Genomic DNA, 57,671 nt, shown 5'->3' with positions numbered 1-57,671 from the left:
CCGCCAGTCTCCGGATTTTCATCCTTCCGAATCTCCGGTGCCCGATCGTAAGCGAGGCGTGGCTTTTGAACGCCGAAACCGCCTTCAGATCGAGGTAGCAACAGCGCCCGGCGGAATCGTAACCGATCAGAAGCACGGAGTCTTTCAGTTTCCGGCATCCTTTCATTTATCTGAAAACGCTCCGCCTCCGGTTACTTCCGGATGTTGCGGAGCAGGGTTTCGAAAGAGGAGGGCGTGCCGTCCGCCAGCGTACTGCTTCTGAGCGTGCGAACGCTGCCATCGGCAAAGGCCACGTTCATGGTCTCGCCCTTGTGACGCCAGTCGAACTCGCCGCGCGTGATCGAGCCGACGCCGACGACGCTGACGCTGTCGCCTTCCGTGCCGTTCTGTTTGGCCTCGACGAGAAGAATCGACTGCGACGGCGCGGAGAGCCGGGAAAAGGTAACCGGATCGGTGTCGTCGGCTCCGGCCAGATTGAGGGCATAGGTGCGACGCGGCGCGACCGTGAACGTTGTCTTCGCGTCGGGGCAGAGAAACAGGTTGTCGACGCCGGCGGTCGGGAAACGCAGGGTCAGGCGTTTCTGCATGAGCTGCCACCAACTGATGGTCTCGGAGGTCTCCTTTGGATAATCGGGGTTGGGGTTTTTGGAAATCGGCGAGAGGCCGCGGTTTTCGTCGGCATACTGGAGGATGGCCATGCCGAGCTGGCGCATGTTGGACTTGCACTGGATCGCGCGGGCGGAGCGGCGGACCGAACCGACCGTCGGGATGATGATGGCCGCAAGGATGCCGATGATGGCAACGACCGTGAGCAGTTCGATGAGCGTGAAACCGGAGCGCCGGGTGACGGCTGCCGGGGAGGGACGGGTGTTCGTCTTCATGGGGCGGGTGGTTCGGTAAACAAACTGGCGGGGCTGGTCAGGGGGTGGCAGCCGGCGCGGTCTGCCACGGCGCAGGGTCGGGGTTTTCCACAAGACCCGGGCCGGGAAGCGCGTCGGGCTGCCGCCCGATTTCGCCGCCGAGCGTGGCGGGGGCGGCGGTCGATTTGGCGGACTCCATGTAAGTGCGCCAGGGACGGGCGGCGTACGGATTGCGGTGGACGACGAGGTTGCGGGCGCGGATGACACCCGATTTTTCGGTGGCGAGCTGCACCATGCCGTTGCCCCAGATGCGGATGTTTTCACCTTCGAGCGTGGCTTCGCGCTGGCACAGGCCGATGCCGAGATTATTCCAGATCAGGAGGTCGCGGACACGGGTGTGCGAACGCTGGATGTTATACATGCCGTTGTCGTTGCCGAAAAAGCGGCCTTCGCGGATTTCGGACAAAATGTCGTCGTGCGCGGAAAACCCTTCGTCGAGATTGTGGCAGCCGGTGATGTTTTCGAAGAGCAGGCCGGAGCCGCGTCCGTGCAGGTTGAAGCCGTCGTTGCGCGCGCCGCTGGCGACGAGGTTGCGGTAACGGTGGTGCGAGACTCCCTGAATGCGGACGACAAAATAACGCGTCGAGATTTCCCAGCCCTCGGGGTCGGCCTCCGGGCCGAGCGTGAGCGTTTTTGTGGCGGGGTCCCATGTGATGGCGGAGGAGGCGGACGGTGCCACGAAGCGTCCGGTCGAGGCCTCCTCGGGAAGGCGAACGCCGCGGTGGCGGAGAACGAAGGGATAATCGGTCGTGACCGTCGCACTACGCTGCGGTGAGAAGATGACCGGATCGAAGCCGGTGATTTCGTTGCCGTTGCCTTCGACCGTGACGGGGGCGTCGGGGGTTCCGGATTTTGCAATGTAGAGCTCTTCCCGATACGGCCCGCTGCCGGGAGCGATCCAGAGCGTGTCGCCGGGACGCGCCGTGGCGGCGGCCGCGGCGAGCGTAGGGAAGGCGGCGGGGTCGCGCGGATCGATGCGGAGCCAGCGCCCGGTGGAGGCCGTGGTTTCGGCAGGAAGCGGGGCGGAGGCATCTGCGGCGGGTGCCGCGGCTGCGGAGGTTGCGGGAGCGTCGGTGAGCAGGCGCAGGACGAGCGCGCCGGAAACGCCCTTGTCGCGCCACCATTTCCATTCGCCTCCCTCCTGCGCAAATCCGCTGGCCGTGACGGTATCCCGGGTCGTGAGCGGCGCAATGGAAAAGATGATGTCCTGCGGACCGGGTTTCGGAGCGGCAAAGGCGAGATGGAGAGCGACGGGGCGGCCGGCCGGAAGCGCGAGCGGCTCGGCAAACCCGAGGACAAGCCAGCGCCCCTTGCGATAGACCTGCAAGCCGGTGTTGGGCGGGAGGACAGCGTCGTCCGAAAAGAGCACGTCGGGGAGCGGACCGGGAGCGAGGCCGGCCGGCGCGCCGGAGGAGGAGGCCGGCGTAGTTGTGATCGAGATACGAAGTCGCGAATCGTCAAGCGGGGCAGAGGAGCCGGCCTGGATCCGGAGCGCGAGTCCGGTGATCGTTTGCCCGGCGGCCGGCGGCGTCCAGTGCTGGGTCAGTTCGCGGCGTCCCTGGTCGTCGCGCGAATAAAGCCGCCAGCCTCCGGACGCGAGAGGCTCGGCCCAGGCGGCAACGGGCACGGAGGCAGCCGGAGCGTCTTCGGCGATGCGGGCGGTGACGGCGGCACGAAGCGGACCGGCCGCAGACAGAACGGCGAGGGCGACCAGGACGAGCAGGGGAACGGAACGAAGGGGGCGGGGATGCATGGCAGAGAGGGAATGAGGCCGGGCGGGAAGATCAGTCGGTTTCGATGGTGACGTTTTCGGAATGGTCCACCTCGACGGGGCCGGCGATGGTGAGGCCCCACGGATTATTGGCGCCGGCGGCGGGCACCTGGTTGGCACGGGTGATGCGGTTGTTTTTTATCAGGACGTTTTCCGCCTGGTTGATGTGGATGGCGGGACCGCCGACGTTCTCGATGATGTTTTGTTCGATACGGATGTCGCGGTGGCGGGCGGCGACAGGACGGGGAGCGTCGGGGGTTTCGCCGCGCCAGATCACGGAGATGGCGCCGGGCGTCCAGGCGGCGCCGCGAAGGAGGACGGGATCGAAGGCGGAGTTTTTTATGGTGTTGCGGCGGACGGTGACGTCGCTCACCCAGCCGGCTTCGCGAAAGCCGACGAACTCGGGGCCGAGGGTGATCGGAGCCTGCTTGATGCCGTCGATGACGTTGTCCTCGACAAGCCCGCGGGAACTCATGAGGCGCAGGGCGCGGCCCCGGTGCTGGCTGAAGCGATTCTGGCGGATCGTGTAGCCGGGCGCGGCGATGGCGGGGATCTCGACAAAATCACCGGTGGCAAGAGAGAGCGGTGCGTCGAGCTCGAGGCGGTAGATCGTAAACCTGGCGATGGAGCCGACGTGCGGGAACATGCGTTCGGCGAGATCGCGGAAATGCGCGTCGGGCGCAGGATCGATCCCGAAACTGACGACGCGGGCGACGCCGGTGAAGTCGAAGCTGCCTTGGGCCAGCGCATGGACCTCGTCGCCCGGGCGAACGACGGACGGAAAGCCCTCGGGGCCATAGGGGCGGATGAGGTTCACGGTGCGGGCGGCCGGGTCGGCTTCGGCGACGACAAAGGCGATGCCGTGGAGGTTGACGGAATCGTCGCCCATGCGGGAAAAATCGCAGTTTTCGAGGACGGGGCCGGTGCGGGCGTAGGCGTAGTTGAAACCGTCAGCGGAGGTGGAGAGGAGGCGGGGAACCGTGGCTCCGGCCGGGAGAGGACCGGGCGCGATGGTGATGCGGCTGAAGCGGTTTTGACCGTCCATGAAACGGAGCGTCAGGGCGAGGCCGGGCGCGCTGTGGATCGTGACGTGGTCGAGTGTGATGTCGCGGCTGCGGTCGATGCGGATGCCGCGTCCGCGGCGGACATCCTGCACGAGGTAATCGCCGGCGGCGAGGGTTTCGAGCTGCCAGCGCCGGTCGGGTGAAAACGAAAGTTGTCCGCGGCGCGGGGTGAGGGCGCGGGCGGAGGAGGCGTAGAGATCGGGCGCGCCGCGTTTCCATTCGCGGGTGGAGGCGTCGAAGACGTGGGCGCGGTGGCTGAGGTAAACGGGCGTGAGATCGGGATAACCGTCATGCACGGTCCAGGTGAGCGTGCCGGCGGCAGTGTCGATGTTGTCGATGACGCCCTGCGTGAAAGGTAGCGGATCGAAATCGACGATAATGCCGCGCAGGGTGAGGTTTTGGGTATCGGATATGGCGATACCGCCGTCCTTCAGGCTGGTGAAGACGAGGCGGGTGCCGTCGCCGTCGATGACGAGGTTGGAGAGATTGCGCAACTGAAGCGCGGAGGCCAGCCGGTGCTCGCCGGCCGGGAGGACGAGTTGGCTGGCGCCGCGCGCCGCCGCGTCGTCGACCAGCGCCTGGAGGTCGGGCGCGGCTGGCCCGGTCGGGCGGGCGAGGACGGGGGCAGTTGCGGACGCGAACACGAGAAGGACGGCGACGAGCAGGCGGATCATGAGCGGGGAGAACGAGCGCGATGACGCCAGAGGCCGAGCGCGAGCACGGCAAGGCCGAACAGGGCGGCGACGGTGGCGGGTTCGGGGATGCCGGGAGTCTCAAGGGGCGTGCCCTGGACGTAAAATTCGAGGGCCGAACCGCTGGCGGTCAGCGTGCCGGGAGCGCCGGTATCCTTGTCGTTGAGAACCTTGAGAAGCCTGCCTCCGGAGTAGGCGATCTCCTGTCCGGTGGCGTTCTGAACCGAGAGCGTAATGTGGCGATTGACGTCCATCGCGTCAAAGTGAAGCAGCACGCCGTAAACAACGCCGGCCTGCAGTTGCAGACCTGCGTCGCGCACATCGAAGGTCAGATAGTCATTTTTGGCGACAGAGGCCGGAGTCAGGCCCTGAAGGGTGGCAAGCGTTGTCGCGGAGCCGGACGAAAAATCGGCGGCGAAGCTGTAAATGGTGAGTGTGATGGCGGCGTTGGTGTAGTTGGCCGGAGTATTAAGGCCCGATGAAACAAAGAAGGAAATGGCGTCGAAAGTGGCGTTTTGCGTGGCAGTGAACGACTGGCCGATGTCGCGCCAGACTTCACTCGTCGCATCCGTATTGGCGCGCCAATCCAGGCCATTGACGATGTCGGGCCTTCCCGGCGGCATGTAGGATGCGATGATGTTGTCATCGGGCTGTGACGTTACGGTGGTCACCGTGACACTGGTGGCGGCATGGGCGGGGAGGGTGACGAGGAGACTCGCAGCGAGCAAAACCGCGGTGGCGGCGAGTGCCGGAAGAACGCGCGGGAAGCGCAGGAGCGGACGGGTAGTTTTCATGATACGGAGACGGGTTGCGGTGTTGGCGAAGGCTTCGGAAAAACGGGGATCGGAGAACGCGGCAGACGTTGCTCCCGGTTGACAAACGCGGCAACGTCGCCGTCACTTTCCACGTAAAGTTGAATTTCCGTAACCTGCTGATACTCCATGGCCACCAATCCCGAATCATCGCCCACGATCCGTGACCTCGCTGCCCGCCTCGGCGTGAGTCACACGACGGTGTCGCTGGCGTTGCGCAACCACGCGAGCATCCCGCCGCGCACCCGCAGGCGCGTGCAGGCGATGGCGCGCAAGCTGGGATACCGGAGCAACCTCCTGGTGAGCGCGCTGCTTTCGCAGGTGCGGCGCGGGCGGTTGCGGAGCGAGGGCGAAGTGGTGGCATTCCTCACCGCGCTGCCGGCCGACGAGTGGCTGGCCCTGCCGAGCGTGACCGCGGGACTGGCCCAGGCGGGCAAGCGCGCGACGCAACTGGGGCTGCGCACGGAGATCTTTTACATGGGGCCGCGCGGTGAAAATTCGGCGCAGGTGGCGCGCGTGCTGGAAAACCGGGGTTACCGCGCGCTGCTGCTAGCCCCGCTGCCCACGCACATGCTGCCGTTGAAGATCGACTGGGAACGGTTCGCGGTCGTGGCGCTGGGGTATTCATTTTCGCAGGCCGACCCGCACCGGGTGGTCAACGCGCATTTCAACGGCATCGTCACCTGTTACCAGAAGCTGCGCGAACGCGGTTGCCGGCGGATCGGCCTGGTGCTGCGACGCGATGACGACGACCGGGCGCGGCATTACTGGCTGTCGGGGTTTCTCGGGGCGTCGAGGGTGCACGGCGGCGAGGCGCTGCCGCCGTTGTTGACGGATTTCGAGATGGACCGGGACGAATTTTACCGGTGGTTCGACCATGCCCGCCCGGATGCCATCATCAGCATGAGCCGTGATGTGCTGCTCGGCTGGCTGGCGCGCCGAAACATCGCGGTGCCGGCGCAGGTGCGCTATGCCTGCCTCGATGTTCTCAACGGCTCGGCGCGCCCCCTGGCCGGCATCCGGCAGTCGTGGGGCGAGATTTTTTCGACCGGGATCGAGTTCCTCGCCGGGCAACTCTCACGCAACGAAATCGGCCTGCCCGCCGTGCCCAGGGTCACGCTCATCGACGGCGTGTGGATGGACGGACCGACCGCCTAGGCAGGCGGCGGGCAAAACGGGACGGAACCTCCCGTCGCAGGCAGTCCAGGACGAGTTGTCCCGGTTTGGAGAATTTTTGGCGCGTAATGGCAAAGACCCTGCGGGGGTATTCGGATATTCTTGGAGCGCCATGAATCTTCCCGAATTTTCAGTCTTCGTGAAACCTTGGGGCGCAATGCCCCTCGCCCAGCTTGCCGGAAAAATCAAACGACTCGGTTTTGACGGCATCGAACTTCCGGTCCGGCCCGGGTTTCCGGTGCGACCTGACAATGTGCTGGCGACGCTGCCGGAGGCCGTCCGCATTTTTTCCGGAGAAGGGCTCAAAATTCACAGCCTCGCAGCCGAGCCAACGGAGCCAGTTTTCCAGGCCGCAGCGGCGGCGAGTGTGCCCCTGATTCGCATCTGTGTGCCTGTCCCGGCAGGTAAAAATTATCTGGATGCGGAAGCAGATGCGAAGCGGGAGTTTTCGATGCTTGCTCCGCTTTTGGCCAAACATGGCGTGACGATCGGCGTGCAGAATCACTGCGACCGCTGGGTTTCACATTCGATGGGGCTCCTGCGCTTGATTGAGGATTTTTCCCCGGAGCATTTCGCCGCCGTGTGGGATGCCGCTCACAACGCCCTCAATGGCGAAGATCCGGACCTCGGCCTGGACATTGTCTGGTCGCGCCTGCGGATGGTGAACCTGAAAAACGCCTACCGGAAACGCATATCTCCGCCCGAGGCCGAGGTGGCGGCATGGAAGATTTACTGGACCTCGGGCCGGCAAGGCGCGGCTTCATGGCCACGCGTGGCCCGTGAACTGGCGATCCGCGGTTATCAGGGGCCGGTTTGCCTGACTGCCGAATACAGTGACGAAAGCGCGGTAGACCGGTTGATCGCCGAGGACATCCGTTTCGCCCGGGAGGTTTTTGCCGAGAAATATGCCGAAGCCACTTCAAACCAAAAGCCCCGCTGATCTCTCCGAAACAGCAATCATGAAACCGAAAACTTTTGCATCCGGAAAACCACTTCGCATTGCCATGATTGGCGCCGGGCAACTGGCGACGGCCATGCATTATCCGTCGCTCGTGTCGATGCCCGATGTCGAGATTGCCGCAATGTGCGACATGAATCCTGAACGCCTGAAACTCGTCGGCGACCAGTTCGGCGTGGCCCGGCGCCACACCAACTACCGGGACATGCTGGAAGAGATAACGCCCGATGCCGTCTATGTGGTCGGCCCGCCACATCACATGTATGACATCTGGACCGACTGCCTCAAACGCGGCCTCAACCTGTTCATCGAAAAACCACTGGGACTCACTCTCCACCAAGCCCAAAACCTGGCACATCTGGCGGGAAAACACGGCTGCATCACACAGGTCGGTTTCCAGCGGCGGATCGCGCCCATCGCGGTGAAGCTCTACGATGAATGCCGCAAGCGTGGTCCGATCGTGCACGCGGTGTGCCGATTTTACAAATGCGCCTCCGATCCGTTTTCCGGCGCCGTGGATCACATGATGGATGACGGCGTGCACTCGATCGACACCCTGCGCTGGCTTTGCGGCGGCGAGATCATCCGCATCCAGAGTGTCACCAGGCGCGTCGGCACGCCTGACATCAATTTCATCTCGGCATTGATCGAATTTGACACCGGCGCCACCGGATTGCTGGTCAACAGCTGGACCAGCGGGCGGCGTATTTTCGACATCGAAATCCACGCGCCCGGCATCTGCGCCGAACTCCAGCATGAGGGCAAGGGACGCCTCCACGCCGATGGCGACACGACCGGCGTGGAGTTCGACACCCGCGAGGTCAGCGGCTCGGACCAGATTCATGTTTACGGCGGCTTCCACGCCAAGAGCCGGGAGTTCCTCGATGCGATGCGCGCGGGCAGGCTGCCTTCGTCGCACTTTGGCGATGCGCTGAAAACCATGACCGCCGCCGTCGAAATCCTTTCACAATCCCACGCCGCCGAGAGCGGACGCCACCCGTCTTCATGAACCTTCCGAAAATAAAAATCCGGGAAACGCTCGTCTGCATCCATCCCGTGGAGACGCGCATGCCGTTTCGATTCGGCATCGCGGACATGCGCCGCATGCCGCACCTCATCCTTCGTGTGACACTGGAACGGGACGGGCGGCAGGCGGCGGGCGTGTCCGCCGATCATTTGCTGCCCAAGTGGTTCACCAAAAATCCCGCCACCACCTATCAAGACGACATTCGCGAGATGCGGGACGTGGTCGCAGAGGCGTGCCGGATCGCGGAGGAAGCGTCGGGCGAAACCACGTTGTTCGCGTTATGGTGGGAAATCTATCACGAGCAACAACGACGCGCAAAGGCGCGAGGCTGGCCTCCCTTGCTCGCCTCATTTGGCGCGTCCCTCATCGAACGGGCTTTGCTGGACGCCTTTTGCCGGTTGGAAGGAAAACCGTTTTCCGTCGTGCTGCGCGAGAATAGCGCGGGCATTGATCTGGGGCGGATTTACCCGGAACTGGCGGGCTGTGCGCCGGCGGGCATCCTGCCGCGCGAACCCGCCAGTCGCGTGATCGTGCGACACACCGTCGGCCTGAGCGATGCGTTGACCGACGACGATTTGAGGCATGGCGAGTGGCCGGCGGACGGCCTGCCGGTTTCCCTGCATGCCTGCATCCTTCGTTACGGAATCTCACGTTTCAAAATCAAGATCGGCGATGATACCGGCAAAAACATCGAACGCCTCACGAGCATCGCCGCCCTGCTGGAGCGCGACGCCCCGGCCGGGTATCAATGCACGCTCGATGGCAACGAATCCTGCCGGAGCATGGAAGCGTTTCGCGATTTCTGGGATCAACTGTCGCGGACGAAAGAACTGGAGCGGTGGTTCGATCATCTTTTGTTCGTGGAGCAACCTCTGCATCGGGACGTCGCCCTCCGGACGGACGTCCGGGCGGCGTTTGACGGTTGTTCGCGCATTCCCCGGATGATCATCGACGAATCGGACGCCACCATCGACACGCTGCCGCAGGCGCTCGCTTGCGGTTACGAGGGGACGACACACAAAAACTGCAAAGGCGTTTTCAAAAGCGTGGCCAATCTCGGCCTGCTGGCTCATCGCGCCAGGGCGGCCGGCGCCGCGTTTATCTTCAGTGGCGAAGACCTGACGAACATCGGTCCGGTAGCGTTGTTGCAGGACTTGTGTGTCGCGCAAAATCTGGGGCTCACCGATCTGGAGCGCAACGGGCACCATTATTTTCGCGGTCTGTCAAATTTTCCCCAGTCGCTCCGGACTCCTTTGCTGAAAAACCACGCCGACTTGTATCAGGAACTTGATGACGGATGCCCCGCCGTGCGCATCGTGAACGGCGAAATCTCCTGCGCCTCGGTGCACCGGCAGGGACTCGGGACGGCGTTCGACCTGGACGCAGGGTTGTTTGCTCCGCTGCAAACGTGGACGAACAGGTCGCTTTCATAATTGGAGCCATTGCGGTTTTCTTCGTTGCCGCTCCTTCATCCTGTGCCGCAGGGGATTCTTGCGTTTATGGGCCATTTGATGGTTCATCCGTTGTGAGTAATCCCCCGCACACATGTCCTGCCAAACGAGTCTGTTGAGAGACCGGAAGGGTTTTGAGGAAACGCGCGAACGCGCCCTTTTGTCCCTGGGCGCATGCATCTTTCAGGATCCTCAACTTCTGGTCCAGGCGCACTGGCATCGCCTGAAGGATGCAATCCTGGTGCCCTCCCATGCCCATTCCGGCGTGCTGCAACTGGATTTGAATATCGGGATGACCGGCGTGGTCGTGATCGACGGGGAAAAAATCCCGGTCCAGGGTGTGACGGCGGCGGCGTTTTATCCCGGGCAGGAACACGCCATCGAGCTGACGCCCGCCGCGCCTTATGCCGAGATTTTCAGCATCAAGATTCGTGTGTCGCCACAATGGGAGGCTGTGCGGGCGCGCGTTTTTCAGTCGTTTCTCAAACTGACCTTCGCCGATCATCATCTGGTAAAAACGCTGCGCCAACTGAACCGGATCGGAACGGTGGAGAGTTCGCGGCGGTCGCTCGTATGCGCCACGCTGGCAGACGCGCTTTGCCACTGGCCGGGCGCGCCGGGTGCCGCGGGACACGGTTTCCGGAGCGAATCGGCGGTGGAAACAGGGACCGGGATGCAGAGCGCGCTACACCTCATTGACGAACACTTGTCGACCCCGCCGTCATTGCAGGAACTGGCGTCCGCAGCGCACATGTCGGCCCGTAATTTCACACGGCATTTCAGGCAATTGTTCGGTTGCGCACCCCATGCCTACATCACGGCGCGGCGGCTGGCCTGTGCGCGGGAGTTTCTCGCGCACAGGGCGCATAACATCACCGAAATCGCGGATCAACTCGGGTTCCCCTCCATCCATGCCTTTTCCCGCTGGTTCCAACGGAGCGAAGGCACAAGCCCGAGCGTATATCGGGAAAAACACTTCCTCTTGTAGGAGGGCGGGCAGAGATCCGGGAAAAGGTTACGGGCACGGCGCTGCCTCCCGTGAAGTCATACCGGGCGTGGCCTTGGCGGGTATGGCAGGCGTGGTGGACGTGGCACGCCACGTGTCATCCGGATTGTAGTTGTTTAACAATACTCACCCGTGAAGCGCGCGACCTGCTGATGGCGAATTTCGGCGGGCGAAGCGGGCGGGCGGATACCGGAGGGCAGGCGAAGCGTTTCCGTATTCACGCGGATGCGTGTGTGAAGGGAATCGTCACGTGGAAAGGAGGAAAGTGAGAGACTGCGGCGCGCGTCAGGCGTGCGGCTCGATATGAGCTCGCAGCGTGCGGTTCAGGGTTGTGCGACCGGCGAGTTGATCGCGGATGTGCCCGACGAGCGCAGCGGCAGCATCGGAGGCGCGGACCACGAGCCAGTCCACCGGGTCGGGACAGAAGAAGGGCATCTCGGCATTGCGATGCACGACGAGGTGCAGGTCCTCGCCGACGCGGCAGCCGTGCCTGCCGGCGGCGATGAGTGCGCCGGTTGCCAGGGAGTCAGGATAGATGAAAAGGCCGTCCGGTTTTTCGGGCTGGTTCCAGATGCGGTTAAAAAGTTCAAAACCCAACGCAGCGTGCTCCAGGTCCCCGTTAATGCTACCGGTGTCCTTCGCCCGCGGGATGCCGGCCAGCCAGTTCGGATTTTCGGCCAGGCCCAGGTCTGCGAGCGTCCTGTGTGCGGCGCGATACATGCCCAGTTGATAGTCGTCACCCTCGGGATCTTCATGCATGACCCGAGAGCAGATCACCCCGATTTTGCGGCAGCCGCGTGCGGCAAGTTGTTTCACGGCGAGTTCCACGAATTGCCCGCGATCCCAGTTAAACGTGTGCGGCAATTTGCTCTTTCCGATCATCGCGTAGGGAACAGGCAGTCCAAGGAACCACTTCGTTTCCTCGGCCGAAACCGTGCTGGTGACGACACCCTGAATCTGCCGGGCGCGCGCCTGGCGTTGCAACTCGGGAAGGGGGGCGACAGAGGAGACATCCGGCTTGCGCGTATCCAGAAACACATCGACGGCGAAGCCGCGTGCGTGGCCGACGAGGGTGACTTCCGCAAGGAAAGTCCGGGCAAATCCGGGCAGAGCCGGGTCGGGATTGGCGCGGTAGTAGTAGGCGAGGCGCTTGAGGCTTTTCGGCGGTTCGGCAACAAACGTTCCCACCCGCCGCGTGCGAATCAGGAGCCCCTCCTTCACGAGTTGCGCCAGCGCCCGCTGCACGGCGGAGGGATCGACTCCCAACTCGATCGCCAGCGCGCGGTTGGTGGGAAGCTTCATGCCCGGCAGCAACTGCGCGTCGCGGATCATCTGCCGCACACGCGCAGAAATCTGGAAGGTGGGAGACTCCACGCGCTCCACCACGACCTGCCCCCGGATGGCTTTGCGGGCTGCGGCATCGGCGGCGATGGCGGAGGTGACGGGGAGCGATGCTGCGGTGAAAACGGTTGCGGGAGAGTCAGGCATAAAGATGGAGTGAATTCACTGAAACAGGATGAATAAATCAGATTTTAACTTCTTAACCTTCTATACTTTAGTAAGATTTTATAAAATTCATATATAAAACAAGACTTCAAAAAGTCAATTGAATCAAGAAAAACAATTGACTCATTAAAATTTCCACATTTGCATTCTGTGATACTTCAAAACCCTTTGGGAAAAGCTCCTCCCCCTTCATCACCTGTTTTCCAGCCGGCTCATTTACCCTGTCACGATGTATCCAGTTTCCACTTCGGTCTCACGGAATCCCCCTGCAAATCCATGAAACCACGCCTTGTCAGCATCTCCCTCATTTGTGTTTTGGCCGGAATCGCGGCTCACGGAGAATCGCTCCTGAAGACCGCCAGGTCAGGCGCCGCGCCAACGCTGGTCCTGCCTTCTGTCCTGAGCAAGGACGCGGAGTATCCTCCTGTCGCCCTGCGTGGTTACGGCACAGTCTCGGGCACGGCCTGGTCCGCCATCGCTCCGTTTTCGGGCAGCGTTCTGGAAATCTCCTGCGAGGACGAGTCCAAGGCCGCGCTGCTTCACGCCAAATATCTCTCCGACCTGCGCCTCTTGCCCGGTGTGACCGACATCCGTCTCGGTAACGACGCAAGCACGTGCGCCGCCCTCATCGGTGACCAGGGCGCCATCGCCGCCTTTCGCACCGGCGCATGCGTCAGCATCCTCGCCGCTTCCGACGCCGGACAGCTCAAGACGCTGCTCGAAAATGGCACTACCATCGACCCGCGCACCGCATTCTCCGAACCCGAGGTCGAAGTGCCGATGTATCTGGATCGCTGGGACAAGTTCGGCTTTCGCTTTTACTACCGCGCTTGGGAGCTCCCGGAAAACACTGCGGCTGCCGACTACAAGTTCATGGATGAGTTTCGTTACGCAGCCGGGAAGGGACGCCTCGGCTTTGTTTTCTGGGCGCGCCCCAACACCAACGATGCCGCCCAGGGCATCGACCAGCACCCGTTCTGGGATTGGGGCCTCTACGCCGCCGCCGAAAGACAACTCCCGGTCGGGATCAACATCACGGGCGGAACCGGCTACGGCTCCTCCGCCCAGATGAGCATGGACCGGTTTCGCGAGCAGACCATGATGAAGATGCCCGATTTTTCCGGCAACTACCGCAAGGTGGGAGATCCCACCAACGGCGCGCAAGGCGCGCTCTCGTGGAGCGCCACCACCGCTCGCGACTGGGAGTATGGCCTGCTTCAGGAAACCGTGCGCCAGACCTCGCGCCTCCCCAATGTCGTCAGCTATCTTGAGCCAAGCGGCGAGGTTAAACACGGTCAGCACGATTTCTTCCTGGAGTATGGACCGTTTGCCGACGCCACCTTCCGAAGGTATCTTTTAAAAAAATACACCACGCTCGAAATCCTTAACGAAAAATGGCGTTCCGCTTTCGCCTCATGGCAGGATGTTCGCGTTCCCGAGGTGGCATCTTTCCTTGGCTGGGAAACCGATGGCAACCGCGCCATCGATCTGGCCGGCACATGGCGGATCGGCTACGAACCCTCCGTTGCAGGACAGAACACCGAAGCCCCCGGCTGGAGCCAGATTACCATGGGATCCTCGCTTGTGCCCACCAAGGGGGCGCCCGACGAGTGGTTCGCGGAAAACTTCGACGACTCCGCCTGGCCGCAGGTCCGGGCCCCTGGGGATGACATCGTCATGCTCCTGCCCAAACGTCCCGCGGTTTACCGACGCGACATAGACGTTTCGGAGGACTGGTTGTCCGCACCCGCCAACCGCCGCGTCTGGCTTTACATTTGGGATCTGAACCTGGCCCATCGCGACCACCTTGCCGTCGCCCTTAACGGAGAGCTCACAGGGCGCGCCGGCTATGCGAGCTCGGTGCCCCAATTCAATCATTGGGGGGCATTGGAAGTGACCGGGAAACTCAAGGCGGGGCGCAACCAGATCACGCTCCGGCTTCCGAAGGGATTTCTTGGATACAAGGTGTATCTTTCATCCATTCCACCCCAAACCTATCCGTCGTCCGACATGGCCTGGAACGCCCGCTGGGCGGATTTCCATGACTGGATGATACAAACCCGCATCGACACCCTGCGGCGCGGCATGGAGATGATTCGCGCCGTGGACAAGGAACGCCAGATCGTGCTCATGGCTCCCGATTCCGCTCTGGATGGCATCAAGAAACTGGCTCTCGGCTATGGAGGGAATTTTCACAACACGGGATGGATGGGAACCGTTTGGGGGGACATGTTGCCAGCCGTCATGCGTGGCGCGCGTCTCCCTTTCAGCCTCGAACCTGGCGAGCCCGCGCGCGACCGCACCGGCTTCCGGCAACTTGTTGGCCGCTACTCAACCGAAGGGCTGCAGGGTATCGACTATTTCATCCATATTGGTTCTGTGCTTTGGAATCCCGAAATCAAAGCCCAGTTTGAAGAAGACCTTCCGGTCCTCAAGCTCCTCGGAAAATATCACGGCCCCGCCGCCCGTGTCGCCGCCCTGTATTCCGACCGCTCCGCGGGCCTGACCTCCTGGCCGTGGGGAGCGGGCAACCCGGTCTCCAACAAGGCGCCCGATATCAATATCGGTTCCGGATACTGGAGCTGGAACATCCGCGCCAACCTTCAGGGCGTATTCGAAAGCGATGCCCTCACCGAGTCCTCCTTCTTTGCTTCCGCCAACGAAGAGGCCGATGCAGACCGCTACTCCGTTATCATCGACACCAGCACCGCGATCATGGACGAGCCGCTCGTGTCCGCCATCGAACGCTATGTTCGCGCTGGCGGCACCTTCGTCACCTTTGGCCAGACCGGACGCCACACCTCCACGCAGGCCAATGCCTGGCCCATCGCCCGGCTTACCGGCTTTCGGGTGACTGGCATTGATTCCCGGAAACCAGGGACGGACGAAAAAACCTTCCGCTCCCTTACGCCCGCTCCCGGGCAGGATGTGTTTGTCGACGACTGGAGCGCCATGCCTGCCAATGGCTTGACGCTCCAGCCTGTCGTCCCCGACGCCAAACCGCTCATGCTTTGGCCCGACGGCTCCACCGCCATCGGCATGCGCTCGCTTGGCCAAGGTCTTGTCGTGCAAGTTGGCTGCAAATTTTCTTCCGACGGCATCCCGGACCGGATAGAGCCTGCTGCCAGCACCCACCGGCCGTTCCGGAATACCACGCAAAGCCAGAACGATGCTCTTACCCGTCTCCTGACCCGGCTGCTCGAGTGGCGCGGTGTCCCCCGCCTGCCCTACCGGCTTGAACCCGCGCAGGACTCTATCATCGTCCGTCATTTTGTATCCAACAATGGACTCCATAACGTGTGGATGCTTTGGAACCGGAATCCCGCCGAATCTTTCGACATCCAGCTCGTGCTGCCCGGCAATCCGACGGTCGGCACGGCGTTTGACGTCAAGGCTGGACGAAACCTTCCTGTTTCGGGAAACCGTATCCGGATGGTCCTGCGCCCGCTCGAAACCCGCGGCTTCCTCACCCCGCGCCACGCCATCACGAATGCCGCCTCCTCATGGTTCGCCCTGCAACGCTCCTGGTGGCGCGGCACTACTCCCGCGCCGAAGGAAGCCACGTTGCCTGCGCCCGACGAGGCGATTTCCAGGAACCTCGGCCGCGACTGGGCTTTCAGGCCGCTTCAGGCCGGGGAGGATGGCGCTGCCTTTTCCGGAATCGGAATCGACGACAAGGATTGGGAGCGCATGCGTTTTGGCATTTGGACTCCGCTCGGCCATTCCGGCGTGAAGCATGCCGTGTTCCGGAAAACCTTCACTATTCCGGCAGCGTGGAACGACGGCGAGATTTCCCTCTGGATCATGTCGATCTGGTCCGGCCACACCTTCCGGGATCAGGCCCGTGTCTGGCTGGACGGAAAACTCATCCGCGACTGGAGTCCGAATGGCCTCGAAGGATTTTTGTCTCCCGGCGTTATGCTTCCCGGTAGCGAGCACACCCTGGCGGTAGAAATCCGCGGGAGGGGCGATGTGGCCGGAGCCGCCGGCGCTCCCTGGCTCGCCTATGCGCCGAATCCCGCCGGCACCATCGACCTGTCCGGTGAATGGATTCCGACGCAAGACGCTCTGCATCCCGCCTCGCCCGTCACTCTGCCGGGGACGGTCACCGCCTTCACCCTCCGCCGCACCGTTCAGCTGCCCGAAGACCTGGCCGGGAAAGGCGTCTCACTGCGCGTCGATGCCGATGGCCCCCTGGCTGGCATCATTGTCAACGGCCGCCTCGTCCGCCGCTTCCATCACAACATCGGCAAACGCTGGACGCTCGATCTCACGCCGTGGGTGCGGCCCCGCTCGGCCAACACGCTTGAACTCTTTGCCTGGGGCGGCGCCGGACGGCTCTCCATCCGGGCGCTCACCCTGGATATTCACGAAAAGACAATTACCCGACCCGATCACGAATAAACCTCTCGCAAATCATGACCACGTATTCGACAACCGCCGTCTGCCGTCCCTGTATCCTCGGCGCGATCACACTCCTGTTCGCCCTGTCAGCCGGCGCCATTGCCCTCCATTCGCAGCCGATTCCGATCAATGGAGGGATGGAAAACTGGATACATTTCGATCCGCCTCCCGGCCGGCGCATACCGCTGTTGCCCGGCGGAGAGATCCCGGCCGGCGTCACGGTTCAGGCCGAGGCTCTGGCCCCGTTCAGCACCGCCGAGGACCCCGTGAAGAGCACCCTGGCCAGGGATGCCGACGTCAAACACTCCGGGAAATACTCGCTGCGCATCGAAAACGCGGAGGACTCCGGCATAACAACCGCCTCCATCTCGCCCTTCCCCGTTCAGGCCAACACCCGCTACGTGATCAAACTCCGGGTGAAGACCGAAGGCGTCGTCCCCAATCCCAAAGAACACCGGGGTGGTGTTCACGTCTGGACGCATATTGGTCCCAAGGACAATGCCCTGTTCTGGGACGGAAAAAATCTCCGTATCAACCAGCCCATTCCCGCGACACTTCGCAGCGGCACCCGGGACTGGTTCCAGCTTGAGCTTCCCTTCGAGACCAAGGCCGACACCGGACAACTCCGCATCGTCCTGCAACTCCGCTTGGCGAAAGGCATCGTCTGGTTCGACGACGTGGAAGTTGAAAAGACCGGTTCCTCCATCCCCGTCACCTCCTTCTGAAACAACAGCGCACAATTCCATTGGATTCCTTCCATTTGCCATGAAAAATAAAATACAATCATCGGCCATTGCCGTATCCACCGCCGCCGCTCTTCTGGCCGCGTTTGCCATACCCTCCACCCGCGCCGCCCTCATCTTTGAGGCCGACTTTGCCAGCAGCAGCCAGATCGTTTCTATCGGAGGCACCGGTGTCGTGAACGCCGGCGACGCCAACTGGAGCGCATCCATCGAGGACACCAACAGCCTCGGCCAAGGCTCTTATCTCAACCGCGTCAATAACGGTAGTGGGAGCGCCACCACCTCCTCCTATGTCGCCGACTTCACGCCAACCAGCGCAGCCAATTCCTGGGCGGCGATGAGCACCGTGTCGGGAGCGAATGTCGTGCTCAACGGCGGGGCCGACTTGTTCTTTCGGGTCAACAGCGTGACCGACGCCTCCAAGGTCAACTGGTTTCGCCCCATCGACACCAGGGGGCGCGGTACAACGGATACGTCAGGCCTGCGCCTTGTCCTGAATGCCAACAGCGCCACCACGTTCACTCTGGAACTGCTGGCTGGCGGAGGGGCTGCATTTACCGACAAGACGACCGGCAACACTTCCTCTTCCGTCAAGATCTCCGCCCCGCTGTCCTATACGTTCGGAGCGGTAAATCATATCGGATTCACGTTCAGCACGGATGACGATGGCTGGGTGACGATGAAGTTGTTTACCCAGGCCGACGGCGATGCCATTGATATCACCGGCGCGTCGCTCCCCTCCGCATCTACCGCCACCTTCAAGATCAGCTCCAGTATCGCGGGCAACGGATTTGCCAACAGTCAGTTATTGCTCGGCGGAGGCGATCCCTCCGCGACAGCTTCGAACATAGATTACGATCTCTTTCGTCTCTACGATTCGGCTCCCTCTACGTTCTCTTCGATCCCCGAGCCATCCACGGCAGCGTTACTGACCGCCCTCCCTGCGTTGCTGCTGGTTGTCTCCATGCGTCGCCGCCGCATCTTACGATAGCCGAATCCCGGCCCGTTTGTTTGTTGGCCGACGGAGGCCTGCCCTCGTCGGCCAGTCCGGTTCCGGACACTCTTTCACACCCCTCTCCCGGTAAACTTTGCTTATGCCTGCAAAACCCATCGTTCCCTGCACCCCGCCATTTGCTCAGTCATACCGGCCACTTTTTCGGACACGAAGGCTGGCGACGGGCTTCACGCTGGTCGAGTTGCTGGTTGTCATTGCGATTATTGGAGTCCTCGCCGCGATCACACTCGCGACCGTGTCCTCGGTCCGCGGAAAGGCCACGCAGGTCCGTTGCATTTCCAATCTCCGGCAACTTGGCATCGCCACCAGCATGTTCATGATGGAAAATAGAAATACGTATCCGCAAGTTAATTACTGGCCAAAGGACATCGTTCCCCATCTCAGTGTTGCGTATGAAAACGTAAACAGTCTGGAAATCAAAGTCGTCGGTTCCCTTGCCAGCAATCCTTACACCTGTCCTGCCGCCATTTCTTCCCCGGACACACTCTTTCGCGGGCAGTTCGGTTACGCTATCAATGCCGACGGACTCGCCGGATTTACGCCCGAGAAAGTTGTGGATCCCAAAAACTGTCCGGTTGCACTTCAAGGAGCAGCTGCCGGCAAAACCCAACTCCTCTCGCAAACCATACTCTACGCCGATGCGATCAATTATCCCAACCACCTTTATCGTTCCCCCGATCGAGTGCCTGACCGGCACCAGTCGAAAGTGAACGTGGTCTTTGCGGATTTCCACGCCGCCCCCGTTCGCTACGCACCGGAAAGCGATGAATGGAAGCTCATGTTTTTCGGCTTCAAGTAAAGGAGATCATCGCTTCAGGCCGACCAGGTCGATCCGGGCATCCTGGAGAAGGTGTTCCAGGTCGTGTTAACACTAATTGATTTCGATCGATTTCCCGGCAATCGAGCTTACTTGGCTGACGGACCAACCGCATAGGCAGACAGGCAGCATGCGCTCAGGCCAGTTCATGAAGCCTCCGGGCGGCGGGTTGGAGTGGGAAGAGGTCGGTGATGCGCACGGGCTGGCCGGTGGCGATGGAGCGGTTGGCGGCGGCTCCGACGAGAAGCGAGGCCGCACCCTGTTCGTGGCCCGCATTGCGGTGATCGGGATCGGGGGGCGGCGTGCTGGAGAACATCTGCTCCTGAATGAGCGGATCGGCGCCGCCGTGGCCGCCTTCGGGCATGATGACCGGAATCTCTTCGGGGTCGCCGAAAAGTTTCTGGATGCAGAGCGTGGAACCGCGGGCGGCGCGGGGGTCGTGTTTGATCTCGCGGTCGCCGGTGATGATGTGCGCGGCGTGCTGCTCGGTGTAGTCGAGGCGACCGGCGTCGCCGCTGATGGAGACGCGGAAACCTTCGCAGGGACAGTAGGCGTTGAGTGAATACGAGGCCATGACGCCGGTGCGGTAGCGGAGCGTGAGGCTCATGCTGTCCTCGATGTCGATGCCGTCGCGAAAGACGTTCTCGTCGCGGATGTAGCCGCTGTCGGCCTCGGCTTGGCGGTAGAGGGCGTTGAGCGTGGGATCGCCTTCGAGGTTCATGCGGAAGGGGTCGCCTTCCGACTCCGGATGCCCGGTGTAGCGGGGATAGCGGGTGAGGTGTTCCTGGCCGCGGGCGAGGGCGTTCTGTTTGCCGTAAAAAACGAGGCCGCCCATCGCAAAAACGGTTTCCGGAATGGCGTCGATCCACCAGTTGATGAGGTCGAAGTGATGGGTGGATTTGTGAACGAGCAGGCCGCCGGAGTATTTTTTGTAGCTGTGCCAGCGGCGGAAGTAATCGGCGCCGTGGGCAGTGTTGAGCATGTATTCAAAATCCACGTGTTTGACCGTGCCGATGGCGCCGGAGGCGACGAGCTGGCGCACGCGGGTGGCGCCGGGCGCCCAGCGGTAGTTGAAGGCCGTGCGGAGGCGGCGGCCGGGATTGCGGCGAATGGCGGCGTCGATGGCGGCGAAGTTTTCCGCCGTGGTGGTGAGCGGTTTTTCGGAGATGACGTCGCAACCGGAATCGAGCGCGCGGACGATGTAGTCGTGGTGCGTGTAGTCGGGTGTGCAGACGATGACGGTGCCGGGTTTTTGTTCGGCGAGCATGCGATCGAAGTCGGCTGCATCGTAATCAGGAACGGGCGCGATGCCATAGTCGCGGGAAAGACGGTCGCGGTGATAGCGGCGACGCGTGGCAGAGGTGTCGCAGAGGCCGACAAGTTCGGACGTGTCGCGGTAAGTGTCGGCGATGGGATCGATGAACATCGGGATGCGTCCCCCGGTGCCGACGGCGGCGTAACGGTGCTTCATGGAAATCAAGAATCAAAAGTTAAGAATTAAGAATGGGGGCAGGCGGGCGGGCATGGGGCGCTCATGGAGCGTCGGCTTGCGAGAAGCGGGGTTTGGCGCCGGTCCACTGGATGGTGCGGGCGACCGCGTGGGTGCCGGGAGAGGGGCGGCTGGCGGTTTCCTGGTAGGTGATCCAGGGACGGGTGGAGTGTGGATTCCGGTAAATGGTGGTGTTTTCGAAGGAGGCGCTGACCGTGCCGGAAAGAAGGAACTGAAGCATGCCGTTGCCCCAGACACGGACGTTGCGGGCTTCGACCGTGGTCTCGGCGTTGAAGCCGAGGCCGAGTCCAAGGTTGTCGTGAATGTCGGCATCGGTGAGAACGAGCCGGCTTTGCTGGATGTTAAGAAGGCCGTTGTCGTTTTCGTAAAACCGGGCGCCGCGGATTTCGGCGCTGGCGGTTTCGTGTGCGGAGAAGCCTTCGTCGAGGTTCTGCGCGCCGGTGATGTTTTCGAAAAGGAGTCCGGCGCAGTCGCCGTGAAGGTTGAAGCCGTCGTTGCGCGAGCCGGTGGCGACGAGGTTGCGGTAGATGTGGTGCGAGGCTCCGCTGATGCGGACGCCGAAATCGCGGACGGAAATTTCCCAGCCTTCGGGCGAAGTGCCGGGAGCGAGGGTCAGGGTTTTGTTATCGGGATTCCAGGTGATGCCTCCGGTGAAGGCTTGCGTGGAGGCGTCCTGCGGGATGCGTTTGCCGTTGTGGCGGAGAACGAAGGGCCAGGGCGCGGCGACGGCGGCGGAGTTGCCGGCGGAAAAGGCAAGCGGGTCGAATCCGGTGATTTCGTTGTCGTTACCTTCGACGATGATCGAGGCGTCGGGAGTGCCGGAGGTTCTGATGTAGAGAACCTCCCGATACGGTCCGCTGTCGGGAGCGATCCACAGGGTGTCGCCGGGGCGAAGGACGGCAACGGCCGCAGCGAGTGAACGGAAGGTATCTGACGCGGAGGCGGCTTCGGCGGAGGAAAGCCGGGCATCCACGGTGAGACGGCGGCCTGCGGGAGAGGCGGTATCGGCAGCGAAGATGGCGGGAACTAAAAGAAGAGAAGCAGCGATGGCGGCGAGGATCGGGCGGGCGAGGGTCATGGTTCGGAGAGGGTAACGTCGGTGGAGTTGTCGACTGCGACGGGCTGGCCGGTGGTGAGTTTGTAGAGTGACGAGGCAGAGGGACGAGTGTTCAGGTTGGTATCGGACAGCGTGTTTCCGACGATGCGCACGTTTTGGGCCTGATTGACATGAATGCCGGGGCCGCCGGTGTGAGTAAGGGTGTTTTGCTCGATGCGGATGTTTTTGTGACGCATCGCAGGGAGCGGAGCGGAGGGCATTTCGCCGCGGTGGAAAACAGAGATGGCGCCGGGCGTGTAGGCGGAGGGACGCTGGAGGGCGGGATCGAGGGCGACGCGGCGCAGGGTATTGTGACGGATGACGACATCTTCGACCCAGCCGGCTTCGCGGGCGAAGGTAAATTCGGGACCGATGGTGATGGCGGACTGCTTGATGTCTTCGATGGTATTGTCCTCGACAATACCGTGGCTGCTCATGAGGCGGAGAGCGCGGGCGCGATGTTGGGTGAAGCGATTGTTGCGGATGATGTAACCGGGAGCGGCGATGGCGGGAATCTCGACAAAGTCGCCGGTGGAGAGGGGCAGGGGGTTGTCGAGATCGAGGCGGTAGGACGTGAGTTTTCCGGATGGGACGGCGACGGATTTCCAGACGCTGGCGGCGAGTTCGCGGGCGCCGGGAGGAGGCGCTGCCTCGGCGCGGAAGGCGGCAAGTGTGGAACGGCCTTTTACGTCGAAGGAATCGGACGCGAGGCCGCGGACTTCGTCACCGGGGCGGATGACGCTGGGGAAGGCTTCCGGGCCATAGGGACGGAGGAGGTGCAGGGTGCGGTTGTCGTTGCTGGAGGAAGCGACGTAAAAGGCGATGCCGTGGAGATTGACGGAGTCGTCGCCCATGCGGGAAAAATCGCAGTTTTCGATAACGGGACCGGTGCGGGCGTAGGCGTAGTTGAGACCGTCCGCGGAGGAGGAGAGAAGGCGCGGGAGGGTGGCACCGGGAGGAGGTGGCCCCGGAAGTATTTTGTAGTTGAATACATTGTCGCCTTCCATGAACCGGCAGATGACGGCGATGCTGGGGATGCTGTGAAGAGTGAGGTTGTCGATGCGCAGGTCGCGGGCGCGTTCGACACGGATGCCGCGGGCGTGACGAAAATCGAGGGCAATGTAGTCGCCGACAGCAAAGGCGTTGAATTCCTCGTTTTTGGCGGGATTGGCGGCGAACTGGAGGATGCCTCGTCGCGGGCTGAGAGCGCGGGCGGAGGTGGCGTAGATGTCGGGCGCGGTGGTTTTCCACAACAACGTGGCGGGGTCGAAGAGATGGGCGCGTCCGGTGAGGAAATGCGGAGCAAGGTCGGGGTAGCCGTCGTGGAGCGCGAAGGTGATTTCACGTTTTTTCGGGTCGATGGATTCGACGGTGCCTTGGGTGAAGGCGAGCGGATCGAAGTCGATGGTGAAGCCGCGCAGGGTGAGGCCGTCGCAGTCGGTGGCGAAGATGCCGCCGTCGCGAAGGTTGGTGAAAATGAGCGTTGCGGGCGCGTCGGCGGAGGCGGCCTCGAGGGTGAAGTTTTTGAGGTTGCGGAGACGGAGTCCGGCGGGAAGGCGGTGCTCGCCGGGCGGAATGACGAAGCGGGTTTCACCGCGGGCAATGACCCTGTCGATTTGTTGCTGGAGAGTCAGTTCGTCCCGGGCGGGTGCGATGGCGAACATTGTGAGGGAAAAAATGAGGGCACACCAAGGCCGGCAGCGTTTCATGAAGGCAGGAAAGGGGACCTGTCTAGTCCGGGATGTAGAGAAGGTCTGGCACCGTCGAGTGCAGGTTTTTGTCAGCGTCGATGGTGGCTTGGGCGAGGAATTGCACATGGCCGTCGGCGAAGGCATAGTTGGAGCCTTGGCCGGAATGAAAGTCGCCCCAGAATTGCCAGAGGCTGAGAGAACTGACTACGCGGTTTGTGTTATGCCATGCGTCTCCATAAAGGATGGTGCGGGAAGGAGCGGGAATAATGGTGATTTTCTTGTAGGTGGTATTGCTTACGGCACCTGATTTGTGGACGCGAATATTGAGACCGTAGCTGCAGGGAGTGCTGTCGGTCTGGACACGCTCGATGTTGTCGGAGCCGCAGCGGAAGACGGATTGGGCGGTCGTCGCACGGGCGGTCATGGAACTGACGTAGGGCAGGAGCCGGGCCGCCCATCGCTGTTCGTCGGTCGGCAAGTTGGAATCAACGACCAGTGGCAAGTTGTCGCGATGCTCGCCGGACCAGAGCAGCGTGGCTCCCATGATCTGGCGAAGGTTGGAGGCGCAGGAGGCCCGCCGCGCGCTTTCGCGGACCTTGCCGGTCACCGGAATGATAATGGCAGCAAGGATACCGATGATGGCGATGACAGTGAGGAGTTCGATGAGCGTGAAGGCGGCGTGAAAGCTTCGAAATCGGGGCGAGGGGGTGGATTTCATGGCGACAAATGCAAGAGGGGTTAAGTGCGGGTTGGGTGGTGTTGGTGGGTCGTGAGTTATTATCGGCGAACGCGGCGAATGACAAACGCGACGAAAAGAATCGAGAGTCCGGCAATCGCGGAGATGGTGGCGGGTTCGGGAATGGGAACGATCTGGATGGCGTTGAGAAAGCCGCGCTGTTCCGTTCCAGTGAGGCCGTGGGAGAAGATCGTCAGGTAGGAGTCGGACGAGGCAAGCGTGACGGTGAGTTTCACATAGTTGGAGCCTTCGACCCATGTGGAACTGACGCTGTTGGTTGAGACGGCCTGCGGGCCGTTATCGATCAGCGTTGTAAAATCGAAAGTGGTGGCACCCGAGCCGCTGGTAACAATAGGGCCTGAGACGGATTGCTCGGCGGCCCAGAAGCCCATCGATGCGTCCGTCAGAGCGAGGTTGGGATTGAGTCCAACGATATAGATATCGTAAGTGCCGGCTGCGAGACCGCCGATGGCGACGCCGGTGATCCGGTCAGGAGTGCCGCCGCCGGTGGCTCCGTAGATGCCGTCGCGCCCGATGGAGGTGGAACTGGCAAACACGCCGTCGAGGCCGCCGGGATTGGGGTTGGAAGTCGAATTGGTGGCGGCCCCGGCAAGAGTGAGGGTTTTCCAGGCGTCGGCAAGGCCGGAGGAGCGTCCGACATAGACGGAGACGCCGGTCGCCGCGGTGCCGTTGGAATAGAGGAGGTTGGTTTGCTGGCCGACGGTATGGACAATCTTGTTCCACGACGTGTCGGTGAAGGTGCCGTCAACGGTGTGGAGCGGGCTGTTGGTGGCGTCGGCTGAAGTGACGTCAACCGAACCGAAATCCAGTTGGAGGGCGGCGGCGGATGCGGTGCCAGCGAGGGCGGTGGTTGCCAGCAGGGTGCAGGTGGCGAGGAGGGTGCGCAGGTGAGCGCGGGTAGCGGCGGTCGTTTTCATGGGTTTTGAGAATGTAATTGGCAGTGAAGGGGAGGCGATGGACGGGAAACTTGCCCCGGCGGTGGTGCCGGACAACCGGCAAGCGATAAGGTGGCGCATCAGCATTCCATTAGTGGAACAAGGCGGTCATCGTGCTGCTTGTGCGCGTAAAAACGGGAAGTCGGAAGGCCGGAAACTGGCGGGGCCTCCAAGGCCGGGGGCAAGGGCGATCCAGGATTTGGGACCGTCGCCGTCGTTATCGTGAAGAGCGAGGTTGAAGCGGAATCCGGAGGCGAGGTCGGTCTTGGTCAGGCCCATGCGGGACAGATCAAGCTCAAGCGTGTAGTGGATGCGGGGGCCTTCCCACGGATTGCGCGCGGGTTCGCTGCGAATGACTGCGGAAGCGAGGGCGCGGCGGTGCGCGGGATCGCCTGCGACACGTGGCGAGTCGCCAGGATCGGCGGCGATTTCAAGACGACCGGAAGAACCGGAAGCGGACGCCCAGCCGAGTTCGAGGGCGTCTCCATCGAGAAGGGGAGAGCCGGAGGCGGCGGGGTGAAGCGTGTTGTCGGTGACTTCGAGTTCGATGCGCAGGCGGATTGTGGATGAGGAGGCAGGGCGAAACGCGCGAAGGGTTCCCTGCACGGAAAGATCGTTCGGACCACTCCAGAGCAGATGCAGGGTGTGCGGATCGTGATCCTGCTTGTTGGTAACGTGACGGAGTTCCCTGAGCGTGAAGCGCTGCCCGGCGGGAGAGGTGGCGTCGAGGGTATTGAAAACGACGGGGACGCGCAGGGAGGGCGTCCAGGGGAGGTTGGCGAAGGCGAACGGGATGGAAAGGGAATGGATGTCTCCGAAGGCTCCGGGAGGAATCGCACGGCGGAGAGGAAGCACAGCGGTTTCGCGCGCGGGGATCGTCAACGGTTCCGGAGCGGTGAGGACGAGAGGACGCGAAAGCGGATTGGTCAGGCTGAAGTCGATGGAGACATTGCCGGAAGAGTCGGGGACGATCTGCCTGGAAAGCATGACCAGAGGATCGTGCGAGGCGGGCGGCGCGTCACCGCCGCGGAAAAGATAGTAGCAGGGGGCGGCCGCGAATTGCACAAGCGCGAGGTCGTCGGTGGACGGCACGGGCGTGGGGTTGCCGAAGATATCGAGTTTGGTGACGACGGTTTGCGGGGAGCCGGTGCGGACAACCCGGAGGGTGTCGGGTGTGGCCTCGCCTTCGGTCCAGGCGACAAGGAGGCGGGTGTTTTCAGGCAGAGCGAAAAGCCAGGCGAAATAGCGTCCGTCCTGTGCCCAGGTTTCGAGGGGCCGGGCATGACGGAGGAGGCGGATGGCGGTGGCGGCGGCGGCAAAGGATTCCTTGGGCCGGATGTCATCCTCGATGGAGGCAAAGTCGCCGGTGCCGGTGGGGTTGGTGATGAGGCCAAAGGTGTGTCCGGGTTTTTCGGGAGTGTCACGTCCGGCGCGGTCCATGAGGTTATACCAGGTGTAGCTTTTCGCGCCGATGGCGGCGGCATAGGTCATCTTTTTGGCAAGGGTGCTGGCCTGGAAGGATTGGCCAAAACGGGTGTCAAAACCGGTTTCGGTGAAAACGAGAGGAGGAAAGGTGCCATCGCCGCGGGCGCGGCGGGCGGCTTCGGGAAGGCGGATGTGGAGATCGTTGAAAAACTGGGGAAAGGCATCGTGCATGTGGTAGGCGAACCAGTCGCAGGATTCCGGATACGCACGGAAAGCGGCCTCGAAGGCGCCGGGCTTGGAGCGGCCATGGTTGATGCCGGCATAACCGCCGGAGGTAACGGGGAGGTCGGGGGAGACGGCCTTGATAGCGTCGTGCGCGACACGCTGGAGCTGATCGTATTGATCGACCGTGCCGGTGAAAAAAGGGAGATTGGGCTCGTTCCAGACTTCCCAGAGCTGGATGTCGTCGTGGTAGCGGCGTGCGAGGGCGGTGATCCAGTCGCGCCAGGCGTCGAGGCGGGGCGGGTCGAAGCGTTGGCCGGGACCGGACCAGCGGGTGGAGCCGGTGGTGGTTACGTGCCAGCGAAAATTGTATTGGCGGAGAAGGGCGAGCCGGGCGTCGAGGCGATCCCAGCGCCATTGCTTTTCGCGAGGCTGGACCTCGCTCCAGACGGCGTTGAAGCGGTAGTATTCGAAGCCGAGGGTAGAGGCGATTTCGAGCAGGCGGGGCGTGGCGAGGGCGGCGCCGGTGGCGAAGCCGATGGGCATGATGCTCTCGCCTCTGGCCGGTTGCGGATTGCGGGGATAGAGCGCCAGCACGTCGGTGGCAGACGAGGATTGGCCGCCGTCCGTGGTGAGGCGAATACTCGCGTCATGGAGGCCGTAGTCCGCTCGGGCGAGCAGGGAGGACGGCAGGGGGACGCGCAGGTCCGAGCGGGGCGCAAGGGAAACATTGTGGGAGAAAGCGAGGCCTTGCGTTTGCGAAGAGGAGCGGGGCGTGAGCGTGAGATCGAGGCGGATGGTTTGTTCGCGATCTCCGCTGTTTTTGATTGTTATCCAGGTTTCTGCAACGCCAGTCCGGGCCGCATCGGCGGCGGCCGTTGCCGTATCGACTGCGACAAAACGCGCCTGCCAGGGCAGGCTCGCCTCGACGCCGGCAATCGTTGCGATGTGTGAATCGGCAGGCGGGGCGGACAGGGGCAAGGCGGCGGGAACGACGGGCATCGTGACAAGAAGAAAGGCGGCCAGAAATGGAAATCGGAGGCGACACATACGGAAACGGGGACGAAATGAATTGTGGGGAAGCAAAGCGGGATGCGCTTCAGTCCGAAAAGGCAAGAATAGGGGGTGAGGCAGATGCATCGGGGGCAATGGGAAACAGTTCCTCCAGCGGCGGGGCACCGGTGGCGCGGCGGGCGACGGCCAGGGAAACGCGGATCCGGGCGGCGCTGATTTCGTGCAGGGCGCAGCCATCGCGATGGGCGAGGGCGGCGGCGGTGCCGGCGGCTTCACCGAGGCTCATGCAGGTGGGCATGACGCGAAAGCTGCCCGCGGCCTCGTGCGTGGCGCTGATGCACCGGCCCGCGACGGCCAGATCGGGAAACGCATCGGCGTCCTCGGGGAGCAGGCAGTCCCACGGGATGCCGTAAACGTGCGCGCCGGCGGCGGTATCGGGTTTTTCAAAACGGGTGCCGTTGCCTTCGGGCGCATGGACGTCGATCGGGTAGGAACAGAGCACGACGCTTTCCGGCGGGATGGCGCGGGCGCGCACGTCGTCCTCCGTGAGGGTAGCGCGGCCGACGAGGCGGCGGCTTTCGCGGACGCCGATCTGCGGTCCGGTTTGCAGGAGGAAGGCGCTGGCGAAGCCGGGGATGTAGTTGCGGAAAAAGGACAGGAGCTCGCCGGCCTGGCGGCGGCCTTCGATCTCGGCGCGGGCGGTGTCGAGCGGATTGCAGGCGCTGAGGCCGTTGATGCGGGTGCCGTTGACGGTGACACGGGTGGGGTCGGCGGGCATCGACCAGAACATGGCGATTTCGGTGCGGGGAATGGTCCACGCTCCGGCGGCGCGGGCGCGAGCGATTTCGGCGGCAAAGTGGTCGCCTTCGACGGCGTAGCGTCCGGCGACGAGGCGGTGACCGGCGGCGCGCCAGGCAGTCGGGTCGAAGCCGCCGAGCTGCACGACCATCGACATGGGCTGCGTCTTGCCGTCGGAGCGGCGTCCGTGGGTCAGGCGCGCGCCGGCCAGGGCGGCGGCGTCGGCGTCGCCGGTGGCGTCGATCAGGTAGCGGGCCCGGACGCGGACCGTCGCGCCCTTGCAGGCGAAATCGACGAGCCAGCGCGCGTCGCTGGCGGCGGATTCCCGGCGGACGGCGGTGAGCAGGGCGTGGAAAAGCAGCGATCCCCCCGCGTCGAGTATCCGGGTTTCCATGACGCGCTTGCAGGTCTCCGGCTCGAAGAAATCAGCCTGCGTGTGGGCGTCGTAATAATGCGCGCCGAGGCGGGCCTGGGCCTGCACGAATTCGCGGTAAATACCGCCGGCGATGTCGTGCCCGCCGGCGCGGTGGTTGAGGTGGCAGCTCAGGCCGGCCGCCGTGCCCATGCCGCCGAGGTAGCCGTGACGCTCCGCCAGCAGGGTGGGGCAGCCGCCGCGCAGGGCGGCCAGCGCCGCGCCGTAGCCGGCGGGGCCTCCGCCGATGACGAGGCAGGTGGTTTCCAGTTCGTGGCGTTGCAGGGGACTACTCACGACAGGGAACAAGCGACAGGCGAACCGGACCGGCGAGCCGAAGCCGATCCTGGGGACGAGTGGCGTTCCTCTAATGGAACAGGTTGCGAGTCGCGGTTGGTGTCGGGCGGGGCGTGCGTGCGGAAACCCGGATACGGCACGGCGACAAGCGGCGGCCCTACGGGGGACACACTTTCGACTTTCCGACTTTTGACCTGTGACGGACTACTAGTAGAGCTGCGGCGCATTGCCGGCGGCGGCATGGGCGGGAGCGAAGGAGGCGTCGGCGTCCGTCTGGTCCGGCCAGCCGGGGAGCACCTCTTTCTGCGCCTCGAAAAGCTCGTCGATCACCGCCTTTGCCGTGGCGATCGAGTTGACCAGCGGGTCCATCGCCAGCGCTCGCACGAGCAGGCCGCGGTCGCGTTTCACAATCGCTTCGATCGTCAGCTCGTGCACATCGAGGATTTGCATCTGGAGCGCCCGCAGCCCAAGGGGGAAATCCCCCACCGGCAGCGGACGCGGGCCGTGGCGATCGAGCCGGCATTCCAGCTCCAGGAAGGCGTCGCCGGGCAGGTTGCCGACGGGGCGTTCGCCGCCCCCGGTGCAGCCGGAGTTGGCGCGGTTGATGAAGTAGTTGCGCCCGTCCTCCGTGACCATCGTGTTGATGATGTCGGTGGCGTGGTCGGGGCCGTTGCCCGCGTGAAACTCGTCCATCGGCTTCGCGCCGGAAATGTAGGCGTCCACTTCGGTCCACATGGCGGCGGTTTTTTCGTCGCGCTCGTCGCAGTCGAAGACGGAGAGCGGCGGGATCGGTTCCTGGATGGCGGCGCGGCCTTGGTAATAGGGCACGTATTCCTTGGTGTGGCCGGTCAGGGTGGGCACCGCGCCGAAGACGTCGGCCAGTTGCGCGGTGATGAAGTTGTTGAACCGGCCCTTGGAATAGCCCGAGTCCTTCTCGCCGGCGGCTTTCGCGCGGAAGGCTTCGCGGATGTCGGGGAGCACGTCGCGGCCCTTGAGTTCGGCGCGCAGCATCCAGGTGAAGTGATTGACGCCGGCGATGCGCAGGTCGAGGTCCGCCGCCTCCGCCTCGTCCCGCCCGAGGAGCTTGAGGTAACTGAGCTTCTTGTGCGGCAGGTGGTGCGAATCGCAAAGGGCAAAGGACTTCGCCCGGGAGTGGCGCATGAGCCCGATGCCCATGATGGCCGAGGGGTTGATGTAGTTGATCAACCATGCCTCGGGGCAGATCTCCTCCACCGCGCGGGCGATCTCGAGGATGTGGGGGAACTCGCGCATGGCGCGAAACACGCCGCCCGGCCCGATGGTGTCGCCCGAACACATGCGGATGCCGTATTTGGCGGAAATCCGGCAATCGATGCGGCGGTAGTGGGCGTTGCGCACGGCGAAGCTGAGCACCACGTAGTCCGCGCCGGGCAGCGCCTCGCGGAAATCCGCGAAGCCCTCGACGGTGGTGCCGGAGCCGGAGGTGTCGGCGGCGAGGCGCGCCAGCCGCACCATGCGGTCGAGATTGGCCGGGTCGGTGTCCACGAGGGAAAGCGTCCCGCCCTTGAGGCCGGGAAGGTGGTTCATGGACCAGACGGCCTTGCGTCCGAAGAAGAGGCTGCCGGCTCCGATAATGACGATTTTAGGTTTTTTGTTGCTCATCGTTTTCACCGTGGCCGGTCGGATTTCCTTTTAACAATAGCAGCGTTGTGGCATTTTTAGCACTGATGTTGCGCAATCGAAACCGCCTGATTGTCTTCCGGTCCGCCACCCCGGCGGCGCCCAACCTGCCGTTGACCGTGCGCTCGGCGGGCCGCAACGAGGCGCCGCGCGGCTGGGAAGAGCCGCCGCGGCAAAAGGGGTTTCTCGAACTGTTCTGGGGCCTGGAGGGGCGGGGTGAATTTCGGGTGGACGACGGCTGGACCTCCCTCGAACCGGGCCGGATTTTTATCTATCGGCCCGGCGATACGCACCATTTGCGCGCCGTGTCGGATTTCTGGCGGTATTGCTGGGTGACCTTCGACCACGCGGACTGCGTGCGCTGGTTCGATGCGTTCGGGCTTGGCGGACGGCTCCACCAGGCCGGACCGTGTCCCGAGACTGTTTTTTTGGAAATCACCGCCGCGTTGCGCGAATACACGGCCGAGGGCGAGCGGCGGGCCGCGCACCTGGCGCACGCGCTGTTGCTGGCCGCCTCGGCCAAAACCAGCCCCTCCGCGCCCGACTCGCTTCCGGCGCGGGCGAGGGCGCTCATGGACCGCCTCTTCACCGACCCCGCCGTGGGCGTGACCGAACTGGCGGAGCGGTTGCGTGTGCATCGCAGCACGTTGTTTCGCCGCTTTGCCGCCAGCCACGGACTGAAACCCTCGACCTACCTCCACAACCTGCGCGTGCAGCACGGCCTTGCCTTGCTGCGGGAAACCGGCGCGCCCATCCACGAAGTGGCGCTCGCTTCGGGTTTCGCCGACGCGAACTACTTTTCCCGCGCCATCCGCGAGGCCACCGGCCTGAGCCCGCGGGAGTTTCGCAACAGTTGACGGCGCCCCGGAGAGAAGCGGAAGAGACGCGTGATGTTTCGCCGGTGGAACACGAACCCGGTCACGGCTTGCGCCGGGGGCGGCGGGCTGGCTGGATGCGCGTCTGGTCCCCGCATGAAACCCGCCATGAAACAGACTCCGCTCACGCAAGGCATCGCACTCGTCCGCATGATGGTTCACGCCGGGCACTCGCTTGGGGTGACGCGCATCGCGGAGGAACTGGACATGCCGAAGTCGTCGGCGCACCGCTTGCTGGCGTCGTTGCAGGAGCTGGGCTTCGTGCAAAAAATCGAGGCGACGAAGCGCTACACGCTGAGCGCGGACATCTTTGATTTCGTGCACGAGATCGCGTGGCACTTCGGACGCAATCTGCGGCTCGACGACCAGCTTCGCGCGGCGGCGGCGAAGCTGGATTGCAGCATCTACATCAGCATGCTGGGGCGGCGCGACACGTATGTGGTCTGCGCGGCGGGCGAGGAGGGCAACACGACGCGGCTCGGCTCGCACGGGCGCGCCTATGCGTCGTCGATCGGCAAGGTGCTGGTGGCCCAGTTACCGGAGAAAGAATGGGCGCGCTATGCGCCCGGCAACGAGGAGGCTCCGGCCACGCGTTATACGAACCGCGACCCGAAAAAATTCATCGCCCAGCTCCGCGAAGCCCGGCGGGCAGGTTTTGCGTGGAACCGGCGTGAAACCAGCAAGGACCATGTGTCGGTGGCAGCCGTGGTGAGGGAGCCTTTTATCGATCCGCCACGCCTGGCCGTGGCGTTGCTGATGCGGCACGAGGTATTTGCGGTGCGCGATCAGGCGGAGCTGGAAAAGGAACTGCTGAAACTGGCGGGAGAGCTCGAACGCGAACTGGGTTCACGGTGAAAGAGGCGGGCGCCGGCTGTTTTTCATTGCTCACAAGCGCGTTGCCATGTGACGGCTTCGTGTTTCTCATCCGTCGCAACATGAGTGCTTTCTCCGATGAACCCGTTCTTGTCAGCCCGGCGCCGGTGAGGCGTTGGGGACGCCGCCAGTGGATGCTCGTGGCTGCGGTTGCGGTGGTGCTCGCGATCGTGGGCACGATCATTGCCACGCCGTTTTACCAGAAACATCTCGAGGAAAAGGCGGCGCATGTGAAACGCGGCGAACTCTACGGCGCGATCTACGACACGACGATCGAGGGCGTGGTGAGCACCGTGGAGCTTGGCTGGCCGGGAGAACATCTGGCGGTGATCGTCCGCCCGTCGCCCGTCACGGGCGCGGTGATGGAAATCGCGGGACCATTCGGCGCGGAGCGGCTGACATGGAACGCGGAGCGGAGCGCCTTCGGTCCGACGAAGGCGACGATCAATCCGCTCGAACATCGCAAGGTGAAGCTGACCCTGCGCCGCGATGGTCGTGAAATATGGTCGGCCAGGCTTTGGGCCTGGGGTGTGGCGCCCGAGGGGCACGCGCACTGAGACGGCTTCCCGCCGCCAATATCGCCCCGAGCCGCTCCCTGTTCACCCGGGAGAATGAAAGAAAGTTCGCAACATGATCTGGTGCCGCCAAGTTGCATGACCTCATGAAGTCTCCCCGTTGCTTCCCGTTCCTGTCCGGTCCCTTCCTGTTCGCTGCGATCCTCCTGTTTGCCGGCTGTGGCCGCCTGGCGGCCGCAACCCCGCCCACGCCGGAGCCGACGGCGGCAGAAGCGCCATTGATCGTGCTCAAGCTGGACGACATGCGGGCGCGTGACGGCAAGGTTCCTGCCGCCTGGCAACGGGTCGTGGATTTTGCGGTCGAGCGGAAGATAAAGATTTCCGTCGGCATCATCTGCAACTCGCTTGCCGCCGATAATCCGGACTACATCGCGGGGCTGAAAAAGATCGCGGCGACCGGCCTGGTCGAATTCTGGCACCACGGTTACACCCACGGCAGCTCGAAGGATGCAGACGGTGGCCGGGTCACGGAATTTTCCCGGAGCAGTTATGAGAAACAACGCGACTCCCTGTTGCGGGGGATGCAACTCGCACAGGAGAAACTCGGCGTCACCTTTGTCGCGTTTGGAGCGCCATTCAACGCGACCGACGCCACGACCGCCCGCGTGCTGTCGGAAATCCCCGAAATCCGCGTCTGGTTGTATGGGAATACCCGTGACACCGGAGGCAAATTTGTCGCCCGCCGGGTGGGTTCGGTGAACATCGAGAATCCCGTTCACAAACCCAATCTCTCCGCCTTGGTCAAAGGTTTCGAAGCCGCGATGAGCCAGGAGCCCCGTCCCGGGTATTTTGTCCTTCAGGGGCATGCGGGAGGATGGGATGATGAGAAATTCGCCGAGTTCGTCCGTATTGTGGATTACCTGACAGAGCAGGGTTGCAAGTTTGTCTTCCCGTCCGAATTGCCCCTGCCGGATGTGTCCTGACCGGACGGTGTCGTCAGGTCGCGTGGGGGACCAGATCGCGCCGGACAGGGTTTACCAGGGAGAATCGGACGCACGGGTTCAATTGTCAGGACATCAAGCGCGGCTTGCAGGTGGCCGGAGGAAGCGGATCATTCCGGTGCGACATAGGCGCAGGGGCCGCCCAGTGCGGTGAATCTTCCATGGACATGGATGGCGCAACCGAGGGCTGACATGGCGAGCAGGGCACCGATGGCAAAGGTCATCCGGTAACATCCTCCTGACACATCGATCAGCGCGCCGATTGCCGGAGCCATGATCATGTTGCCAATTGCCAGCAACATTGCGGCGGCCGAGGCGAACTGGGCGAATCGGGAATGCGGATACAGCCTTTGGCCGAGCGAGGCGACGCAGGCCCAGTAGCAACCGGAAATTACGCCGTGCATCACCCATGCACACAAGAAAGCGCGGGACGTGCCGGCATAAATCGACCCCCACGCGGCGACGAGTGTGTAGGCGGCCAGCGCAACCATCACCATGCGCAGGGGATGAAACCTGTCGCAGAGCCATCCGAGAAACCAGGAAAGCCCGAGCAGGATAAGGAACGTCATCGCGAGCATTTTTCCGTAGACATTCATGTCCACACCAAGGCTGCGTGCGTAGGGAATTGAAAACACGTTGACGGGGCCGAAGGCCAGCGCGGCCGCCGTCAGCATGGCGAACAGCACGAGATAATACGGGTGGGTGAAGCACTCACGGCAATAGGTTCGCACCTCCGCGATGAATCCGCCTCCAACTGTCCGGTTCCGGGTGTCCGGCTCGGGGCGTGCGATGTGCATCGAAGGCCGCGGGTACTTGCCTTCCCTCACCTTGTGGCAACCCCACATGAAGGCAGTGCAGTAGAAAATGCCGATAGCACTCAGGATCAGGGTGAAGCGGGCCGGCACCAGGCCCATGATCCAGTAGCTGAAGGTGATGCCGGCAATCAGGTTGGCCGCGCGCAAAAGGCCGCAGAAACGACCGAGTATTTCCACGGGGACTACATCGTTGATGAGGCCGCCAAAAACGGACTGGGTGGAAATGATGGCAAATGCGAATACGGCTCCGGACAGGCCAAGGCAGACAAGGGCGACGGTCGTCCCGTTCTGTGCGGGTAGCAGGCTGGCGTGAAGCTGCCGCGCGATGACCGGCGTGAAGGCGATGCCGATCATGCCCAGCGCGGCGATCGGGGCCATTATGAGCAGGAACGGGATGCGCCGTCCCAGCCGTCCACGATGACGGTCGGACCGCACGCTGATAATCGGCCCGGAAAGCAGGCCGATGAGCGAGGGGAACGACATGACAAACAAACCGAAAGACAGGTTGGGAATGTTGAGATGATCAAGATACCACTGCGCCATCGGCCCGACCGAATGCTCGTGCATGGACCACGCAAAGCCGGCCAGAAGCAGCCAGCCAATAACGACGAGCAGGCCGCCTGTTGTGTAGGTGAGCGTGCCGACACGCCAGATTTTGGCGGATTTCGCCGGTTCAGCCACGACGGCGCCAGTGGCGCAAAACCAAGGTTCCGGCAAGCGCCAGCAGGCCTGCGAGCGTTGCCTCGGTAGCGGGTTCGGGAACGGTGGTGCCGATGGTGATGTCGGTGCGCGCCTCGAAATTGTCGAGGTAGAGTGTGCTGGCGGTGCCGGCCTTGTCGGTGAAGTTGATCGTCGTGATGTTTGAACCTGTGAGGCTGTTGCCCGCAACCGCTGCGAGCCCGGAGCCAACCCGGGCGCCGTCCAGCCATACATCGATCTGGCTGCCAGCCAGCGTGTAGTTGTCATTTCCGTACGAAATGGAGCTGGCGGTGTTGTTGAAAACAACCGTCAGCGTGTGCCGGGAAAGCTGGCTGTAGGTTGCGATCGGATTAGCCGTGTCAACGCCCACGGAGGGCAGGTTGGCGGCAAAGAGGCCGCCTCGCCGGAGAGACACGGCAAAGGCGGTACCTCCGTTGCCGGTATTTGTTCCAAGGCGCAGAATGATGCCAGCACCGGTGGCGCCATCGACAACCGGCTCATAAAAGTCGAACGCGATTTGTCCGGTCGTGCCAAGGGACAGGGACTGGGCGGTGTGAAGAACGTGGATACTGCTGCCTGCCGTGAAAACCAGATTGAGGTAATTGTTTTCCGTGCCCCCACCGAAGAGGTTGCCGGTGTCGGCAGTGGATTCGGCAGTGAAGGGATCACCGGCTTTGGTCCAGTTGGAAGTATCATTGAAGTTGTCCGTGAGCACAACAGCGGCGTGCGCCGTGGTGGCCAGGGCAAACGCGAGGAGGGGGAGACAGTGTTTCATGACGGGTGGGACAAGGTTGTTCGTTTCAGGTGAGCACCGTCCGCAAAGGAGGAGCGGACTTTTCCCGGCCAACCGATACCCGCTCGGAGAAACAAACAAGCATGCTATAACTCTCTCAGGAGAATGAGAGTCTCGCCCCTTCATCTTCAAGGGAGGAAACAGAGGAATCGGTATTGGGTGGCAATGAGATGATATTTGTCGAACGGGCGCCGAAAAGAGAACAGGAAGGATAGCGGGCATACTATGCCGGCCATGAAAAATGAAGCCGTGTCCAGAGAGGTATCCTGAGAGAGCAAACGAAAAATCGCCAACCATCGTCCCTTTCTGCACAGTGCGGGTGTTACCATGAAAACACCCGCTTCCTTCTGCTTCCCCGCTGCGCCGTTTCTCCGTCGCCCTGCCTCACCTCGTTCGCGGCGCGGAGCGTTTACGTTGATCGAGTTGCTGACCGTCATCACGATCATCGGCATTCTCGCCGCCATTCTCGTCCCCACGGTTGCCTCGGTGCGGCGGGCCGCCAACCGCGTGGCCTGTGCGTCGAATCTCCGGCAGCTTGGTGTGGCCATCGCCGCCTACACCATCGAGAACAAGGATCTGTTGCCGGGGCCGCTCTATACGGGAATGGACCCGCTTTACAGGGACAACGATGGCGCGGACGGGAGACTTGGCTCGTTCATCTGGCGCTACCTGGGTCTTCCGGCACCGTCGCCGGGTACGGAGCGGCGGGCCGAAATTTTTGCCTGTCCGGCGTGGTCGAGAAACGCGCCCGCCGACCAGAAATATTTACGAACCGCAGCGGCGCGCAATGTAGACCTGGCCGCTGGCGGACGGGGCCGGTCTTTCGGTTATGCTCCGGACGGGAACAAGCCGATCCGCTGGTCGGCTGTAGCCAGGCCGTCGCATGAGATGGCCCTATGGGATCTGGACAACGAAATCTGGCCCGGCGCAGACGTTCCGCCCAAACCGGCGCACGGCAACGTGCGCAACGTCCTGTGGATGGACTGGCACGTGAAGGCTCTCGACGTCAACGCGCTGCCAGTGGACCAGTGGAAACTGTAAGCGGGTGGTCCCCCCGCAGTCCCTTCAGGAGGCCGGCCGGATGGTCTTCCCTTCGACCCAGGAACCCTCGACGTGGATGCGTTGCTGGTGGGCAGGGATGCCGCGTTCGTTGCGGTGCATCATCGCGACGAGAAAATCGACGGCGATCTCGCCGACATGGACAGGCTCCTCGAATATTCCCGAAACCGTCGAACTGGCATCGCCGAGGCCCGGGCAGACAACGGCCACATCATCCGGCACCGCCATGCCGATGTCTGCGAGATGCGTCATGATATTGGTTGCGCCGGCAATGATTGCATCAGGACGCCACTTGTGCAGCCAGGCTTCGAGTGGCTTGCGGTAGTCGGGCCAGGTTTCGAACAGCAGCGGCTCGACACGCGAGGCCAGGAAGTGACACTCGGCGTACCAGGCGCCGAGATAGTTGTGGTCACTCCGGAGGTCATGGCTGTCGTGAAAGACAAGACCCGGGCGGCGGTAGCCACGGCGGAGGAGTTCGCGCATGGCCCGGGTGAGATTGCGATACTGGGCGGGAACAATGGTGTGCAGGCCGGGTTGTTCCAGGGTGTAGCCAAAGGTGACGGCGGAAAATTCCTCCCAGGGAAAATCCAGCGACATGCGGGCGCGGGGTTGCGGGCAAAGCAGCAGGCCGGAAATAGAGCGGGCGCGAAGGGCGCGGGCAATGCGGGCCGGCGTCATGCCGGGAGCACCCATATCCACCGTTTCCATAGTGAAGCCGTGACGCCGGGCTCCGGCCCGGGCGCCGGCATGGTAGCCGCTGTAAATGCTGGATGCGGTCCAGTCGTAACCGCCGGTTGTGTTGACGACCCAGGCGAGCACGCCCTGAAAAGCGGCGGGCCGTCGAGAACTGCGGTAGGCGGAGAGTGCGGAAAGCATGGGATCGGGCACATAGTCCATTTCTTGAGCTGCACGGACAACCCGTTCGCGTGTCTCCTCCGGAATGCTGGGGTGCTTGCGCAACGCCATCGAAACGGTAGTGCGATGCACGCCGAGTTTTTGCGCGATGTCCCGGTGCGTTATCCGGCGCGAGGCGGAAGCGGATGTCGCGTCGCCGGATGCCGCGGACGTGGCTGCGGTTGCAGAAGCCTTGGGTGATGAGGAGGAACGGGCCATGCCGGAAGCGCTTTTGTTATCCTGGTTTGTGTGCTCTCCTGTGATAGCAAACGAGACTTCGCCCAACCAGCTGAAATTCTGCACGGTGGCCGGTGCTGTGCCTGCCTGCCGCTTCCCCGGCGGCCTTTTCCCGTCTTTCCGATTCCCGTAATCCCGATCTCCATGTCATTTCGCCCTCACCTGTTCCTGCGCTGCGCTTTCTGGCCTGCGGTCACCTTGCCGCTGCTGCCTGTTTCGATGCCTCCCGTATCCGCCGCCAGCGCGGCTCAAAATACAACTCCCGCTTTCGTGCCCGATCCGATTCGCGTCGCGCAGCTTGCCGGATGGATCGCCGCAACGCCCCGCACCGGCCTCGCGCCGTCCCTTGAGGACAGGGCATTCTGGGGTACCCGGGCGGAGGCCAATCCGGCCGTTGCCGCAGCCTTGCGGCGGCAGGCGAAATCGATGGCGCGCCAGCCGGTGCCCGCTCTTCCGCAAGAACTCTATGACGACTTCCAGAAGACCGGACAGCGCAAAGCCTTCGAGCAGCCCTACCAGGCGCGTCTCTCCCGGCTCAATACGTTTGTGCTGGTTGCAGGTCTGACGGAGGAAAACCCGGACGGTGCGATTGCGGAAAACACGGGCGAACATTTCGTTTCGCTGGCCGAAGCCACCATCTCGGCCATCCTCGACGAATCCGCCTGGGTCTTGCCGGCGCATGCTGCGCAGGCTGGCAACGCTGCCGATATACGCACCTACGTTGACCTTGGTGCGGCCTCACGCGCCTGGACGCTGGCGACTGCCGACTGGCTGCTTGGGGACCGGCTTGCACCTTCGATCCGTGAACGCATTCGTACCGAGGTGCGCGAGCGCGTGCTCGCCCCGTATCTCGCACGCGTGCGCTCCGGCGACGCGCGTGGCTGGTGGTGGGTGACGACAACCAACAACTGGAACGCCGTCTGCCATGCGGGTGTTCTCGGCGCGGCATTGCTCCTGGTGGACGACGCCGCGGAGCGGGCGGAATTCGCGGGAGCGTTTGAGGCTGCCACGCGGCGGTATGTGGCCGGCTTTGGCAACGACGGATTCTGCCACGAGGGACTCGATTACTGGAATTATGGCTTCGGTCACTACGTGGCGGGTGCGGAGACGCTGCGGCTGGCGACGGGAGGCAAGGTCGATTTGCTGGCCGATGGCCAGGCCAGGCGAATAGCTGAATTTGGCGCACGCTGGCAGATCGCCGGCGGCGTGTATCCGGCTTTCAGTGACGTGAAACTTTCGCCCCGCCCTTCTCCTTTGCTGGTCGCTTTCAGCGCCCTCCGTTTCGGGCTCGGAGCCGTGACGGGAGAGCCGGACCTGACCGACGAGCCGCTTTACCAGGCGGCACTGGATATCTCCCTGCCGCGTCCGGCGGAGCGGACGGCGGCTGCACGGCGGACGACGGCAAGAGACGGCGGCATGTTACCCTTGCGCGACTGGTTTCCCGACGGCGGCGCGCTCATCGTCCGCCGGCAACCGGCGGAGCAGGGACTGGCGGCGGCGTTCAAAGGGGGAAACAACAACCAGCCTCATAACCACAACGATCTCGGCTCGTTTGTCCTTGTATGCGACGGACGGCGCGTGCTGACCGATCTCGGCGGCGACACCTACGTCAAGGATACGTTCGGGCCGAAGCGCTATACGAGCGGCGTGCTCAACTCCTTCGGTCATCCCGTGCCGCGCGTGGCCGGCAAGTTGCAGCGGACGGGCGCGGCGGCGAAGGCGATGACGATGCGGACCGAATTCACCGATGCCGCCGATACGTGGGAGATCGACCTGACGAGCGCCTATGACGTGCCGGAACTGGAGCGGTTGACGCGGACGTTTGTATTTCGCCGTAACGATGGAGTGACGGGAAAGGGGAGTCTGGAAATCGTGGACCGGGTGCGTTTCCGCGATGGCGCGGCGCCGCAAGCTTTTGGCACGGCGCTGGTGCTACAGGGCAAACAGGCTCGCGAGGCCGTCGATGAGGAAGCGCGGCGGTTTGTCGTGCGACAGGGGCTGAGCGGAGTGCGGGTTTCTTGGGATGGCAAAAGCGAAACATCGGGAACCGCTGGTCTCGTGGTGAAGGAGGAGCCGATTTTTGGCATTGTACCTGACAGCCTGCCGGCAGGGACACGTGTGGGCATCGACTTCGCCAGGCCTGTGCGTGAGGCGACAATCCGGTTGCGCATTGATGGGGAATGATGCCGGGTTTGTATCCAGAAACGAAAGATCCGTTCCTGCCCTGCCCTCGTCTTCCCGTTTTTATTCACATCATGAACTTGCTCGACACGCTTAAGCATCCGCTCGCCATAACCATGTGGGATTTCTCCTGGCTCGAACGCCGCTGGCCGGGGGCAGGTTACGAAGACCGGGACAAGGCGCTCGATGGTCTCGTCGAACGCGGTTACGACGCCGTGCGCATCGACGCGTATCCGCACCTGGTGGCGGCCGACCCGCACCGCGAATGGGAAATCCTGCCTCCGTGGAACCAGCAGGACTGGGGCAGTCCGGCACGCGTGCACGTACGGGTGATGCCGGCGTTGACGGAATTTATTTGCAAGTGCCGCGAACGTGGACTGCGCGTCGCGCTTTCAACGTGGTTCCAGAATGACACGACGGAGCGCCGTCTCGGGATTGCGAGCGCGCGAGTCCACGCCGCCATCTGGATTGCCACGCTGGAACAGATCGAACGGGCGGGGCTGCTCGATGCGGTGCTTTATGTCGACATTTGCAACGAGTGGCCGGGCCGAAGCTGGGCGCCTTTTTTCCCGGAGCAGGGGAATGATTGGCGCACGCCCGCATCGTTTGACTGGATGCGTGAGTGTTGCCGGTTGTTGCGGGAACGTTACCCGGCGTTACCGCTTACAACCTCGTTCAGCACATTTTTGTCTGGCGAAGATCTCCGCGACGCCAATCCGGACTTTCTGGATTTTCTCGAACCGCATCGGTGGATGAGTTTCGCGACTGATTTTTACGAGAGAGTCGGCTATCACTTCGAGCGCTTCGAATCCATCGGTTACGAAAACGTGGTGGCACGGGCAGAGCGGCTTTACCGGAGCGATCCGGAGTACTGGAAAGGGCTGTTCGCACGGGAACTGGACGCGCTGGTCGACTGGAGTCGCGCCACGGGCAAGCCGCTGGTGACGACCGAGGGTTGGGCGATCGTGGACTACAAGGATTGGCCGGGGCTGGACTGGGGCTGGGTCAAGGAACTCAATGCCTGGGCGGTGGAGCGCGTGGTGGCGAGCGGCCGGTGGGCGGCGATCTGCACGAGCAATTTCTGCGGTCCGCAATTCCGGGGCATGTGGCGCGATGTTGACTGGCATCGAAACCTCACGCGGAAAATCCATGCCGGAAAACTTCCATCCTGACGTTTGACGTATAGCATTATGCCACGCCGGCCGTCCTCCGGTCGGCGGTGACCGGTGCGGTTTATGGAAATCGAAGCCGTACGGCTCGGAATCGAAAGCTTTCGACGCTGCGATGCGCCCGGAGCCCCGGCCCCGGTATTTTGTCCTGCAGGGATATGGGGGAGGGTGCGATGACGACAAATTTGACGAGTTCGTCCGTATTGTGGATTACCTGACAGAGAAGGGTTGCAGGTTCGGATTCCCGTCAGTCCTGCTTTCACTGAGAGAATCCCGGCCGGACGGTGTCGTCAGGTCGCCCGGTCGTATGCTTCGAGGGAAACGAGATGGGAGAGCGGCCGGCCGGCGAGGTAGCTGGCGAGGTTCTGCATGGCGACGGAGCCGATGCGCGGCATCATGTCGCTGGTGGGACCGGCGATGTGGGGGGACCAGATTGCGCCGGGAAGCGTCCGCCACGGAGAATTGGCGGGCACAGGTTCGATCGCCAGCACATCGAGCGCGGCTTGCAGGCGTCCGGAACGGACCTCGTGCAACAACGCCGCTTCGTCCACCAGTTGGCCGCGGGCCACGTTGACAAAAAGCGCGCCATCGGGGAGCTGTGCGAGCGTGGCGGCATCCACGGACTGCTCGTTGACGGGCGTGAGCGCTTCGCATTCGAAGAGAATTTCTTTTCCGGCAAATAACCTGGCCAATGAACCGGCGGGTCGCATCCCGGCGGCGCGGATAACTTCATCGGGCACGCCGGCGGAGAAACAGGCGATGCCGCCGGAATCACGGGTGAACGGTTCCAGCAGGGCCGCCAGCGTGCGGGCCACGCCGCCGCAACCGTGAATACCGACGCGGCGGTTGAAGAGCGTTTGTGTATCCGTTTTCAGGGCACTTGCCTTGCCTGCGGAGGAGGCGCCCGCCGAGCCCATCCACGCGGGGGCGCGGCGCAGCGAGGCCAGCGCGAGCAGCAGCGCGTGTTCGGCAACCTGGGCAGCGACCTGCCCTCCCCAGTTGGTGACGAGTCCGCCGCGTTCGAGGAACACACGCGGCACTTTCTGGCGCACGGTGCCGGTGAGGTGGCAGACATAGCGCAGCGGACACGGCACGCCATCGCCTCCGCCGGCGGGGCCGCCTGCGCCTGCTCCGCTGTTTGTCTCGCCGCCGGTGATCCAGTCAACGGGCAGCGGCGGCGTGCGCCATGCGCTCACGATCACGTCGGGGCGGATGGCGTCGAGCAGAGCACGCCATGCGGCGGGTTCGGCCCTGGTCGGAAGGACATCGGGCCAGATGCAATCCGCATTGTCGAATGCGCCGGGGTTGGACAAATCGAGATCGGGAAGAAAGATCTCTTTCTCCCGGGGAACGAGGGCAAAGAGGACGCGCGATTGCGCGGGGAATGCGCAAGGCGGTTTGGCGAGTGCGGACAGAACGGCAGTCATCGGACGTGATAATTTTTGCGATTGGAAAATGGAGTCTTTATTCGGGCGCCACATAACTTTTAGGGCCGCCGAGCTTCATGAACTTGCGATGGACGAAGAATCCCGTCACGAGCGCCGTGCCGGTTATGCCGGAGGCAACGATGAAGGTGTAGCGGAACACGCCGCCCGTCTGGTCAATCAGGAGACCGACGAGCGGGCCGAGCGTCATGTTGGCGGCGGCGGTGCAGATGCCCGCCGCCGAGGAAAATTGCGCGAACCGCGTGTGCGGGAAGAGGCGCTGTGCGAGCGAGGCCGCACTCGTGTAGTAGCAGCCGGAAATGATGCAATGCGCCACATAGGCCGTCACAAACGCGCCGGGCGTCGTCGCATACAATGCGCCGAAAACCGTCACGCCCACGTAACACAGCAGCGATCCGAGCGCCATGCGCAGCGGGTGGAAAAAATCTGCCGCCCAGCCCAGAAACCATGCCAGGCACAGCGAAATGGTGAACGACAGCGAGAGGCATTTGCCGTAAGTATCCATGCTCACGCCGAGGCTTCGCGCATAGGGAATCGCAAAGGTGTTGATCGGTCCGAATGACATCATGGCGACTTTCAGGAACAGGAAAACGAGCAGGTAATACGGGTTCATGAAACACTCCCGGCAGTAGCGTTTCGCTTCGTAAAAGAACCGGAGCGCCGCGCCGGGCCGCTCCACCCCGCCGCCGTCGCCGGGCGTCGCCACGGTTTTTTTCTTCGCCATCGCCGGAGGCGGAAGGGGAGGGTAGCTGCCTTCCTTGATCTTGAGGCAGACGAGTATGAAGGAGCAGCCGTAAAAGACGCCGATCGTGCAGAGGATCAGCAAAAAATGATCGGGCACCTTGCCCATGATCCAGTAGTTGAAAATCACGCCGTCGATGAGGCTCACGGCGCGAAATAGTCCGTAAAAACGTCCGAGTAATGGACGTGGAACTACGTCATTGACCAGGCCGTTGAAAACGGGATGCGCGGCGATGGTCGCAAATTCAAATGCCGTCCAGAACAGGCCGAAGCAAACAACCGACACGATCATCTCGCTTTGTTCCGGGAAAAACCGGGTGCGTGCCCAGTGCGAGAGCATCGGGGTGAAGGCGATGCCGATCATGCCGAAGGTGGCGATGGGGGTTGTCACCAGCAGGAACGGGATGCGGCGTCCCCAGCGTCCGCGGTGCCGGTCGGACTTCACGCTGATGACCGGGCTGATGATCACGCCCATGAGGGAGGGGAAGGTGCCGAGCAGCAGCGCGAAATAAAAATTGGGAATTTTGAGGTGGTTCAGATACCAGTGCGCGATGGGCCCGACGGAGCGTTCGCGCATCGACCACGCGAAATCGCCGAAGAGCAGCCAGCAAAACAACACCACCAGTGCGCCGGCGGTGTAGGTGAGCGTGCCGGCCTTCCACGTTTTTTGCGGCGGAACGACAACGCCAGCGCCCGGCGCGCTTGCGTCGCCATTTTGTTGGTCGCCTTGACTCACGTGCGAGGGATGGCGGTTGCCGGGGGGGGGGAGGGGAATGTCAGAGGTGGCGGGCGCGGCGGCGAAGGCGTAGTGAAATAAATAATACGACTGATCCGGCGATCAGGGCAAGGGTCGAGGGCTCGGGGACGCCGGGGGTTTGGGCCTGGGTGACGGTCCCGGTGACGATGAGATCTTCAAAATACATGTATGCGCTCACACCGGGAGTCTGGACGTAAAAACGGAAGGTCACAGAGTCGCCTGCGGAGATCGTTGTGCCGGCTATGGACGAGACTGTGAATGTTTGAAATTCAGTGGTAAGCGTGCTGCCTGCGAGAGGTTCCCCCTCGCTGTCTGATTGAGCGTAAGCGCTGAGCAAGACGTTGCCGGCATCGTAGCCGTCGATGGATGAGAAGACGTGGAATCCACGCGCATTTTCGGTAACCTCGGCGGCTCTGCTTTTGAAGGTGAGCGAATCCAGGGTGAGATCGTAGCCGGCATTGGCAGTGAGCGTGAAGTAGAAGTAGTTATCCCGGGCCAGTGCCGTTGTGAGGCTGAAATTGTTGTAGGCACTCGCCCCAGTCCCGCCGTTGGTGTAAGAAGAAGAGGCTACTCTGAGTTCACCGGCGGCGCTACGTTGAAAGTAACCGATGCCGCCTGTGTTGTTTATGCCTATGGCAGAAGAAATGCTGTGGGCGGCGATTCGGGTCAGCCCTGTGGCAGTGATACCGGTCGCTACCGAATAAGCAGTGGCCGGGCCGCCGGAGGGAAATGATCCCGCACTATTGAATGTCCAGTAAACGAGATCGACGGATGCGTCGGCGGCGCGGAGGGGGGAGGCGAGTGCGAGGAGCGCCGCGAAGGTCGCCAATGAGGAGGACAGGGTTTTGTAGTTTTTTTTCATGACGTGCGGGATTTCGGGTTTGCGGAACGAAGAGATTCTGGAATCGCGCCACCTGATGGACGGACGGACGCGAAAACGGGCATGAGGCCGAGAGAAAGCTCCCCCAATGCCTCCCGCACAATCTCCTTGCCATTATCTCAGGATAACGGACGCACGGTCTTGCCTTCGATCCAGGTGCCTTCGACGTGGATGCGCTGGGGATGTGCGGGGATGCCGCGTTCGCCGCGGTGCATCATGGCGACCAGAAAATCGGCGGCGACTTCACCCACGTGAACGGACTCCTCGTGAATCCCTGCGACCGCCGAGTCATCGTTGCTCTCGAAGACTCCGAGGGTGGTGCAGGCTACGGCTATATCCTCCGGCACGGCCATGCCGATGCTGGCGAGGTGGCTCATGATGTGCGGGGCGCCGGAGATAATGGCGTCGGGATGCCACTTGCGCAGCCAGGCTTCGAGCGGCTTGCGGTAGTCGGGCCACGTATCGAAGAGCAACGGCTCGATCCGCGAGGCCAGAAAATGGCTCTCGGCATACCAGGCGCCGAGGTAGTTGTGATCGGTGCGGGCGTCGTGTTTGTCGTGCAACACCAGGCCGATGCGGCGGTAGCCATGGCGCAGGAGTTCGCGCATGATGCGCGTGAGGTTGCGATACTGGGCGGGCACCACGGTGTGCAGGCAGGGCTGCGCCAGGGTGTATCCAAATGTCACCGCCGAAAAATCCTCCCACGGAAAATCGAGCGTGATGCGCGCGCGCGGCTGCGGGCACAGGAGGAGCCCCGAGATGGAGCGCGCGCGCAGGGCCTGCGCCAGCCTGGCGGGGGTCATGCCGGGAGAGTTCATGTCCAGCGTCTCCATCGAAAAACCGTGCCGCCGCGCGCTGGCCTCGGCTCCGTCGTGGTAATTTTTCCATTGGCGCACGGAGTGGCTGCCGGAGGAGTTGACGATCCAGGCGAGCGTGCCCTGGAAGGCGGCGGGGCGGCGCGAACTGCGATAGGCCGAAAGCGCCGAGAGCATCGGATCGGGCGCATAGCCCATTTCGGCGGCGACCCGCGCAACGCGGTCGCGTGTCTTTTGCGGAATGCCAGGATAACCGCGCAGGGCCATGGAGACCGTGGTGCGATGCACGCCGAGTTTTTGCGCGATCTCCTTGTGCGTGACCCGGGGGGCGGGCGCGGAGGAGGCGTCAGTTGGGGAGACAGAGGATTTTTTAAGCATTATCTTGGGATAACAAACGGAGATTCGTAAAACGAGCCGGAATCCGCATGGTGGGAAATGTCATGATTTCCCGTTACCTCCCCCCTGCCTCCTCATTCCTGTCTTTTTCTCGCGATTGCGCCGGTTCGCGTTTCGCTCGTCGTCCACGTTCTGCCTTTACCTTGATCGAGTTGCTGACCGTCATCGTGATCATCGGCATTCTGGCTGCGATCATCATCCCGGTGACGGTAAAAGTACGGTCGTCGGCGCGGCGCGTGCAATGCGTTTCCAATCTCCGCCAGATCGGAATCGGTATCGCCAATTATGTTACAGACAACAAGGGCATTCTCCCCGGAGCGACTTACACAAGCATGACGTGTTTCAACAACAACGGCCATCTTGGCCAATACATTTGGGAATACATGGGGAATCCCAAAATTGACGGCCAAGGACGTTCTCCCAATCTCGCCTGCCCTGCATGGTATAAACCCAACCTGAGTTCAGACGCCCGGGTCTTTGGCTTGAAGAATTCTTACGCGGTGGGGGGCAAAACTAGCTACTCTTTCGGCGATTCAAACGCCGGGAAAGACGCGGACGGTAAATGGAAAAAACCTCCCGGCGCGTGGGATCAGATTCCTTCGCCTTCCCGTCTCCGCGCTCTTTGGGACATCGACCAGATGCTGCATCCCAGCTATACCAAAAACCCCGAGAAGCCGATCCACGGCAACTACCGCAACGTCCTTTTCTTCGACTGGCATGTGGTCAGTATGACCGCCGGCAACGGAACGTCCGAAGAATGGACCGCCTTGTGGGACAACTGGCAATGGCCATAACCCCCCCCGGGGGGGAGGGGCGGGCGACAAATATGTCGTATCCAGATTTCAATTATAGGATAAAATCCATGACACGCATCACGATACTTTTTCTTTTTCTCATAACGGCGATTGACGCGACGGCGGACACGGTTGCCATCCGTCCCGCCGTGAAGTTTTCCGACGACGTCATCGCGCAGGCGCTCGCGCAGCCCGCGCCCGTGTGGCGTTACAGGTACCAGAAGCGTTACCGCGAAATCGATCAGACCTGCGCGCTGCACACGCTTGCGCTTGTGGCCTATGCCGCGCAACCGGCGTCCGCGGACAAGACCAGTGATGCCGTGGCCGCCCGCTTGCGGACGATTCTCGCCGGCGGCACGGAACCCGAATGTCAGGGCGGCCTCGGTGGCTGGACGCACGGGCCTTTTGCGTGGACGCTGGCGTTGGCCCGTCACACGCCTGCTGTCTGGAATCAACTTTCGGATGACGAGCACGCGCGCGCCGACTTGCTCATGCAGGCGCTGGCCGTGGCCGCGAACTTCAACGTGAATGACGATAACAACTACCGCTGCATGATCGACGGTGACATCAACACGGCCAAGACGTTCAATCCCAATCATGTCGAGGGTTACGTTGCCGCGGCCATGGCGGCTGGCTGGTATTTTGAAAGCGCTTCCGATCGCACGGCTGACAGGCTCGACATGTTTTTCCAGACTTTCGATTTCGACTCCTTTCTCGAAAAGCTTCGGGCGGCAAATTTCACCAACATCATCGCAGCATGGACGCATACGCCCGAAACCCGTCGCGTGCTCATGGATGGCGGCCCTTTTTTCCCGGATAATCCAAAGGCCGGCTCCGGCCGGGGCGTACGCGGCAATCCCTTCACATATGGAAAGCACCGCGCCAGCGAATCCTGGGCCATTTACGCGAGGCTTGCCCGGCGCATGTTCGCGCACGAAGTGAAGTCGAGCTTGCCGGTCTCGGGGCGCGACGGCGAATTCACGCGCATCCTGGGCACGGATACGGAGGGGCGTCCGCTGGTTTCGCCATGGGAGGGTCAGCGCGGCATGTGTTACGAATTTCTTACCTCGCAGGGGGAGAAACGGGGTAGCAAGTTCCGCAGTTGCGCACGTTATGTCTGGGAGGGATGGACGATCGACATGGCCACGGCCGTGACACTTTATGCTCGCGGACTTTGGCCGGTTCCAGGCAAGGATGACGGGCTGAGTTCTGCCGTGGCGGTGGGTTCGGAGGATCTGTTGTTCAAACTGAAGCACGGGTATCGCGGGTTTGCGCACGGTGCGTTCAACGAGGTTGACTGGAAAATGGTCAAGGGCTGGCCATGGGTGAGCGCCTGGTGGGCGGACGTCCTCGCACCGGCCATCCGGAATGGCGCCGGCTGATATTTCCGGGGAGGGATCTGCCGGGAAGATTGCCGGTGAGTTCCATCCTGCTATGCCTGCCTTCATGAACAATTCCCCCCTCGTCCTGTTACGCCGGATGATTTCCTGCGCGTTGTTCGTCGTAGTTTCCGCTTTACCGGTTGTCGCAGCCGATGGGGACCTCCGACGGCCGTCTCCGGTTTCCGACACCGGACGCATTGCGCAACTGAAAACCTGGCTGGAGTCTGCGCCATCCGGCGACTTTGCGCCTTCGTTTGAAGATCGGGTTTACTGGCAGGCATTGGCTCACACGCCGGCTGCTGCAACCGTAATGAAAGAGGCGGAGGCGTTTGCCGCAAAACGCGTGCCCGCACTGCCCCCGGAACTTTACGATGACTTTCGGACGACGGGACGGCGCAAACCTTATGAAACGCCTTACAACCAGCGTCTCGAACGACTGGTCGCGTTTGTCGTGGCGGCAGGCTTGGAAGAGGGGAGGGGGAATGCGGAGAGAGAAACCACGGGCGGGCGTTTCCTGCCGATGGTCGAACGTGAACTGGCGGCGATTCTGGACGAGACGACCTGGGTGATGCCGGCTCATGCGGGTAAGTACAAAAATGCGGCGGAGGCGCGGACCTATGTCGATCTCGGGGCATCCCGGCGAGCCTGGACACTGGCGACTGTCGACCGGTTGCTGGGCGACAGCCTGGCAAAAGCCACAAGAAAACGGATACGCGACGAAGTGCGTGAACGCGTGCTGGCTCCGTATCTGGAGCGTGTGCGCGCCGGTGATTCGCAGGGCTGGTGGTGGATGACCACGACCAACAACTGGAATGCCGTCTGTCACTCGGGCGTGCTCGGGGCGGCGTTGCTGCTGGTCGAAGATGCCGGCGAGCGGGCCGAATTCGCGGCGGCCTTCGAGGCCGGAACACGCCGCTTCATCGCAGGATTCGGGGATGACGGATTTTGTCACGAGGGGCTGGGTTACTGGAATTACGGTTTCGGACATTATGTTTTGGGCGCCGAAGCGTTGCGCCGGGCGACGGGCGGGAAGGCCGATTTGCTGGCACAGGACAAGGTACGCCGGATCGCCGAATTCGGGGCGCGCTGGCAAATCGCGGGCAACGTGTATCCAGCTTTCAGTGATGTCACGCTTTCGGCAAAGCCGTCGGGCTGGTTGACGGATTTTATCGCAATCCGGTTCGGGTTGGGCGCGGTAGCGGGTTCGGCGGACCTGAGCGGGGGTTCGCTTTACCAGAGGTTGTTCGATCTGTCCCTGCCGCGAACGGGAGCCGGTCCGTTTTCGGGCGCGCATGAGGGAGGCGAGGGACTGCCGCTGCGCGACTGGTTCCCCGATGGCGGCGCGCTCATCGTCCGCCGGCGGCCGGCGGAGCAGGGGCTGGCAGCGGCGTTCAAGGGAGGAAACAACAACCAGCCGCACAATCACAACGATCTCGGCTCGTTTGTCGTTATGTGCGACGGACGGCGCGTGCTGACCGACCTCGGTGGCGACACCTACGTCAAGGACACGTTCGGGCCGAAGCGCTACACCAGCGGCGTGCTCAATTCCTTTGGTCATCCCGTGCCTCGCGTGGCCGGCAAGTTGCAGCGAACCGGAGCGGCGGCAAAGGGCGTGACCGTACGAACGGATTTTATGGATACGGCCGATACCTGGGAAATCGATCTGACAAGCGCCTACGATGTTCCCGGACTGGAGCGGCTGACGCGGACTTTTGTGTTCTCGCGGACCGAAGGGAAGAACGGGCGCGGCTGGCTGGAAATCACGGACCGCGTGCGTTTCCGCGCCGGCACGGCCCCGCAGGCATTCGGGACGGCGCTCATCCTCCGCAGGGGCCAGGAGCGGTCAGGCATTGATGAGCAAAATCACCGCTTCGTCGTTCGCGAAGGGAAGGCGGCGGTCAGGGTATTTTACGAAGCGGAAAACGGCACGGTGGTGATCCGGGAGGAACGGATCCATGGCATCGTGCCCGATCGCCCGCCGGTTGGCACGCGCGTGGGCATCGACTTCACGGCGCCGGTGCATGAGGCAGCGATCCGCGTGCGCATCGAGTCCGATTGACATTCTCATGCCATGCCGGTCGTGAGCCGGTCGGCGGAGGGGGGCGTGCCCCAGAAACGGCGGTAACACTGTGAGAAATACAGGGGATCGTCGAAGCCGGAGGCGGCGGCGATTTCCTTCATCGACAGGTTTGTCTCGTGCACCAGATAACGCGCCTTTCGCAGGCGCAGGCGGGCCAGCATTTGCTGGACCGTGCCGCCTGTCTGCGCACGGAACAGCAGGCGGAAGTGGTTCGGGCTCAGGGCGAGGCGGCGGGCATAAAACCGGTCGAGGGCGTCCGGCTGCGTGAAGCGGGTTTCCAGCCACGCAACCGCAGCGGCGATTTCGGGATGGCGGCGCGATGTCGCGGGCGGAACGCCGGCGCTTTCAGGGACAGTTTCCGCACCGGCGAAGAAGCGGGCAAGGGAGGCCTTGAGCTCTCCTTCGCTCCGGAGGCGTGCGGCGGCGGCCGGTGGTGAAGGATTCCGGTCGGCGACGATGCGGTTGAGTGCGGCCGTTTCGATTCGTTGTTCTCCGGGCGTGAGAGTGCGAAAGAACGGACGCGGCGGAAGCGACGCCGGTTCCGAGGAGAATTCGCACCAGAGCAGCGTGCAGCCGGCGCCGCGTGCGGAAACGGTCCACTCGCGGCGGCACCAGGCGGGCACGAGCAATGCCGTGCCTGCACGGAGCCGCGTCCGGCGGCCCTCGACCAGGTAGTCGGGTTGTCCTTCCCGGATGAGAATGAGCCGGTGGGTGACGACCACGGAGTCTTCGGTGTGCCAGCCTGCCGGGAAGTGCTTGCGGGCAGCATGTGTCACCCGCAGAGGGGCACGCAGCAACAGTGCCCCGCAGGCCAGGATGGGGTCGGGAGGCTGTCCGTCGGAGGCGGGTGGAGCCGGGGCGGGAGACAAAATCGTTGGTTTTCTCGATATATTCATCCTGTTTGCCAATGCTTCTCTTATTCCGGAAACGACAGCCATAGGGCAGGTTTTGGTGCATGTCTATTCTCCATATTACCGAGCCAGCCCGGAAAATTCCCGTCAGTCACGAAGCCGATGTGTGTGTGCTGGGCGGCTCCTGCACCGGATTGTTCGCCGCCGTGCGCGCGGCGCGGCTGGGCGCGCGGGTGGTCATTGTCGAAAAGGAAAACTGTTTCGGCGGAGTCGCCACCACGGCGCTCGTCAATGTGTGGCATTCGTTTTGGGACACGGTCGGGCAGCGTCAGATTATCGCCGGGCTCACGCAGGAAGTGGTGGACCGGCTCGACCGGCGCGGGGCGCTGCACCGGCGCGCCGTTACCGATCCGTCGGTCGGGTTCGCCTTCAATTCCGAAGAACTCAAAATCGAGCTCGACGAACTGGCGCGCGAGGCGCGGTTGACGGTGTTGTTTCACACACAATTCGTGGCTCCCTGGGTGACGGACGGGCGATTGGCGGCGGTGTTGGTGGAAAACAAGTCGGGCCGCTCCGCGATCCGGGCTTCCCTCTTCATCGATGCCACCGGTGACGGCGATCTGGCCGCGCGGCTGGGTTGTCCGGTGCGCACGTCGGCGATGCCGCAGCCGGCGACGGCGTGCGTGCGGTTCAGCGGCTGGGAAACCCTGCGCACGGGGGAGGCGGGCGGCATGAAGGTGAATGTGGGCGCGATCCTGCAAGAGCATGGCGCGGCCTGCGGAGTGCCTGCGGGTTTCGTCTGGGGCAGCGATGTGCCGGGCGCGGCCACGCATATGCTGGCGGGGACGCGCATTGGCGGCATCGACCCGACCAATGCCGACGATCTCACGCGCGCGGAGATGGAGGGACGCCGCCAGATCCGGATCATCCATGACCTGTTGCGGCAGGCGGCGCCGGGCGCGCGGCTGGCGATCGAGGCGCTGCCGGCGAGACTGGGGTTGCGGGAGTCGCGCCACGTTTGTTGCGCGTATTCACTTTCCGGTGACGATGTCCTGCATGGACGGTCTTTCGACGATACGATCGCGCAGGGGAGCTACCGGGTGGACATTCATCATCACGACAAGCCGGGGATCACCCTCCGTTATCTGGACGGCACGGAAACGTACAACGTGCCGGGGCGTCCGCAGGAGCGCGGGCGATGGCGTCCCGAGTCGGCGGCGGGAGAAAGCCCGACTTTTTACCGGATTCCGTGGCGTTCGTTGCTGCCGCAGGGCGGGTACGACAACCTCGTGGTGGCGGGCCGGATGCTCGACGCCGATCCGGTGGCTTACGGTGCGGTGCGCGTCATGGTGAACCTCAACCAGACCGGCGAAGCGGCCGGCGTCGCGGCCGCGCTGGCATTGGAGGCGGGAACGGGTTTCCCGCAGGTCGAGGCGGCGCGGCTGCGAGCCGGGCTGCGCAAGGGCGGTTCGGCGCTGGAGTGATTCCCGTCCGTGGTGTCATCTGTTTCTCGATACCGGCATTCCGGGGTCTCCGGATTTTTGCAAGAAGGTCGCGAAGAACGCGAAGTCTTTGGAATCCGGATCTTTGCGCTCTTTGCGACCTTCGTGTGAAATCAAAAACATCAGGGACGCCGGTGCTATCCGGCCGGCGGGCGGCATTCGAGGATTTCGGCGTGCGGTTGCGGTATGACGGTAACGGGGCCGAGACCGGCAGGGATGAGGAATTTTTCGTACGGGCCAAAACGTTGCGGCGAGAGGGCGGTTGTCGGGTCGCCGGCGGTCCGCACCTCGCAAGCGCCGGCGGTGACGATGGCGATGATCCATTCGGCATCGTCGAGCGTGACGGGAGCGCCGCCGGCAAGATGGAGTTTGGTCATGCGGAAACAGGGGGTGCGGTCGGGCCCGATCAGTTCGTCGCGCCACGAGGCGCCGCCATTCCATTCACGCAGGCGGCGCGGCTGGCAACGGAAGCGGGCGGTGCCGTCGCCCGCATCGGCGTGCGGCGCGAGATCAAAGACATCGAGGCAGAAGTCGAGGCCACGTCCCATGAAGCGGGCGGACTCGGGCAGGACGAGGCCGCCGCGCTGGAATTCGAAACGCACCACAAGATCGCTCGGTTCCTGCGCCTCGACCACGAACAGCCCCGCGCCGAGCGCATGCGGCGTGCCGCCGGGCACGATGAAGGTGTCGCCGGGACGGGCGTCGAGGGTGTTGAAGCAGGTTTTCATCGCGGCGATATCCTGCGCCTCGATCATGCGGCGAAGTGCGTCGCGCGTCGGCGGCGGGTTGCGGAAACCGAGCCAGATGCGGCCATCGCAGCCGGGGCGGATGCCGAGCACATGGTAGGCCTCGGTCTTGCCGGAGGGCGAATCGAGAAACCGGCGCGCGAAATCCGCGGAGGGATGGACCTGAAAATGCAGGCGGATGGCCGGATCGAGAAACTTGACGAGCAGGCGCGGATCGGCGCCGAAGCGGGCGATGTGCGCCTCGCCGAGAAAATAGCCGGGATCGGCGGCGACGAGGTTTTTTAACGGAACGGTGGTTGTCGTGTCGTCCGCGTCTCCCACGCGCGAAAGGCCTTCGTCGGCGAGGTGTTCACGGCCGGAGTTGCGGGCGTTGGTGAGCGAGGCGATCCAGTCTTCGGGAAAATGGCCGTCGGCGGGCGGGGCGGCGGCCTTGTCGTCGTGTTGTGCGAGCGCGTCGAGCTGTCGCCCGCCCTGATAGGTCCGCCACACGCGGTTGGGGGAGAGGCGGAGGACACGGTGGCGAAACGAAGAATGGGCGGAGGTGATCATGGCCAACTGGCAATAGACCGAAGGCGCGGGCGGTTGTCAGCATCGGGATCGCTCACTCAAGTGAATCCGTATGGCCGGCGGGATTGCCTGCGTCTGCATTCTTTCCGTCTGCCCGCGTGCCACGCTGGTCCGCGTCCCCGTGTCAGGCGATGGCGGTTGCCACGGCCTGCGCCGGGCGCGTGAGCGTCCAGAGTTGTCGTGCCTTGCGGATCGTGGCGGCGAGGACATCGGGAGTGAGCGCCTGCTTCGGGTCGTCGCCGATGCCGCGCGAGGGTTGCGCGTGCGCCTCGATGCAGAGGCCGTCGGCCCCGTAGGCGACGGCCGCGAGCGCGGCGGCGGGCACGTAGGCGGCCTTGCCCACCGAATGCGAGGGATCGACGACCACCGGCGCCCAGGTTTTTTCCTTCAGGAGCGGCGTGATGCTCTCGTCGGGATGGTTGCGATAGCCATCGAGCGCGGGCGCGGTGCCGCGGGGACAGAGCAGGATGTTGGGGTTGCCGAAGCTGGCGATATACTCGGCGGCGGAGATGAATTCGTTGACCGGGCCCATGTGGAGGCTGCGTTTGAGCAGCACGGCGACGGTCGGATGCGCGGCGACGGCGCGGCCGATGGCGCGCAGGAGTGAATAGTTGAGGGCGTTGCGCGCGCCCACCTGCAGGACGTGGACGCCGGCGTCGAGGGCGAGCTTGAGCTGCTGTTCGTCCATGACTTCGGCGTCGACAGGGAGTCCGGTGGCACGGTGGCCTTCCATGAGAATGTCGAGCGACTTCACGTCGCCCTGGAAGGAGTAGGGGTTGGTGCGGGGTTTCCAGACGCCGCCGCGCAGGACGTGGGCTCCGGCGGCTTTGACCGCGTGGGCGGTTTCGAGAAAGAGGCCGGGATTGGCGGGGTCGATGGTGCAGGGGCCGCCGATGACAAACAGCTCCTCTCCCAGCGTCACACCGCCGATGGTGATGCGGTGCGTGGAAAGCGGGGATTTCCTGTTCATGAGCTTGTGCGGGGACTGGATGCGGTCCACGCGCTCCACAAAATCGAGGCCCTCGAGGCGGTTGATCATCACCTCGCTGCGCTCGTCGCCGACGATTGCATAAATGCTGCGCACCTCGCCGTTGATCGGCTGGATCGAACAGCCGAACTCGCCGACGATGGCGGTGATCTCGGCGAGTTGCTCGGAGGAGAGGCGGGAGGGTTTGGGCAGGATCATGGCAGGGAAGTAAACGGCAGATCGTGAACGATGCGCCAGGGGTTTGCAGCCCTAAACTGGAGGCATCCGGCGATACCGGACCGGGTTCCGGAGGGAGAGGGGGCAGGGGGCCGGCTGCGCTTTGCCGCGGGCGTCACTGCGCAAATCTTGTCATGCCGCGGAACCGCTCCCCGGCGAGCGCAGGGAGACGCTTTAAGAAGTTTTAATAACTGAAGGAACACAATCCCCAGGGGTTGACGGAGGCAGAAAACACAACAGATTGGGTTTTTACCCGTTATCGCACGACAGTGGCGCTGCGAGCGGATCCCGCCATTTTCCCTCTCCTGTCTCTTCTTTTTTCCACATCATCGTTCAATGTCTGTGCCAGCCGACTTTCCGCATCCGCTTCCCGTTTCCCATCCGGTCAACGGTCTCCAGGACTACATCGCGATTTCGCGTTATGCCCGCTATTCGCCTGAAAAAGGCCGGCGGGAAACGTGGCCCGAGGCGGTCCGGCGCGTGCGCGACATGCACCTCGGGCGCTACGCCGATGTTTCCCTCGCGGATGCCGCGCTCGAGGCCCTGTCCGCCGGAGAGATCACGCAGGAGGATCTGGTCCGCATCGGTCCGCTGGACGGCCTGCATGCGTCGGTGATCGCGGCTTTCGACGCCGTCGAGCGCCGCGAGACGCTGCCCTCGATGCGTTCGCTCCAGTTCGGCGGCGAGGCCATCCTCACCAAGCACGCCCGTGTCTACAACTGTGCTTTCACCTATGTCGACCGGCTGGAGGTGTTTCGCGAAGCCTTTTACCTGCTGCTGTGCGGCTGCGGCGTCGGCTTCTCCGTGCAAAAGCACCATGTCGAGAAACTGCCGCCGCTCGCGCCGGTCCGTTTCGACGCGCGCAGCACGATCCATACGATCGAGGACACCATCGAGGGATGGGGTGACGCCATCCACACCCTCATGCTCGCGGCCGTCGAAGGCCGCCTCGTGGAGTTCGATTATTCGCTCATTCGCCCGGCCGGCGCTCCGCTGCGCACCTCCGGCGGCAAGGCGCCGGGCCCCGAACCGCTCTATCGCAGCCTCGTTCATATCAAGCGCATCCTGCATGCCGCCGAAGGCCGCAAGCTGAAGACCATCGAGGCCTACGACATCCTCATGTGGGCCGCCAAGGCCGTGCTTTCGGGCGGCGTCCGCCGCTCGGCCACGATCTGTCTCTTCTCCGCCGACGACGAGGACATGATCAACGCCAAGACGGGCA

General features: G+C 63.0%; 45 protein-coding genes (2 of these 45 running past the window's edge). 21 read left to right on the top strand and 24 right to left on the bottom strand.

Going from position 1 to position 57,671, the window contains the following annotated elements; genetic code table 11:
- The 5 genes in view from OPIT5_09750 to OPIT5_09730 are tightly spaced (at most 37 nt apart) and all read right to left on the bottom strand, a layout consistent with a single transcriptional unit that may run on beyond the window.
- Positions 1-166: the 5' portion of a hypothetical protein gene (locus OPIT5_09750; GenBank protein ID AHF90437.1), read on the bottom strand. Its footprint begins 89 nt before the window's first position; the window shows 166 of its 255 coding nt (coding positions 1-166); it begins with the start codon at positions 164-166; its stop codon lies beyond the left edge, outside the window.
- Positions 167-191: 25 nt separating this feature from the next.
- Positions 192-881: an N-terminal cleavage protein gene (locus OPIT5_09745; protein ID AHF90436.1), complete on the bottom strand. Its 690-nt coding sequence runs from the start codon at positions 879-881 to the stop codon at positions 192-194.
- 37 nt (positions 882-918) lie between these two features.
- Complete coding sequence (locus tag OPIT5_09740) at positions 919-2,673, bottom strand: hypothetical protein (protein AHF90435.1); 1,755 nt, start codon at positions 2,671-2,673, stop codon at positions 919-921.
- 31 nt (positions 2,674-2,704) lie between these two features.
- Positions 2,705-4,429 carry an alpha-1,2-mannosidase gene (locus OPIT5_09735; protein AHF90434.1) on the bottom strand — a complete coding sequence of 575 codons (1,725 nt, stop codon included), beginning with the start codon at positions 4,427-4,429 and terminating at the stop codon, positions 2,705-2,707.
- Positions 4,426-5,241, bottom strand: a complete 816-nt coding sequence (locus OPIT5_09730; protein AHF94264.1) for a hypothetical protein — start codon at positions 5,239-5,241, stop codon at positions 4,426-4,428. The genes OPIT5_09735 and OPIT5_09730 overlap by 4 nt, the downstream gene beginning before the upstream one ends.
- A 147-nt stretch (positions 5,242-5,388) precedes the next feature.
- On the opposite strand from OPIT5_09730, the gene OPIT5_09725 reads away from it, so the two are divergent.
- The 5 genes from OPIT5_09725 (at position 5,389) to OPIT5_09705 (ending at position 10,859) form a co-directional block, all read left to right on the top strand.
- Positions 5,389-6,417: a LacI family transcriptional regulator gene (locus OPIT5_09725; protein AHF90433.1), complete on the top strand. Its 1,029-nt coding sequence runs from the start codon at positions 5,389-5,391 to the stop codon at positions 6,415-6,417.
- 175 nt (positions 6,418-6,592) lie between these two features.
- Positions 6,593-7,375: a sugar phosphate isomerase gene (locus tag OPIT5_09720; GenBank protein AHF90432.1), complete on the top strand. Its 783-nt coding sequence runs from the start codon at positions 6,593-6,595 to the stop codon at positions 7,373-7,375.
- A gap of 19 nt (positions 7,376-7,394) precedes the next feature.
- Complete coding sequence (locus tag OPIT5_09715) at positions 7,395-8,402, top strand: dehydrogenase (GenBank protein ID AHF90431.1); 1,008 nt, start codon at positions 7,395-7,397, stop codon at positions 8,400-8,402.
- Positions 8,399-9,853 carry a hypothetical protein gene (locus tag OPIT5_09710; protein AHF90430.1) on the top strand — a complete coding sequence of 485 codons (1,455 nt, stop codon included), beginning with the start codon at positions 8,399-8,401 and terminating at the stop codon, positions 9,851-9,853. Before OPIT5_09715 ends, OPIT5_09710 begins: the two co-directional genes overlap by 4 nt.
- Positions 9,854-9,986: 133 nt before the next feature.
- Positions 9,987-10,859 carry an AraC family transcriptional regulator gene (locus OPIT5_09705; GenBank protein ID AHF90429.1) on the top strand — a complete coding sequence of 291 codons (873 nt, stop codon included), beginning with the start codon at positions 9,987-9,989 and terminating at the stop codon, positions 10,857-10,859.
- A gap of 303 nt (positions 10,860-11,162) precedes the next feature.
- On the opposite strand, the gene OPIT5_09700 is transcribed toward OPIT5_09705, so the two are convergent.
- Positions 11,163-12,365, bottom strand: coding sequence for a GntR family transcriptional regulator (locus OPIT5_09700; GenBank protein AHF90428.1), 1,203 nt, complete (start codon positions 12,363-12,365; stop codon positions 11,163-11,165).
- A gap of 294 nt (positions 12,366-12,659) precedes the next feature.
- Here OPIT5_09700 and OPIT5_09695 point away from each other — a divergent pair, with 294 nt between their 5' ends.
- From OPIT5_09695 to OPIT5_09680, 4 genes are all read left to right on the top strand, one after another.
- Positions 12,660-16,787, top strand: coding sequence for a hypothetical protein (locus OPIT5_09695; protein AHF94263.1), 4,128 nt, complete (start codon positions 12,660-12,662; stop codon positions 16,785-16,787).
- A gap of 14 nt (positions 16,788-16,801) precedes the next feature.
- Positions 16,802-17,512 (top strand): hypothetical protein, encoded by a 711-nt coding sequence (locus OPIT5_09690; protein ID AHF94262.1) that lies wholly within the window; start codon positions 16,802-16,804, stop codon positions 17,510-17,512.
- 40 nt (positions 17,513-17,552) lie between these two features.
- Complete coding sequence (locus tag OPIT5_09685) at positions 17,553-18,521, top strand: hypothetical protein (GenBank protein ID AHF90427.1); 969 nt, start codon at positions 17,553-17,555, stop codon at positions 18,519-18,521.
- Between the two features lie 205 nt (positions 18,522-18,726).
- A complete protein-coding gene (locus tag OPIT5_09680; GenBank protein AHF94261.1) occupies positions 18,727-19,344 on the top strand; it encodes a hypothetical protein in 618 nt (205 codons plus the stop codon).
- A 154-nt stretch (positions 19,345-19,498) separates the two neighbouring features.
- Here the strand turns inward: OPIT5_09680 and OPIT5_09675 are convergent, their stop codons facing one another.
- The 8 genes from OPIT5_09675 to OPIT5_09640 form a co-directional block, all read right to left on the bottom strand.
- Positions 19,499-20,839 carry a dehydrogenase gene (locus OPIT5_09675; GenBank protein ID AHF90426.1) on the bottom strand — a complete coding sequence of 447 codons (1,341 nt, stop codon included), beginning with the start codon at positions 20,837-20,839 and terminating at the stop codon, positions 19,499-19,501.
- 55 nt (positions 20,840-20,894) lie between these two features.
- Positions 20,895-21,950, bottom strand: a complete 1,056-nt coding sequence (locus OPIT5_09670) for a hypothetical protein (protein AHF90425.1) — start codon at positions 21,948-21,950, stop codon at positions 20,895-20,897.
- Positions 21,947-23,677, bottom strand: coding sequence for an alpha-1,2-mannosidase (locus tag OPIT5_09665; GenBank protein AHF90424.1), 1,731 nt, complete (start codon positions 23,675-23,677; stop codon positions 21,947-21,949). Before OPIT5_09665 ends, OPIT5_09670 begins: the two co-directional genes overlap by 4 nt.
- Positions 23,678-23,699: 22 nt before the next feature.
- Entirely contained in the window at positions 23,700-24,377 is a 678-nt protein-coding gene (locus OPIT5_09660; protein ID AHF90423.1) for a hypothetical protein, read from the bottom strand.
- 59 nt (positions 24,378-24,436) lie between these two features.
- Positions 24,437-25,333 (bottom strand): hypothetical protein, encoded by an 897-nt coding sequence (locus OPIT5_09655; protein AHF94260.1) that lies wholly within the window; start codon positions 25,331-25,333, stop codon positions 24,437-24,439.
- A 126-nt stretch (positions 25,334-25,459) separates the two neighbouring features.
- Complete coding sequence (locus OPIT5_09650; protein ID AHF90422.1) at positions 25,460-28,048, bottom strand: hypothetical protein; 2,589 nt, start codon at positions 28,046-28,048, stop codon at positions 25,460-25,462.
- Between the two features lie 49 nt (positions 28,049-28,097).
- Positions 28,098-29,519: an FAD-dependent pyridine nucleotide-disulfide oxidoreductase gene (locus OPIT5_09645; protein AHF90421.1), complete on the bottom strand. Its 1,422-nt coding sequence runs from the start codon at positions 29,517-29,519 to the stop codon at positions 28,098-28,100.
- A gap of 207 nt (positions 29,520-29,726) precedes the next feature.
- Positions 29,727-31,160, bottom strand: coding sequence for a glycoside hydrolase family 4 (locus OPIT5_09640; GenBank protein ID AHF90420.1), 1,434 nt, complete (start codon positions 31,158-31,160; stop codon positions 29,727-29,729).
- Positions 31,161-31,225: 65 nt separating this feature from the next.
- Here OPIT5_09640 and OPIT5_09635 point away from each other — a divergent pair, with 65 nt between their 5' ends.
- The 4 genes from OPIT5_09635 (at position 31,226) to OPIT5_09620 (ending at position 34,424) form a co-directional block, all read left to right on the top strand.
- Positions 31,226-32,035 (top strand): AraC family transcriptional regulator, encoded by an 810-nt coding sequence (locus OPIT5_09635; GenBank protein ID AHF90419.1) that lies wholly within the window; start codon positions 31,226-31,228, stop codon positions 32,033-32,035.
- A 126-nt stretch (positions 32,036-32,161) separates the two neighbouring features.
- Positions 32,162-32,908: a transcriptional regulator gene (locus OPIT5_09630; GenBank protein ID AHF90418.1), complete on the top strand. Its 747-nt coding sequence runs from the start codon at positions 32,162-32,164 to the stop codon at positions 32,906-32,908.
- 80 nt (positions 32,909-32,988) lie between these two features.
- Positions 32,989-33,483, top strand: a complete 495-nt coding sequence (locus OPIT5_09625) for a hypothetical protein (protein ID AHF90417.1) — start codon at positions 32,989-32,991, stop codon at positions 33,481-33,483.
- A gap of 104 nt (positions 33,484-33,587) precedes the next feature.
- Complete coding sequence (locus OPIT5_09620; GenBank protein ID AHF90416.1) at positions 33,588-34,424, top strand: polysaccharide deacetylase; 837 nt, start codon at positions 33,588-33,590, stop codon at positions 34,422-34,424.
- A 128-nt stretch (positions 34,425-34,552) separates the two neighbouring features.
- On the opposite strand, the gene OPIT5_09615 is transcribed toward OPIT5_09620, so the two are convergent.
- Together OPIT5_09615 and OPIT5_09610 are read right to left on the bottom strand one after the other, a co-directional pair.
- On the bottom strand, positions 34,553-35,974 hold the full coding sequence (locus OPIT5_09615) for an MFS transporter (protein AHF90415.1): 1,422 nt from the start codon (positions 35,972-35,974) through the stop codon (positions 34,553-34,555).
- Entirely contained in the window at positions 35,931-36,803 is an 873-nt protein-coding gene (locus tag OPIT5_09610) for an anchor protein (GenBank protein ID AHF90414.1), read from the bottom strand. The genes OPIT5_09615 and OPIT5_09610 overlap by 44 nt, the downstream gene beginning before the upstream one ends.
- Positions 36,804-37,076: 273 nt before the next feature.
- Here OPIT5_09610 and OPIT5_09605 point away from each other — a divergent pair, with 273 nt between their 5' ends.
- Positions 37,077-37,790 carry an N-terminal cleavage protein gene (locus tag OPIT5_09605; protein ID AHF90413.1) on the top strand — a complete coding sequence of 238 codons (714 nt, stop codon included), beginning with the start codon at positions 37,077-37,079 and terminating at the stop codon, positions 37,788-37,790.
- A 24-nt stretch (positions 37,791-37,814) separates the two neighbouring features.
- Here OPIT5_09605 and OPIT5_09600 read toward each other — a convergent pair whose 3' ends face one another.
- A complete protein-coding gene (locus OPIT5_09600) occupies positions 37,815-38,705 on the bottom strand; it encodes a LacI family transcription regulator (GenBank protein AHF90412.1) in 891 nt (296 codons plus the stop codon).
- A gap of 378 nt (positions 38,706-39,083) precedes the next feature.
- Here OPIT5_09600 and OPIT5_09595 point away from each other — a divergent pair, with 378 nt between their 5' ends.
- Positions 39,084-41,123: a heparinase gene (locus tag OPIT5_09595; GenBank protein AHF90411.1), complete on the top strand. Its 2,040-nt coding sequence runs from the start codon at positions 39,084-39,086 to the stop codon at positions 41,121-41,123.
- Positions 41,124-41,194: 71 nt separating this feature from the next.
- Positions 41,195-42,292, top strand: a complete 1,098-nt coding sequence (locus tag OPIT5_09590) for a cellulase (GenBank protein AHF90410.1) — start codon at positions 41,195-41,197, stop codon at positions 42,290-42,292.
- 287 nt (positions 42,293-42,579) lie between these two features.
- Here the strand turns inward: OPIT5_09590 and OPIT5_09585 are convergent, their stop codons facing one another.
- From OPIT5_09585 to OPIT5_09570, 4 genes are all read right to left on the bottom strand, one after another.
- Positions 42,580-43,716: a 2-hydroxyacid dehydrogenase gene (locus OPIT5_09585; GenBank protein ID AHF90409.1), complete on the bottom strand. Its 1,137-nt coding sequence runs from the start codon at positions 43,714-43,716 to the stop codon at positions 42,580-42,582.
- A 37-nt stretch (positions 43,717-43,753) separates the two neighbouring features.
- The gene (locus OPIT5_09580; GenBank protein AHF90408.1) at positions 43,754-45,211 is read right to left on the bottom strand and encodes an MFS transporter; all 1,458 of its coding nucleotides are present in this window, start codon (positions 45,209-45,211) and stop codon (positions 43,754-43,756) included.
- A 40-nt stretch (positions 45,212-45,251) separates the two neighbouring features.
- Complete coding sequence (locus OPIT5_09575; GenBank protein AHF94259.1) at positions 45,252-46,094, bottom strand: hypothetical protein; 843 nt, start codon at positions 46,092-46,094, stop codon at positions 45,252-45,254.
- Positions 46,095-46,231: 137 nt separating this feature from the next.
- Entirely contained in the window at positions 46,232-47,125 is an 894-nt protein-coding gene (locus OPIT5_09570) for a LacI family transcription regulator (GenBank protein ID AHF90407.1), read from the bottom strand.
- Positions 47,126-47,352: 227 nt separating this feature from the next.
- Here OPIT5_09570 and OPIT5_09565 point away from each other — a divergent pair, with 227 nt between their 5' ends.
- The 3 genes from OPIT5_09565 (at position 47,353) to OPIT5_09555 (ending at position 51,558) form a co-directional block, all read left to right on the top strand.
- The gene (locus OPIT5_09565; protein ID AHF90406.1) at positions 47,353-48,117 is read left to right on the top strand and encodes an N-terminal cleavage protein; all 765 of its coding nucleotides are present in this window, start codon (positions 47,353-47,355) and stop codon (positions 48,115-48,117) included.
- Positions 48,081-49,499, top strand: coding sequence for a hypothetical protein (locus OPIT5_09560; protein AHF90405.1), 1,419 nt, complete (start codon positions 48,081-48,083; stop codon positions 49,497-49,499). Before OPIT5_09565 ends, OPIT5_09560 begins: the two co-directional genes overlap by 37 nt.
- Before the next feature lie 310 nt (positions 49,500-49,809).
- Positions 49,810-51,558, top strand: coding sequence for a heparinase (locus OPIT5_09555; GenBank protein AHF90404.1), 1,749 nt, complete (start codon positions 49,810-49,812; stop codon positions 51,556-51,558).
- Positions 51,559-51,563: 5 nt separating this feature from the next.
- Here OPIT5_09555 and OPIT5_09550 read toward each other — a convergent pair whose 3' ends face one another.
- Positions 51,564-52,475 (bottom strand): AraC family transcriptional regulator, encoded by a 912-nt coding sequence (locus OPIT5_09550; GenBank protein ID AHF90403.1) that lies wholly within the window; start codon positions 52,473-52,475, stop codon positions 51,564-51,566.
- 74 nt (positions 52,476-52,549) lie between these two features.
- Between OPIT5_09550 and OPIT5_09545 the strand changes: the two genes are divergently transcribed.
- On the top strand, positions 52,550-53,914 hold the full coding sequence (locus OPIT5_09545) for an invasion protein (protein ID AHF90402.1): 1,365 nt from the start codon (positions 52,550-52,552) through the stop codon (positions 53,912-53,914).
- Positions 53,915-54,069: 155 nt separating this feature from the next.
- Here OPIT5_09545 and OPIT5_09540 read toward each other — a convergent pair whose 3' ends face one another.
- Together OPIT5_09540 and OPIT5_09535 are read right to left on the bottom strand one after the other, a co-directional pair.
- Complete coding sequence (locus OPIT5_09540) at positions 54,070-55,227, bottom strand: phosphomannose isomerase (GenBank protein AHF90401.1); 1,158 nt, start codon at positions 55,225-55,227, stop codon at positions 54,070-54,072.
- Between the two features lie 142 nt (positions 55,228-55,369).
- Positions 55,370-56,431, bottom strand: a complete 1,062-nt coding sequence (locus OPIT5_09535; protein AHF90400.1) for a 3-deoxy-7-phosphoheptulonate synthase — start codon at positions 56,429-56,431, stop codon at positions 55,370-55,372.
- Positions 56,432-56,785: 354 nt separating this feature from the next.
- Between OPIT5_09535 and OPIT5_09530 the strand changes: the two genes are divergently transcribed.
- Positions 56,786-57,671, top strand: partial view of a recombinase gene (locus tag OPIT5_09530; protein AHF90399.1) — the 5' end (the start) only. The gene runs 1,205 nt beyond the window's last position; only the first 886 of its 2,091 coding nucleotides appear in the window; it begins with the start codon at positions 56,786-56,788; its stop codon lies off the right edge, out of view.

The organism is Opitutaceae bacterium TAV5 (genome assembly GCA_000242935.3).
Taxonomy (GTDB): Bacteria; Verrucomicrobiota; Verrucomicrobiia; order Opitutales; family Opitutaceae; genus Geminisphaera.
Note: the sequence above shows the minus strand (reverse complement) of the source record. Positions and strands in the feature narration are given on the sequence as shown.

Bases quoted from the DNA above. Each gene is read 5' to 3' on its own strand.
- OPIT5_09745 (AHF90436.1), bottom strand. From the start codon at position 881: ATGAAGACGAACACCCGTCCCTCCCCGGCAGCCGTCACCCGGCGCTCC.
- OPIT5_09740 (AHF90435.1), bottom strand. From the start codon at position 2,673: ATGCATCCCCGCCCCCTTCGTTCCGTTCCCCTGCTCGTCCTGGTCGCC.
- OPIT5_09735 (AHF90434.1), bottom strand. From the start codon at position 4,429: ATGATCCGCCTGCTCGTCGCCGTCCTTCTCGTGTTCGCGTCCGCAACT.
- OPIT5_09730 (AHF94264.1), bottom strand. From the start codon at position 5,241: ATGAAAACTACCCGTCCGCTCCTGCGCTTCCCGCGCGTTCTTCCGGCA.
- OPIT5_09725 (AHF90433.1), top strand. From the start codon at position 5,389: ATGGCCACCAATCCCGAATCATCGCCCACGATCCGTGACCTCGCTGCC.
- OPIT5_09720 (AHF90432.1), top strand. From the start codon at position 6,593: ATGCCCCTCGCCCAGCTTGCCGGAAAAATCAAACGACTCGGTTTTGAC.
- OPIT5_09715 (AHF90431.1), top strand. From the start codon at position 7,395: ATGAAACCGAAAACTTTTGCATCCGGAAAACCACTTCGCATTGCCATG.
- OPIT5_09710 (AHF90430.1), top strand. From the start codon at position 8,399: ATGAACCTTCCGAAAATAAAAATCCGGGAAACGCTCGTCTGCATCCAT.
- OPIT5_09700 (AHF90428.1), bottom strand. From the start codon at position 12,365: ATGCCTGACTCTCCCGCAACCGTTTTCACCGCAGCATCGCTCCCCGTC.
- OPIT5_09695 (AHF94263.1), top strand. From the start codon at position 12,660: ATGAAACCACGCCTTGTCAGCATCTCCCTCATTTGTGTTTTGGCCGGA.
- OPIT5_09690 (AHF94262.1), top strand. From the start codon at position 16,802: ATGACCACGTATTCGACAACCGCCGTCTGCCGTCCCTGTATCCTCGGC.
- OPIT5_09685 (AHF90427.1), top strand. From the start codon at position 17,553: ATGAAAAATAAAATACAATCATCGGCCATTGCCGTATCCACCGCCGCC.
- OPIT5_09670 (AHF90425.1), bottom strand. From the start codon at position 21,950: ATGACCCTCGCCCGCCCGATCCTCGCCGCCATCGCTGCTTCTCTTCTT.
- OPIT5_09665 (AHF90424.1), bottom strand. From the start codon at position 23,677: ATGAAACGCTGCCGGCCTTGGTGTGCCCTCATTTTTTCCCTCACAATG.
- OPIT5_09660 (AHF90423.1), bottom strand. From the start codon at position 24,377: ATGAAATCCACCCCCTCGCCCCGATTTCGAAGCTTTCACGCCGCCTTC.
- OPIT5_09655 (AHF94260.1), bottom strand. From the start codon at position 25,333: ATGAAAACGACCGCCGCTACCCGCGCTCACCTGCGCACCCTCCTCGCC.
- OPIT5_09650 (AHF90422.1), bottom strand. From the start codon at position 28,048: ATGTGTCGCCTCCGATTTCCATTTCTGGCCGCCTTTCTTCTTGTCACG.
- OPIT5_09640 (AHF90420.1), bottom strand. From the start codon at position 31,160: ATGAGCAACAAAAAACCTAAAATCGTCATTATCGGAGCCGGCAGCCTC.
- OPIT5_09635 (AHF90419.1), top strand. From the start codon at position 31,226: ATGTTGCGCAATCGAAACCGCCTGATTGTCTTCCGGTCCGCCACCCCG.
- OPIT5_09630 (AHF90418.1), top strand. From the start codon at position 32,162: ATGAAACAGACTCCGCTCACGCAAGGCATCGCACTCGTCCGCATGATG.
- OPIT5_09625 (AHF90417.1), top strand. From the start codon at position 32,989: ATGAGTGCTTTCTCCGATGAACCCGTTCTTGTCAGCCCGGCGCCGGTG.
- OPIT5_09620 (AHF90416.1), top strand. From the start codon at position 33,588: ATGAAGTCTCCCCGTTGCTTCCCGTTCCTGTCCGGTCCCTTCCTGTTC.
- OPIT5_09605 (AHF90413.1), top strand. From the start codon at position 37,077: ATGAAAACACCCGCTTCCTTCTGCTTCCCCGCTGCGCCGTTTCTCCGT.
- OPIT5_09600 (AHF90412.1), bottom strand. From the start codon at position 38,705: ATGGACTATGTGCCCGATCCCATGCTTTCCGCACTCTCCGCCTACCGC.
- OPIT5_09595 (AHF90411.1), top strand. From the start codon at position 39,084: ATGTCATTTCGCCCTCACCTGTTCCTGCGCTGCGCTTTCTGGCCTGCG.
- OPIT5_09590 (AHF90410.1), top strand. From the start codon at position 41,195: ATGAACTTGCTCGACACGCTTAAGCATCCGCTCGCCATAACCATGTGG.
- OPIT5_09585 (AHF90409.1), bottom strand. From the start codon at position 43,716: ATGACTGCCGTTCTGTCCGCACTCGCCAAACCGCCTTGCGCATTCCCC.
- OPIT5_09575 (AHF94259.1), bottom strand. From the start codon at position 46,094: ATGAAAAAAAACTACAAAACCCTGTCCTCCTCATTGGCGACCTTCGCG.
- OPIT5_09570 (AHF90407.1), bottom strand. From the start codon at position 47,125: ATGGGCTATGCGCCCGATCCGATGCTCTCGGCGCTTTCGGCCTATCGC.
- OPIT5_09565 (AHF90406.1), top strand. From the start codon at position 47,353: ATGGTGGGAAATGTCATGATTTCCCGTTACCTCCCCCCTGCCTCCTCA.
- OPIT5_09560 (AHF90405.1), top strand. From the start codon at position 48,081: ATGGACCGCCTTGTGGGACAACTGGCAATGGCCATAACCCCCCCCGGG.
- OPIT5_09555 (AHF90404.1), top strand. From the start codon at position 49,810: ATGAAAGAGGCGGAGGCGTTTGCCGCAAAACGCGTGCCCGCACTGCCC.
- OPIT5_09550 (AHF90403.1), bottom strand. From the start codon at position 52,475: ATGAATATATCGAGAAAACCAACGATTTTGTCTCCCGCCCCGGCTCCA.
- OPIT5_09540 (AHF90401.1), bottom strand. From the start codon at position 55,227: ATGATCACCTCCGCCCATTCTTCGTTTCGCCACCGTGTCCTCCGCCTC.
- OPIT5_09535 (AHF90400.1), bottom strand. From the start codon at position 56,431: ATGATCCTGCCCAAACCCTCCCGCCTCTCCTCCGAGCAACTCGCCGAG.